Source organism: Polaribacter uvawellassae (assembly GCF_039748955.1).
GTDB lineage: Bacteria > Bacteroidota > Bacteroidia > Flavobacteriales > Flavobacteriaceae > Polaribacter > Polaribacter uvawellassae.
In genome coordinates this window covers 1-57,671 of sequence record NZ_JBDIZN010000004.1, presented here as the reverse complement: position 1 = coordinate 57,671, position 57,671 = coordinate 1, and the positions used below count along the sequence as shown (strand labels likewise).

The window sequence follows — 57,671 nt, the reverse complement described above, 5'->3', positions numbered from 1 at the left end:
GAGAATTTCCCTGGCATATAACCTACGTGATTTCGGATTTGTTTGTAATCAGAAACCACATCAAAACCTGCAACTTTAGCTGTGCCAGCATCGGCAATTAATAAGGTTGTTAAAATTCTAAAAAGCGTTGTTTTTCCCGCACCATCTGGACCAATAAGACCAAATAATTCGCCAGCTTCAACATCAAAAGAAATATCTTTTAATGCGTTCACCTCTTTATAGGATTTTGATATATTAGCAATTGAAATACTCATTTATTTATTTAAAATATGTTGTATATGCATCAAGGTTTTCAGAAATACTAGAAACAATTTTTTCGGCATCTGAAGCAGATTCCACTTCTAAAAGTGCATTTATTTTTTCAATTAATGGATACAGAAAAATATGTAGGTTGTCGTGAGAAGGTCCTACCATAGTACATTCTTTTACCAAAATATTATTTCTTTTATTTAGTTTTTCTGCAAGTGATAAATATGCTTCTAGAGATGTTTCTTTATTTTCTTTAAGCAAGATTATCATGTCAGAAACTCCTTTAGTTGTTTCAATATTTGCTTCCCATTTTTCACCGTTATCTAAAGCAATTTCTTTTTTCCAATCATTATTTAAGATAGAATTTGATGCTTCTTTTTTGTCTACACAACTTGTTAATGTAAATGCAATCATTACGATAATTAATACTAATTTTTTCATGTTTATTTATATTTAAAGGTTTAATTTTTATTTTTGAAACCACATTTCTGCTGGCATTCCTATTTTTAGACTTCCGTCGTTTTTTACAGTAATTTTTACGGCATACACTAAAGCAACTCGTTCTTCTTTAGTCTGAATTATTTTTGGGGTAAATTCCGCTTCAGTAGCAATCCAATTTATTACACCTTTATAAGACTTCATTGCTTCTGCATCATCTATTTTAACCGTTACTTCTTGTCCGATTTGCACACTTGCCAATTGTGTTTCACTAATATAAACACGTAATTGCATAGTCTTTAAATTGGCAATTTTATAAAGCGGTTTTCCAAAAGCTGTAATTTCGTTTGGTTCTGCGTATTTGGTTAAAACGGTGCCATTTACAGGATTGATAATTTTACTTTTTAGAATTTGATCATTGATTTGTTTTAACTGAACATCAATACTTTTATACTCATTTAATATAGGTGCATTTTGAAACTCAACACTGCTAATTTGTTGTTTAATGATATTAATTTCTCCGTTTACATCATCCAGTTGTTTTTGAGTAGCAGCTTTATCTTTTAGTAAGTTTTTAATTCTATTTTTTGCAGTATTTGCAGTTTCTAATTTTGCATTTAAGACAGCAACTTGAGACAAAACACTTTTAGATTTTGAGGCAATTATTGCTTTAGAAATTCCTAATTGTTCACGTTTTAAAGAAAGCGGAATGGTATCGATATAACCAATAAATGTATGTTCTTTTAACACACTTCCTTCATCAATAGTAAACTGCATGATTTTTCCATTATTTTCTGCAGAAATAGTAATCTCTGTAGCTTCAAAATTTCCGTATCCATCTGCTTTGTCATTGTCGTTTGTGCAAGAGGCAAGCGCAACGAGTATGATACTTAAAATGGCACTATTTTTTATGTATTTCATTGTTCGAATTTTATTGTCCTTTTGTAATTGTATAATTTGCCTTTACCAATTGTAATTGTATTTGATGCGTTACCAATTTGTTTTTATCAACAAATAAATTGGTTAGTTCAGTAATATATTCAGAAACGGTAATTGTTCCGTTTTTAAGTTGCGAATCAGCAGTTTCTAACACTTCATTTCGCAGTTTAATAATTTCTGTATCAGAAAGAATAAATCCATTTATTTTTTCAATTTCCTTTTCTTGTTGATGCAAGTCGATTTGTGTATTTAATAAAAACACATCTTGCTCATTATCAATGATTTCTTTATTGAGTTCAAGTGATTTTTGTTGTTTTTTATTCGAGCTCCAATCAAAAAGAGTCCATTGTAATTTTGCTCCAACGATATAGTACGACTGAAAAGAATTATCTAACATATTTAAACCAGGATTCCCAAAGCCTCCTGTTGCAAAACTCATAATAGTTGGTGCATTTTTTTTTGAAACAAGATTGATAGAACTTTCAATTTCTTCTTTTTTTAATTGAAACAAATCCAATTCAGGTCTATTAATTTCAGTGTTTAAGGCTACTTCTATAATAGGTTTCTTAAAGACAGCATCCTCATCAATCGTAATAGTAATTAATTTAGAAAGTGTTGCAATTAATACTTTTTTATTGCTGATGATTTCTTCTAATTGTTGCTTGTTTTTTAGCAATTCTACTTTTAATATTTTTTCTGAAGAAGCTACTAATACACCATTTTTTATTCCAGAGGTTACTTCCTTTAGTTTTGATTGTATCAGTTTGTTTTTAGCTTCAACTAATAATATTGCTTCTTGAGCCATCAATACAGAAAAATACAATTGATTTACTTGTTTTTTAAGCTGATAAACTTGAACTTTAAGTTGTTGCTGTTTTGTTTTTAATTGTGCAGATTTCAACTGATTATTTGCTTCAATCAATCCACCATTAAAAATTAGCTGATTTACAGACAACGTGGTTTTGTACTGTTCTTTGTTTAAAGATGTAGCACCAGGCATCGGAACCTTAATTACATCCGATTGATAAGTGAGTTGTCCGTCTAAACTAAACTGTGGTAACTTTCCGTTATTTATGATTTCTGTATCAAGCTGATTTTGCTTTATTAAGGTTTCAGATTGTTTTAATAGCGGATAATTTACACTAATTAATTGCTGGCATTCTTCTAGTGTAATTGTTTGCTGACCAAAAGTTGCTCCACTAATAATCAGTATTAAAAAGAGACTAATTTTTTTCATTTTATGATGTTTTTATTGCGTCAATAATAAAATTGGCAATTTCAGTTTTTCTAGCTTCCATAAGTGCTTTAAATTCCGCATCATTAACATTAACTAGTGCTTTTACAAGTGGAGAAGCAACAAACGGAAAAACACATAATGAAATAATATTGATAAATAATTGTTCGCCATCAATTGGTTTTAAAATGCCATTTTCAACTTCTTTTTTAACTTGACCTTTAAACTTTTCTAGATTTGGAAATCCTGCATTATCTTTTATTTTTAAAATAAACTCAGGGTTTTTATTCAACTCCATTATGATAAAGCTTGGTAAATAAGGATGCTTACTTATAAATGAAATATAATTGTTTGCGAAATTTCGAATTTTAATTTCTATAGTTGAATCGTCGTTTAAAACAGCATTTAATTGAGGTGCTAACAAACCAAACGCTTTTTTAAATACAGCTCCAAATAACAATTGTTTGCTTTTATAATAATAATGTAGCATGGCTTTGTTAATGCCTGCTTCATCGGCTATTTCTTGCATTCTCGTACCATCCATTCCTTTTCTTTGAAATATTGATTCTGCTGCTTCTAATATGGAACTTTCTGTATTTGTATCTTTCGATTTCATGTGTTAACTATTTAGTTTAACCATTTGGTTAACAAATGTACATAATTTTTTAATATCGAATAAATCTTTAGTAATAAATAAAAATATTTAACAAGGAATTAACCTAAAGTAGAAACTTAGCTTTTTGAAGAAATGATGATTGGTTTTAAAATCTCCCAAACATTGTTAGCTAATATTTTCTGTCCTTCAACAGTTGGATGAATTCCATCACCTTGATTTAAAGAAGGAATTCCACCAACATCTTTTAATAAAAAAGGAACTAAGTACAAGTTGTTTTTTTGAGCCAAATCAGGAAAAATAGTTTTAAATTCAGTCGTGTAATCAATTCCCATATTTGGAGGCAATTGCATTCCTGCTAAAATAATTTTAGTTGCAGGATTTTTTTGAAGAACTGCATCAATAATAGCTTGTAGGTTTTCTCTAGTTTCTTTTAATGGAACGCCACGCAATCCGTCATTTGCGCCTAATTCTAATACAAAAACATCAATTTGTTGATTTAAAATCCAGTTGATTCTATTTTTACCACCAGAAGTAGTTTCTCCACTAACACCAGAGTTTACAACTGTATATCCTAAAGAAAGCGAATCAATTTTAGTTTGAATCACTCCAGGAAAAGCATCATTTATATCATCTAAACCATATCCCGCAGTTAAACTATCACCAAAAAAAACAATGCGTTTTGTATTCTTTTTTTCATCAATCTTAGTGTCTGTTTCAATAGATGTTTTTGTAGTTTTGTTTTCTTTTTTAGAAGTGTCTGCTCCACAAGAGAGCATCATCAGTAAAAATGAAAAATAACAAAACTTTAAGAAAATCTTCTTCATAGGAGTATTCAAATTTAAAATCATTTGTCTATTTTTCAGTTTTAGCATTTCTTGGTAACATATATATTAAATAAGTACAATGACAAAGATATTAAAGATTGATGAACTAGAGAAAACTTATACAAGTGGTTCTAAAAAATTAACAGTATTAAGCAATATTTCCTTTGACGTAGAAAAAGGAAGTATTTTCTCAATTGTTGGTCCTTCTGGAAGCGGAAAAACTACCTTGCTTGGTTTGTGCGCTGGTTTAGATCACCCAAGTGCTGGTAAGATAGAATTATGCGGAAGCAATTTACAAGACTTAGATGAAGATGAACGTGCTTTATTACGCAATAAAGAAGTCGGATTTATCTTTCAGAATTTTCAATTACTACCAACATTAACAGCTTTAGAAAACATTATTGTTCCGTTAGAATTACAAGGAGAAAAAAATGCTTCTAAAACTGGAATGGAATTATTAGAAAAAGTTGGTTTGGCAGATCGTTCTCATCATTATCCATCACAATTATCTGGTGGAGAACAGCAAAGAGTAGCGTTGGCAAGAGCTTTCTCAAACAAACCTTCTATTTTATTTGCTGATGAACCTACAGGGAATTTAGATGAAGAAACAGGCGAAAAAGTAATTCAGTTGCTTTTTCAATTGAATAAAGAAGCTGGAACTACTTTAATAATCATCACACACGATTTAGAATTGGCTAATAGAACCCAACAAATATTGAGATTAAAAGGTGGGAAGATTGTATCTAACGAAAAAACAATTGCTGTTTAATGAGTAAGAAATCTTCAAAAACTTCGGTACAATGGCTGTTTAAAATGGCTTGGAGAGACGGAAAAGCAAGTCTTTCTAGATTGATGCTTTTTATGGCATCCATTATTTTGGGTATTGCAGCAGTAGTTTCCATTCAATTATTTAGTGATAATTTAAAACAGAATATTAAAAATCAGTCAAAAGCATTAATGGGCGCTGATTTTATTATTGATAGTAGACAACTTCCTTCAAAAAAAGTACAAGCAATTATAGATTCTTTAAATGTTGGCGCTTCAGAAGTCAATTTTGTTTCTATGGCTGCGTTCCCAAAAAATGACGGAACAAAACTCGTAAAAGTGCGTGCTATAGAAGGTAATTTCCCTTTTTACGGAACTTTAGATACAGAACCTGCTAGTGCTGCTTCTCAATATCAACAGTTAGGCGGAGCATTAGTCGATGCTACTTTAATGTTACAATACAATTTAAAACCTGGTGATTCTGTAAAATTAGGAAAACTAACTTTTCCAATTATTGGAGCTTTAAAATCAATTCCTGGAAGTACAGCAATTTCTACTTCTGTTGCGCCTCCAATTCTGATTCCGTTTCGTTTTATTGATCAAACTGAATTATTACAAGTTGGAAGCAGAAAAGAATATCAATACTTTTTTGTTGCGCCACCAACAATGGATTTGGTGTTGTTAGACAAGAAATTGGATCCTATTTTAGATGAAGAAAAAGCGGATATAGATACGCATACAAGCACAAGCGAACGTTTAGGAAGAAGATATGATAATGTGAGTAGATTTCTAAACTTAGCAGCTTTTATTGCACTTTTATTAGGTTGTGTCGGAATTGCAAGTTCTGTTCATATTTATATCAAAGAAAAGCTAAAAAATGTAGCAGTTCTAAAATGTTTAGGAGCCACAAGAAAACAAACATTTTTAATTTACTTATTGCAAATTGTTGGCATTGGACTCATCGGAGGTGTTTTAGGTGCCAGTATCGGAATTGGTTTACAATATGCTTTTCCGTATATTTTACAAGGATTTTTACCTTTTGATGTTGAAATAGCAATAACTGTTCAACCCTTAATTATCGGAATAACATTAGGAGTTTTAATGTCCGTTTTATTTGCTTTATTGCCATTATTAGGAACTTGGTATGTTTCTCCACTTGAAGTATTACGTGGAACAGACGAAAATTTAGTAAAGCCAAGAAAAGCAAGACTTTTTACCTTGGCGGCAATTTTATTGTTCATCTTTTTGTTTTCTTTTTGGTTATTAAAAGATGCATTTAACGGACTCGTTTTTACAGTTGGAATTTTAATTACGTTTGCTATTATGGCAGGAATTGCTAGTCTTTTTATGAAAGCAATTAAAAAATTCTTTCCAACCAATTGGGGATTTACCAAACGTCAGAGTTTGTTAAATTTATATCGTCCAAACAACCAGACAATGGTGTTAATTTTAGCCATCGGTTTGGGAACTTTTCTAATCAGTACATTGTACTTTACCAAAGATATTTTATTAGCAAAAACATCCATAGAAAATAGCACAAAAGATCCAAATATTATTTTAATGGATGTGCAAACTAATCAAAGAGAAGCTGTAGTAAACACTATTCTTCCGAAAGGCTTAGAAGTTATAAATAACATTCCAATTGTAACAATGCGCATGCATCAAATTAAAGATGAATTGGTAAATAATCTTCGTAAAGACAGCACTTCTAACAGAGGAAAAAGATGGATTTTAAATCATGAATTTAGAGTTACCTTTCGCAGTGAATTAATTCCTTCTGAGGAATTATTAGAAGGAAGTTGGAGCAAGGAAGTTAAACAAGGCGAACCTATTTTAATTTCTATTGCAGATAATATTGCAAGAGATGCCAATTTAAAAATAGGTGATAAAGTTATTTTTAATGTGCAAGGAGTTTTAATGGAAACCAATGTTGGAAGCATCAGAAAAGTAGATTGGGGACGCGCTCAATTAAATTTTTCTATTGTTTTTCCGACTGGAGTTTTAGAAAATGCACCACAATTTAGTGTGTTAACAACCTTTGTGCCCGATGAAGCAAGTTCTGCGGATTTACAACGAGATTTGGTAAAACAGTTTCCAAACATATCCATATTAGATTTACGTCAAATTTTTACAATCATTGAAGATATTCTAGATAAAATAGCTTGGATTATTAATTTTATGGCATTCTTTAGTATTCTTACTGGGATAATTGTTTTAATAGGATCTGTTAGAAATAGCAAATACCAACGAATTAAAGAAAGCGTTTTATTACGAACACTAGGAGCAAAGAGCAAACAAATTCTGCAAATTACCGCATTAGAATATGTGTATTTAGGAATGTTAGGAAGCTTAGTCGGAATTTCTCTCTCTTTAATTAGTAGTCAATTATTAGCAATCTTTTTATTTAAAGAACCATTTATTCCGTCTGCTATTCCGTTTTTAGTATTTCTACCTGGAATTACATTATTGGTATTATTAATTGGATTAAGTAATATTAGAAGTGTTTTAAAAAGTCCGCCTTTAGAAGTCTTAAGAAAAGAAGTTTAATAAAAGACATCCATTTTACTGACTATCAACTACTCAAATTTAATAACAAGTTTTTTAAATATTTACAAGCTAAATAAAGAAATATTGTTCATAAATAAACAGATATTTTCATCGTACTACTTAAAATGATTTGTATTTTTCAGAAAAATATTTTTTAGAATGTGCAAAGAAAAATTTATGTTAGAAGCTGTAAATGCAGCTTTAAAAGGAATGAACAATAATGAAGGTGGTCCTTTTGGTTGTGTGATTGTTAAAGACGGAAAAATAGTAGGAAGAGGAAACAATAAAGTAACATCGACCAACGACCCAACAGCACATGCAGAAGTTACTGCTATTAGAGATGCTTGTAAAAACCTAGACTCATTTCAATTAGATGGTTGCGAAATTTATACTTCATGCGAACCTTGTCCGATGTGTTTAGGTGCAATTTATTGGGCAAGACCAGATAAAGTGTATTATGGATGCAATCAAGTTGATGCAGCAAATATTGGTTTTGATGATGAATTTATTTACAAAGAAATTCCGTTGCCGTATGCAGAAAGAAGCATTCCGTTTGAACAATTAGCGCACGAAGTTGCGTTAAAACCATTTCAAGAATGGGCAGCAAAAGAAGATAAAACAGAATATTAAATTATATTTAATGTCAGTTCGAGTGTCTCGCTTTTGGGTGTGATGTATCGAGAACCTTTGAAACCTTTTATATGATAACCTTCATCCTAAACAACAAAACCATACAAACTTCAGAAAAAGCTGGAATGACCTTATTGGATTTTGTTCGGTATCAACAACGACTTACTGGAACCAAAATTGGTTGTAGAGAAGGAGATTGTGGTGCTTGTACTGTTTTAGTTGGAACCTTAAAAAATGATGTAATACAATACCAAAGCATCACTTCGTGTATTTCTCCTTTGGGAAATGCGCATGGCAAACATATTGTAACGGTTGAAGGTACAAATTTGCAAAACAAATTAACCACAACTCAAGAAGCAATGAAAGCAAATTATGCTACACAATGTGGGTTTTGCACTCCAGGTTTTGTTGTTGCGTTAACTGGTTTTGCTTTGTCAAATTCTGATAAAAATTACAATATTGCATTAGATGCAATCAGTGGAAATATTTGTAGATGCACTGGTTATAAAGCAATTGAAAAAGCAGCACATCAAGTAGTTGAGAAATTTCAAGACGAAGCAACAACTTCTTTTGAATGGCTGATTGAAAACGAATTTATTCCTGAGTATTTTACTACAATTCCAAAACGCTTAAAAGAAATTGAAAAGAACAGTTTAAAGCAACCTAAAGGAAAAGTAGTTGCTGGCGGAACGGATTTATATGTGCAACAAGCAGATAATTTAATTGAAAATAATGTTCATTTGATTGCTGAAAAAGATTATCTAAAAGATATTTTTATTGAAAACGGAACATGTGCTATCGGAACTAACGCAACAGTTTCAGATTTATGGAATCATTCTGAATTAAATAGGTTGTTTCCGAACTTAAAAAAACACTTAAAACTGGTTTCTTCAGAACAAATTAGAAACATGGCTTCTTTGGGTGGAAACTTTGTAAATGCTTCGCCAATTGGCGACATGACGATTTTCTTTTTAGCTTTGAATAGTGATATTACAATCGTTAATTCAAAGAGTGAAGAACGTACAATTGCGCTTAAAAACTTTTATCAAGGCTATAAAACTTATGATTTAAAAAAAGGCGAACTGCTAAAACAAATCAGCTTTAAGTTGCCAACAAAACAGTCTTATTTTAATTTTGAAAAAGTATCTAAACGCACACATTTAGACATTGCAAGTGTTAATTCTGCTATGAATATTTCTGTAGAAAATAATGTTATTTCAGAAGCACATATTTCGATTGGTGGCGTTGCTGCAATTCCAAAATATTTACACAAAACTTCCGCTTTTTTAAAAGGAAAGCAATTATCAACAAAAACCGTTATTAATGCCAACGAAATTCTTCAAAAAGAAATCGCTCCAATCAGTGATGTGCGTGGTACAAACGATTATAAACGTTTGTTAGCAAGACAATTATGTATTGCGCATTTTACGGAGTTATTCCCAAAGCAATTCACGTTAAAAGATCTTATTCAGCATGCATAAAAAGAATTCAAATATCATCTTAGATTCAAAATTAGATGCTGTTGCAGTTAGCTTAAAACAAAGCATCAAAAACTTAGATTCATTTACCCATGTTCGTGGAGAATCTTTATATGTTGATGATGTTAATGTTAGACAAGGAACCTTTTACGCAGTTGTTTTTGACTCTCCAAAAGCACACGGAAAAATAAAAAGTGTCGATTATTCTAAAGCTGAAGCATTAGAAGGAGTAGAGCGTATTTTTACATATAAAGATGTTCCTGGAGAAAATCAGATTGGCGGAATTATTCCTGATGAACCTTTATTTGCGGAAGAGGAAGTCCATTTTTGGGGAATGCCAATCGCATTGATTGTAGCTACATCAGAATTTATTGCTAGAAAAGCAAGAAGTTTAATCACAATAGAAATTGAAGAACTTCCGGTAATTACAACAGCAAAAGAAGCCAAAGCAAAAGGAAGTTTTATCAATGCACCAAGATCTTTTAGTTTGGGTGATACCGAAAAAGCATTTGCAGAGTGCGACTATATTTTTGAAGGTGAAACCTTTTCAAACGGGCAAGAACATTTATATATTGAAGCGCAAGGCGCGTATGCAGAACCTTTAGAAAACGGAAATATAAAAATTACGTCTTCTACACAAGGCCCAACTTCTGTCCAAGCAATTACTGCAAGAGTTTTAGGAATTGCCATGCATAAAGTTGAAATTGATGTAACACGACTTGGTGGCGGATTTGGAGGTAAAGAAGATCAAGCAACACCTTGGGCTGTAATGGCTGCTTTGGCGACGTTTCATCTGAATCAATCTGTTAAATTAATTCTAAATCGACATGATGATTTAAGAATGACAGGAAAACGTCATCCGTATGAAAGTACTTATAAAATAGGATTGTCAAAAGACTTAAAAATACTTGCGTATCAAACAGAATTTTTACAAAATTCTGGAGCAGCAGCAGATTTATCTCCTGCAATCGCAGAAAGAACTTTATTTCATGCAACCAATAGTTATTATGTACCAAACGTAAGCACAAAAGTAATCAGCTGTAAAACCAATTTACCACCAAATACAGCATTTCGAGGTTTTGGCGGTCCACAAGGAATGTTTGTAATTGAATCTGCTATTGCAAAAGCTGCCAATGAAATTGGTGTGAGTGCAAGACAAATTCAGGAAGCCAATTTACTAGATGAAAATGACACCTTTTCTTACGGGCAAATCGCAAAGAAAGTAGAAGCCAAGAATACTTGGAATTCTGCTAAAAAAATATTCAATACCAAAGCATTAGAAGAAGAAGTTGAAGTGTTCAATAAAAACAATTCAAACTTCAAAAAAGGAATTGCTTTTATGCCGATTACGTTTGGAATTTCATTTACAAATACACCCATGAATCACGCTCGTGCGTTGGTGCATATTTATTTAGACGGAAGTGTCGGAATAAGCACAGCTGCTGTAGAAATGGGTCAAGGTGTAAATACCAAAATGATGCAAATTGCAGCCGATGTATTTTCCATTCCGATTGATAAAATTAAAATTGAAACTACCAATACAACTCGTGTTGCCAATACGTCGCCATCTGCAGCAAGTTCTACGGCAGATTTAAACGGAAAAGCCACTTTAATGGCGTGTAATGCGTTGTTAGAAAGATTGAAAATAGTTGCTTCAGAAGAGCTAACTATTTCTAAAAAAGACATCATCTTAAAAGATGGGTTTGTGTGTGTAAACGGTAAAAAAACAACGTTAACTTGGACAGAACTTATCAGCAAAGCCATGTTAAAACGTGTAGCTTTAACTGAAAATGCACATTACGCAACTCCAGAAATTCATTTTGATAAAACCATTGAAAAAGGACATCCATTCGCTTATCACGTTTACGGAACTGCAATTATAACAACAACAGTAGATTGTACACGTGGCACTTACGAATTTGATTCTGTTAAAATTGTACACGATTACGGAAAAAGTATGAGTGAAGGAATTGATTTAGGGCAAATAGAAGGCGCTTTAATTCAAGGAATTGGTTGGATGACCATGGAAGAAATTGCGTATAATAAGGAAGGGAAATTATTATCAAATGCACTTTCAACCTATAAAGTTCCAGATATTTTTTCTGTTCCTAAAAATGTAGAAGTAATTCCTGTTGAAACAAAAGGAAATGAAATGGCCATTTTAAAATCGAAAGCTGTTGGAGAACCGCCTTTAATGTACGGAATTGGAGCTTATTTTGCACTTCAAAATGCCATCAAAGCGTTCAATCCAAATTATAAGTTAGAATTTCATGCGCCCATGACTCCAGAAAAAGTGTTAATGAATTTATATTCCAAAAAATAACTGTCTTATCGCACTGCATTTTAAAAAATCAAACATACTTAAAGGCGCACTAATATATAGTGCTGGAGATACCATTGCTGCATTAATACTAGATGAATTTGTTTTGTCTCGTTTAATAGGAATGATGTTAGTTGGTGCAACTTTTTACGCTTTTGAAATTCCCAATTATTTTGATTGGATTGTAAAAAGAACACAATCTCTAAAAGGAATTAAAGCTACTTTGACAAAAACATTGTTGGCAATTCTCTATTTCAATCCCTTATGGATTGCAAGACATTTACTATTTATTAAATTGTTTTCTAGACAGTTAGAAGACATTGGTTTCAATCTCTTAGAAATTGCATTTTGGTCGTTTTTAGTAAATATCCCGATTTCTTTTATTGCGAATTACATCATTCAAAATCGTTTTAAATTAAAATGGCGCTTTATTGGATCTGCTGTTTTCTCAGCAATTATGGCAATTTACTACGCACTCAGCGAAACTATTTTTAGCTAACAGTTTAATTATCCACTGAAAAATTACTTGGCAATTCAAAAATTTCTAAATCAAAATATGGAACTGCAGCAATCACATGATCAAAAATATCTGCCATTATATATTCGTAATTTACCCATCGTTTATCTTTGCTAAAAGTGTAAATTTCTAAAGGAATTCCTTGAGAACCTGGAGCTAACTGACGTACCATAATCATCATATCTTTATTAGTGCCAGAATGATTTTCGATATAAGTTTGAATGTATTTTCTAAACACACCAATATTGGTAAGGTTTCTACCATTTAAAAGTAATTCTTTGTTGATATTGTTTTTAGTATTATAGGCATCAATATCAGATTGACGTGTTTCTAAATAAGAAGTAATAGAAGAAATCTTTTTTAGTTTATCTACCTGATCTTTAGTTAAGTAATGTATACTATTTAACTTAATATTTAAAGATCTTTTAATTCGTCTACCGTCAGAATCAGCCATACCTCGCCAGTTCTTAAACGAATCAGAAATTAAAGCATAAGTCGGAATTGTAGTAATGGTTTTATCAAAATTCTGAACTTTTACGGTTGCTAAATTAATTTCTACAACATCTCCATCGGCACCGTATTTTTCAAAAGTAATCCAGTCACCAATACGAACCATATCATTTATAGAAACTTGAATACTGGCAACAAAACCTAAAATAGTATCTCTAAATACTAAAATAACAATGGCAGAAGCAGCACCAATCGTGGTAATAAACTCCATAAATTCTATTCCTGTAATAATCGCAAAAACCGATAATACACCAAGAATCCAAGCAAAAATCATAAACACCTGAACATAACTATCTGTTGGTTTATCTTTTAAACTTGGTAAAGTTTTAAAATAACCTTTAAGTGTGCTTAAAACACTTCTAACTGTCCAAAGTGTAAGTATAACCGCAAATATTTGCAGACATTCTATAACAATCTTTCCAACATATTCAAAGTCTGTAAAAACAACAGGAGTAAGTTCATAAGCAATAATTAACGGAAGAATATGAGCAACATTACGAGGTACTTTATTATCTACTAATAAATTATCAAATTTTGTTTTCGTTTTATTAGATAATCGTGAAAAGAAAGCAATAATAATTTTTCGAATAATAAAATCTATTAAAAACGTAATAAATAATAAAACTGCTAATAAAGCAATCATGTTTAAATACTTAGCTAGTGTATGAGATTGTCCCAAAGACACTAAATAATCGTATAAAAGGTGTTCTATTTTCATAATTACATGGTTTTAAAAAATAAAGTTTCCTCTAAAAATGAGCATTCTTTAATTAAGAACACAAAGTTAACCATTATTAAGTGCATACTAAATTCTTTAAGTAATTTGATTAGTAGAATACACACAATTATCATTTTGATAAAAATAGAAATCACATAAGAGTAGAGTAGAAGTCATATAATTCTTCAATCATACCTTATTATGTATAAAACATTAACCTTTCACTGTTCTCTGATAATTGATAACTGGTAATTGTTCATTGTTCATTGATAACTGAAAAGAAAAAAGAATATGAATAAAAATAAAACACAAAACTTAATAATTAATCACTTAATTTTGCGGACTTAAAACACCGATAATTTAAAGGTTCATAAAGAAACAAAAATGGATAATTTAATTACATTCTGTATTACCGTATTTACTGCGTTTTTTGCGATTACAAATCCCATTTCAAACATGACGGTTTTTGTATCTTTAACACAAGGAATCGATAAAAAAACAAAGAGAGTTATTAATAAAAGAGCCAATTTAACAGCTTTTTTTATAGTTGCATTTTTTGTTCTTTTAGGTAAATATATTTTCGAATTGTTTAATATTAGTATTCCTGCATTTAAAATTACTGGCGGAATCTTAATCTTTTTTATCGGATTTGAAATGTTACAGTCCAAACAATCTGATGTAAAAAGTATTAAAAATGTTCATACCGATGAAGATATTGCAATTTCTCCATTGGCAATACCAATTTTAGCAGGTCCAGGAACAATTGTAACTGCTATGAACTTTGTTTCAAATGTATCAGCATTACAAATCTTTTTAGTAATTGCTATTTTTGGTTTTATGAGCTTATTAACCTATTTTACCTTTAGATTAAGCGATTTTATTGTAAAAATAGTTGGACATAATGTTATTTCTGTTATTGGTAAAATTATGGGATTAATCATTGCCATTATTGGTACAGGAATGATCATACAAGGAATTAAAATTGCTTTTGATTTAGTTTCTCAGTAATCATTCCTTATTTCAGAATAACAACTGCTAACTGTAGCACTAAATCAACAGATTACATACTTTTAGTTTTTAATTATTGCTAGTTGAAATTGTAAAAAGAGAATCACTAAGAACCTCATATTCAGAGTGATTACATCATTTAATATTTTTTTATTAAATTTGTATCACTTACAAATGCTATGTAAAATTCTTACCTACTTTATCTAAAATCATTAGGCCGATGATTATCAAGGGATTCGCAATTGCGCAATCTATTTATATTTAATCAGATTGTTATGCTTTTTATAGCTAACAGTATGCTGTGCGTTGTTGGGCATAACAATCACAAAACAAAAATTATTATGGCAAAGCAAAAAGGCTTTATCAAGCTAAAAGGTTCATTAGGTGGACTTACATTTTACGAAAGCGGTGGAAAAGACATCGTTAAAACTACGGGAGGAATAGAGAAAAGCAGGATTGAAAACGATCCAAATTTTAAACGTACTCGAGAAAACATGTCAGAGTTTGGTGCTTCTGCAACTGTAGGTAAAGCACTAAGACAAGGATTTGGTTCTATCATTAAAAACATTAAAGACACTACCATAACAGGTAGACTTACAGGTGTTTTTAAAAAACTAAATTCTTTAGGTACTGGTGTAAGAGGGCAACGCAAATTTGAAATTCTTCCAAACAAAGCTGTTTTAGAAGGCTTTCAATTCAATAAAAAAATACCACTAAGCACGGTGTTTTACCCAGAATACTCAGCGCCAACCTTAGATGCTAACAGAAGTATTACCACTTGGGTAATACCAGATTTTAACACATCTAACTTTTTAAGAGCTCCAGAAGGAGCTACACATTTCAAACTAATTTTAGCCACTACAGTGTTAAGCAATTATCAATTTGTAGCAGAACTAAAAAAGTACGAACCCGAAGCACCTACAGAAAACAAGGTTAGCGGCATTCAGTATTCTGATGCAATACCTATTGGCGGAGACGTTGGTGCAGATACTACCTTAACGGTAGATTTAGGCTTCGCAGCTCTATTACCAGACACTGTTGGTGTGGTCATAGCCACAGGTATTCTATTTTACCAACAAATAAATACAGAGTTGTACGAGCTCTCTAGTGCAAATGCAATGAGCATAAGTACTGTTGGTTAGAGCATAGAACAAAAAAATGCCTTTTTAGGTATTAAAAAGATAAGGTAGTAAGAAGCCTTATTTAGTAGTAAGTAGGAGGCAACCTTGTAAAGGGTTGTCTCTTTTTTTAACCGTCATAACGAGGGAAGTAGGACCGACGCAATCTCACAATAGAAACTATAACCACACAAAACTTCCATGTCATTCCGACAGAGAGTAGAATGAACCACAAGCCCGCCTGCTTCGGGTAGGAAATCTCATAAAAAGAAGCAAAGGAAATAAAAAACAAACTAATTTGCTGTTATTCTTTAAAAACAGCAATAAAAAAGTCCTACCGAAGCAGGACTCAAGAATTTCTTCTACGGCATATAGCCTTATTGTGATAAGATTAAAGATTAGAAATTTTAATCTATACCAAATATAACAAAATATTTTGTAGTTAGCTTAATTATCAATAATTTTAGAGAACTTAATTTAAAATTGCTATATATTATGACAAAAATACTTGGATTAGATTTAGGTACCAACTCTATTGGTTGGGCTTTGGTAGAAAATAATATTATTTTAGGTATTGGGAGTAGAATATTCCCAGAAGGAGTTGTAAATCTTGGAGAAGGAGAAGGAAGAGAAACTTCAAAAAATGCAAGTAGAACAGATGCTAGAGGAACAAGGAGACAGTTTTTTAGAAGACGGTTGCGTAAAAGATATTTATTAAGAGAATTAGCGACATATAATTTTTGTCCCATTACAAAAAATTTAATTAAAGATTGGAATGGTTCCGAAATTTTTAACAATGCCCAACTTCAAGAATGGCTTAAACTAAATCCTTATGAACTCAGAGCAAAAGCAATTAATGAGGAAGTTTCATTATTAGAATTAGGTAGAATTTTTTACCATATGATTCAAAGAAGAGGTTTTTTAAGTAATAGTAGAAGTGCAGGAGCAGAGATTAACGAGAAAAGCACTATTTATAAAGGTGATTCTAAGATTGGTAAAATAGGAATTAGTAAAACTTTAGCGAGTATTGATAAGGATAAAACGTTAGGTTCATATTTATATACTATTCAGCCAAAAGAAAATAAACCTTTTATCGGAGAATTAGAACGTGTAAGAAATAGGTATACAACTAGACAAATGTATATTGATGAGTTTGAGTTAATTTGGGAATTTCAAAAAAAGTTTCACACAGAGTTAACAGATGATTTAAAAACTTTATTAGGAGGAAGAAAGAAAGATGGTTATAAAGAAGATGGTGTTTTATTTCATCAAAGACCCTTACGTTCTCAAAAACACTTAGTAGGTAATTGTTCGTTTGAGCCTAAAAAAACGAAATGTAAAATTAGCTCTATACCATTTGAGCTTTTTAGAGTTTATCAATGGATTAATACACTTTCTTATGATTTAAATGGAGAAAAACAAGAAATAACAACAGAAGAAAGACAAACAATAATAAACCTTCTACTATCTAAAGAAAAAATAAAATTTAAAGAAATAAAAAAAGCAATAAATAAATTGGAAGGGTATTACCAATTTAATTATAAAGATGATGATATAATCTACGGTTCACATACTATAAGTAATTTATCTAACAAGAAATTTTTTGGTAAACAGTGGTTCAATTTTTCTCAAGAAAAACAAGAAAATATTTGGCATGTATTATCCTTTTTTGACGACAGAGATAAACTGAAAGATTATGCTATTAAAAATTGGAGTTTTGAAGAAGAAAAAGCAATTAAAATTTCAAAATTTAATCTAAAAGATGGATATGCTAATTTAAGCAGAAAAGCTATTAATAATATATTGCCTTTTTTAAAACAAGGCTTTATGTATGATATCGCTGTAGGTTTAGCAGGTATTAAAAATGTATTAGGAAATGAGTGGAGTAGATACGAACAATTTGTTTTAGATAATGCTCCAGAAATTATCCGTTCTAATATAAAAGGCGGTTACATTGAACCTTTAAAGAGGATGATGAAAAATGAGTTTAATACTACTGATAAGCAGTTAAAAAAATTATATCATCATAGTAGTTCAATTGAATCAGAAAAAATATTGATAAAATTACCTGTAGATGTAAATGCAGACAGAGAAATACAAAAAATTAAAAACCCAGTTGTAATCACTGCTTTATTTGAAATAAGAAAATTAGTGAATAAGATTATAGATACTTATGGGAAACCAGATGAAATAAAAGTAGAATTAGCTCGTGATCTAAAAGCCTCAAAAAAGAACCGATATGAAACTAGAAGAAAACAGCAAACTTTAGAGCGTGAAAATAATAGAATAAAGGATGAATTAGAAAAATTAGGTCAAAGAATAAATCATACTTCTATTTTAAAATATAAGTTATGGGAAGAGTGTAATCATACATGTCCTTTTACAGGTCAAACAATCACTATTAGTCAACTATTTACAGGAGATGTACAAATAGAACATATTTTTCCTTGGAGTAGGTCTTTAAACGATAGTTTTAATAATAAAACGTTGTGTTTTGCTGATGAAAATAGAGCAAAAGGAAACAAAACACCTTATGAATTTTATAGTGAGCAAGGAAATGAGAAATGGGAAGCAATAAAACTACAAGCATTAAGTTGTTTTAAAACAAAATCTAATTATCCAAATTGCTACAATAAATTTAAGCATTTTGTAAAGCAAAAGCATGATGAAGATTTTGTAAGTCGACAATTAAATGATACTAGATATATAAGTAAAGAGGCTAAAAATTATCTTTCTAAAATATGTGCAAATGTTATGGTAGCACCAGGACAAATGACTGCTACTTTAAGACACCATTGGGGTTTGAACACTATTTTAAACACAGAAGATGACACAAAAACAAGAGACGACCATAGACATCATACTATTGATGCATTAGTTATGGCTTGTGCTACAAGAAGTCATCTACAAGAATTAAGCAAATGGAATCGTTATAATAGAAATTACGATTTAAAAGATTTTATGATGCCGTGGCAATCTTTTAGGGTTGATGCAGAAAAAGCCGTAGAACAAATTTTAGTCTCTCATAAAAAACAGAAAAACATATTGACTGTTAGAACTCATAAAACTAAAAAAAATGGAGTTGAACATACAAATTTAGGAGTTGCTGCAAGAGGGCAATTGCATTTAGAGACTGTTTATGGCAATAGAAAAGATGTTTTTACACAAGAATTAAATTATCATGTTAGAAAGCCATTGGAATCCCTTACTGCTGCAGAAATACCAAAAATTGTAGATATTGAAATAAAAAAAATAATTTATAAATCTATTGAAAAATTAGGGTTAAGAATCAATGTTAAAGACAAAAAGCCAATAGTTAAAACCAAAGATGAAAAGGTCTTATTTGACCAACTGTTAAGTAGTTTATTTTTCTTACCTAACAAAAATGGGAATCCAGTACCAATCAAAAAAATAAGAATTAAAAAGAATTTTAGCAATGCTGAACCCTTAAAAGAAAACATAAATCAATGGGTTGATTTAGGGAAGAATAATCATGTTTTGATTTATAAAGATGAAAAGGGTCTTTTAAAAGAAGAAGTTGTTACCTTTTGGACAGCTGTTGAACGTAAAAAACAAGGAGAGAAAGTAGTGAAATTACCTGTTGACGGAGAAGAAATCGTAACCACTCTACAAATTAATGATATGTTTTTATTAGGATTGAAAGATGAGGAAATTGATTGGGATAATCTAGATTATAATTTATTGAAAGAGCATTTGTATAGAATTCAAAAATTAACTTCTAGGGATTATTTTTTTAGGAAACATACATCTTCAAAAGTAACAGATAATGAATACATTCAAATAAGAGGTTTTGGTCAAGGTAAAACAGGATGGGAAACATTTAATCCTATCAAAGTAAAAATTAATAGTATTGGAGATATTGAAAAATTATAGAGAAAATAAAAAGGAGTTCTTTGACATACTAAAAATACTCTTAAACAATCAAGCCACAACGAAAAATTGACCTTTTCAATTTTTCGTTGTGGTTTGATTAAAGATTAGAAAAAACGATATTAGCTTCCAAATGTTACGGGCAACCAGGACGTTGTGGTTTGATTAAAGATTAGAAAAAACGATATTCTAATAATATTTATAAAAGTAAATCTTGTTGTTGTGGTTTGATTAAAGATTAGAAAAAACGATATTTATGCGTACAAAAGTCACTCCAATGAATCCGTTGTGGTTTGATTAAAGATTAGAAAAAACGATATTTAAAAAGGTTTTAAAAAACGAATCAGGAATGTTGTGGTTTGATTAAAGATTAGAAAAAACGATATTGCTAACGAAGGAACAGACTATAAAGAGTTGTTGTGGTTTGATTAAAGATTAGAAAAAACGATATTATTAATTAAATTTTGCTTATTGAAGCATTGGTTGTGGTTTGATTAAAGATTAGAAAAAACGATATTAGGGGTTAGCGAAAAAATGGATTCCGATGCGTTGTGGTTTGATTAAAGATTAGAAAAAACGATATTTAGCGTGTTCTCTATGAACTTCTATTGCTTGTTGTGGTTTGATTAAAGATTAGAAAAAACGATATTAAATAAGCGTTTTTTACTTAGCGAACAAGTGTTGTGGTTTGATTAAAGATTAGAAAAAACGATATTAGGGGTTAGCGAAAAAATGGATTCCGATGCGTTGTGGTTTGATTAAAGATTAGAAAAAACGATATTTAGCGTGTTCTCTATGAACTTCTATTGCTTGTTGTGGTTTGATTAAAGATTAGAAAAAACGATATTAAATAAGCGTTTTTTACTTAGCGAACAAGTGTTGTGGTTTGATTAAAGATTAGAAAAAACGATATTAAGCTACTAAGTCTGGAATGCCTGATTTATGTTGTGGTTTATTAAAGATTAGAAAAAACGATATTAAAGAAGGATTAGAACTCTTTGGTGTTTATGTTGTGGTTTGATTAAAGATTAGAAAAAACGATATTACAGAAGTTGAAATTGTAGAATCTAAAAGTGTTGTGGTTTGATTAAAGATTAGAAAAAACGATATTACGAATGTTGTTTAATTTGATACCAACATGTTGTGGTTTGATTAAAGATTAGAAAAAACGATATTTTAGAAATGTGTATGTAAAAGTTGCAAAGGTTGTGGTTTGATTAAAGATTAGAAAAAACGATATTAAAAATAACCAATAGAGTGATGAATGGTGGTTGTGGTTTGATTAAAGATTAGAAAAAACGATATTGAACGGATTTAGAAGGTGTTACTGCATCAAGTTGTGGTTTGATTAAAGATTAGAAAAAACGATATTGGTGTTTATTTCTATGTCTGATGCTGAAGCGTTGTGGTTTGATTAAAGATTAGAAAAAACGATATTCCTACAGCAGATGGTATTTTTAACGTAGCAGTTGTGGTTTGATTAAAGATTAGAAAAAACGATATTGCATACGCTTCTTTTACTACTGCATCCGTGTTGTGGTTTGATTAAAGATTAGAAAAAACGATATTATTAATGAAGCGTACAGATCAACATCTCTGTTGTGGTTTGATTAAAGATTAGAAAAAACGATATTAATCATATCCATAGTTTTTATATATCTCGCGTTGTGGTTTGATTAAAGATTAGAAAAAACGATATTATCATCATATTAAACACCGCATACGTATCGTTGTGGTTTGATTAAAGATTAGAAAAAACGATATTCAGAATTCAAAGAACCAATGAGCTTACACGTTGTGGTTTGATTAAAGATTAGAAAAAACGATATTCCATCCACTTTCAAGGCGTTAACATCAAGGTTGTGGTTTGATTAAAGATTAGAAAAAACGATATTAGGTTAATTGTTGATGATGTTAACCATTTGTTGTGGTTTGATTAAAGATTAGAAAAAACGATATTTAAACATCCATACAGCTTTTACAGTTGGTGGTTGTGGTTTGATTAAAGATTAGAAAAAACGATATTCTTCTGTTAGAGAAAATGTTTCTCCGATTGGTTGTGGTTTGATTAAAGATTAGAAAAAACGATATTTTAATGATGCCCAGGCACCAACGCTTAAAGGTTGTGGTTTGATTAAAGATTAGAAAAAACGATATTAGTTGTGTTTAAAGCTTCTAATAGTCAAAGGGTTAAAGGAATATATCGTTTCAAAAAATGCTTCTTTTACGTTGTTTTATGACGTGATTGAGGCATTTTTTTATTTGTACTTGTTTTTAAATATTTAAAAAAGTTCGAGTTGAGTGGGGGTTGGTTCTGTCGGTTTTTGAACTTTTCCCCAAAAGTTCATGATATTTCCGTATTGTTTGTCAGTAATTCTTAGAATAGAAACTTTACCTAGAGGTGGTAATAGTATTTTAATCCTCTTTTCGTGTGCATCTGCGCTTTCGCTACTGGCACAATGGCGCATATATACAGAATATTGCATCATTGTAAAACCATCTTTTAATAAGTTTTTACGAAATAACTGTGCATTTCTACGGTCTTTTTTAGTTTCGGTAGGTAAATCAAAAAAAACAAATAACCACATAACTCTATACGCATTTAGTTCCATAATTTTGGGTAAATAATCTTTTTAACAGTACCAGAAAAGCATTGCTGCAAAGAACTAGTTGTTGTGCTTAGAGCAATCATAAGTGGACTTTTCTTATCTTCAAAATAAACCGTTTGCGTTAATATACTAAGCAACTCTGATTTAATTTCTGTAGTTAGTTCTTGTTCATTAAAGTTGTTTAGTATGGTTAGTACTTTTGCATCAATAAGGGGTCTGTATGGCTCCATAATATCATCAGCTAAACAAAAAGCATTGTATTTATTATGATGATGAATTCCTAAGGTGCTTAATAAACCACTACCAGAAAGAGCTCTTGCAACTGCTGCCCTTAAGACGATGTACCCATAATTTAAAAATAGATTTGGAAATTCACCATAACGTTCTCTTTTAAAATTAAAATCAAACAAGTGTTTCCAATAATAAGCTGCCGCAGTACCTTCACGGTTATCAGTATCACCACTTAGTACTTTAGAAGCATAATATTTTAAAGGCGAATTGTTTTGCCCAATGTTTTCTAATAAATCTGCTTGATTGGTTATTTTATGTTTAATTACTTGTTGCCATAATTGTTTTTTTAATGGTTCAGAAGCATTAATTTGATTTCTAAAATGTTCTTGCTGTATATGATGACTGTTAAGGTTTAATAACATACTTTGTGGCATATGAGTTGCATCACAAAAAATAACACTAACATTATTATTAGATAATTTAGATAATGTAGGTATAGATATATAAGTTTCTTGATTTTCTAGAACAATAAAGCCAATATCTTCAATTGGTATAGTAGTTTCTCTGTCTGATGTTTTAACGACTAGTTGTTCATGTTTTGTGGTTAAAGAGCATTTATTACCAAAAAAAAGTGTTCTTTTTATCATTTCATTTTTTATTAAATATATAAAAATTAAGTTAGAACATTGGAAAGCAACTAAATAAAGGAGCTAGATTTTTGGTGTCACCTTGAAGGACAGAGTCGAAAGAACAGAAAAAAAGTAAAAATTCTTTACTACATAAATTAATAAATTGATACTTCATAGCAAAGGCATAGCAAAGCCATAGGAAAGCCATGTCAAAGCCATAGTAAGTGCACCTCAGATATTTCATATAAAAAAGTGTAAAGTTTTCAAATCCGTAATTCCTTTTAACATAATTGTGATCGATATAGACCTAAAGGCACTATATCTACAATTATGATTAAATAGCCGCTTTACGGCTATACAGAAATTACTATGTATTTGTACTATAATGTTCTGCGTTATGTAACTTGAGCTTTGGTTAAAAGCGAAAGTTGTTACTACAGTTTCTTTAAAAAAATTTATTCTCAAAAATTTCTTCTACAATGTTAATGGAACACTTTTTATGCGACGACGTAGGAGGGAAGCGTAATATGTGTGGAATGGAAACTAAAAGACAAATTTAATTAGTAAAACGAAAAACTCATTTATAATTTATTACATTTATTCCGTTAAAATTTAAACATAGAATAAAATTGGAATTAAAATTTATAGGTCAAGGATTAGATTCAGAAAATGATATTGCAGCTGGTGATTATTTAATAGATTCTTTAAATGATGAAAGATATACTTCATTTAAAGCTTTTGTTGCTTTTATTAGTAAAAGTGGTATCGATAATATCCTTGACGAGTTAACAACATTTATAGGGAATGGTGGCTCTGTCTGTTTATATGTAGGTGTAGATTTGAATAGCACATCAAAAGAAGCCTTGGAAAAATTGATTGAATTAGGAATTGAAACCTATATAATTTTTTCACCTAATAGTATAATTTATCATCCAAAAATATACACTTTTGAAGGTGATGAATATTCAAAAGCAATAATTGGTTCTTCAAATTTTACTAAAAGAGGACTTTTTCAAAGTATTGAAGCATCGGTGTCTATAAGTTTTAATATTGAAGATGATGAAATTGGAAATAATTTTTTAGCTGAAGTTTATGAATACTACAATACTATTTTAAATGATGAAAATCCAAGTTGCAATAAATTAACTCCAGAATTGTTAAAAATTCTAGTTGAAAGTAAAGTTGTTCTTCCAGAAGCAGTTAATTGGAAAAAGCAGAATAAAGTTAATAAAGAATTTGGTTCAAAGGATTCATCAGCTTACGACTCTTTACTTAAGAAATTTGGTAAACTTAAAGCAAAAAGACCACCAAAAGGTCATAAAAAGGTTGTGACAAAAGAGGAAATAATTTTTAACGAAGATAAAGAAGAAAGTATAACTTCAGAAATTATTGAATTAGAGACTGGTTCAATGTGGATTGAGACAGGTCGACTAACAGGTGGTTCAAAAAATCAGTTAGACTTAAGTAAGCAAGGAAAACTTGATGATGTATTAATTCAAGGTAGTGTTACTTTTTTTGGATTAGAACCTGATGATTTTGAAAAAGTTATAAATATAAATTTAAAACTAGGAGGAAAGCTTTATAAAACAAATCCAATTGATTACAGAGAGGACAATCAAAATTGGAGACTTCTATTAAAAGGAGTTACTGATGAAGGAGATAAATTAACTTCAATATCTCGAATGCAACTAGGACAAGATGGAGGTTTCGTAAAAAAAATTCTCTTATTTACTAAAATGGAAGGTGACAATTACAAACTTGAAATTCTAGATTTAAATGACAAAGACAGTTTAATAGAAAATTCAACTGTTTGGGGAAAAATGGGTAGAAATAAAACTGGTAGAGCTTATGGATTTATTTGATTTAAGGTTGGAGTGACTTTCGATAAACCATTGTTTATCATTTTCAGAATATTGTTTATTAAACGAATCTAAAACAATTTGTACTTCGTTGTTTTCTAAACGATATAGATAAATGAATAGTAAATCAATATATCTAATTATTTCAAATTTACTTAAGTGATTAAGATTTGAATTACTGTATTCTACAGTATTAACTAGGTCTATAAGTTTGATGTCATTTTTATATAATAATGAAACCAAAAATGATATGTGATTTTTGATAGAATGAACTGTATCATAAAACTCTAATTTTTCATCTAATAGTTGATTATTTGGAACTGGAACTTGTTTAATTAAGTTCTGTGTTAAGTCTATTCCATTTATTTTTTTCTTTAATATAAAATCAAAAACTACTGAATTAAAAAGACCATTTAAATAAAATAAATCATTCTTATTAGTTGTTAAAAATTGTACTGATTGAGAAGCAGGAATAAATGGCAAAACAGTTGCGATACAAGTCCTTGTATTGGTTGCCGAAGTAAGACTTCTCCACGATAACATATACTCTTCAGAATGATTTTTAGATAATTCTATCCATTTCTTTTCATTTATAAAGTATCTCGATTCGGGATAAAATGATATCTCATCCTTTTCAAAATCATTAATTATTCTGGATGATGATTTATTACCATATCGTAATTTATCTTCAACTTGGTTAAAACCAGAATACTTATTATCGAACTGATTAAAAAACTTTCCCTCAAATATTGCTAAATTTTCAGATGTCTTCTTTTTAGATATAAAACTTGAATGACTTGTGAAGTGAACTATTCGACCGAAATTCACCTCGTTATACACATCTTCAAAATAAGGATTGTTTTTTGAAACTTTAACCAAAAAATTGATTTCTTCTCTGTTCGAGAAATTTGGCAACATTCCTGTAAGTGGATTAATTAAAAATAAATCATTACTCGAGAATATTACATTAGAGTTCGAATTATTTATATCTTCACTATCCAAAAGATTCATTGAAACAGAAAATGAACTCGTTTTGGAATTACCTAATAACAGAAAACAAAATCTCTCTCTGCTATCAATATTGAATATTTTTTTTCGATTAATAAAATCATAAATTGCAATTAGAGAATTGTTTTTTGAAAGAGTATTAAATAATAGTTTATTCACTTGACTAGTAACAATACTACTTTTCAAAACTAAACCAATAACACCTCTTTTAGTTTTTAATTTATAAGCTGCATCAGTAAATAAAGTATACGTATTAAGTTCACCCTTATGTGATAAATTGAAAAAAGCATCCTGTTTCAATTTGGCTTTTGCTAAATTAATCTCTTCTTTAAAAGATTTAGAAAATTCTGCTAATTTTGTATTTTTTTCTTTTAACTTTTTAATCTCTTTTGTCCTAGAAGATTTGAAATGTACGTTGGAAATTATATTATCATAAAGCGCATAAAATTTCTTTTCTTCAAATCTAATTTTTTCCCAAGGAGGGTTTCCAAGTATTACGTCAACTTCTCTTAAATTTTTATTCTCAATAGATAGTTTACTATGATAAATAAATCCACTAGAAAATATTTTCTGTTTTTCTAATGTGGATTCTTCAAAATCTGAATGTAATAGAAAATTACAATGATTAAAATTACCGTTAATTAGTTTGTAACTGGAAGTTTGATTAACCTTAAATGTTAAAAGTATTTTAGCAACTTCGAGAGCTATACAATCTACATCATAAGCATAAATATTTTCGGCAATATTAGCTAATGACTCCGCTTTTTCATCTGAATTTAGATTGGATTTTTCAAAAAGAATTTCGAAATAAGAAATAACCTCCATAAGAAAAATTCCACCACCACAAGAAAAGTCAGCAAATGTTATTTTTTTTATATCATCTAAAAACTCTTTGCTTATCTCAATGTCTTTTAAGTTAGAAAGGTTTTGAATATTATAATTAAGCTCAAAAAAAGTATCAATTGTTTTTTCCGTTATTTTACTCGCTAAACTTTTTGGAGTATAGTAGCTACCTAACTTATTTCTGTAATTTTTGGCATTTGAAATTACTGTTTCAATATCTCCAGTAAAAGATTCAACACTTAATAAATCTTCATATAGTGTAATAATATCAATATCGTCAATACTGTTAAATTTGGTAAAATTACTTTCGATTATTAACGATAAATCTTCTGAAATACTATTTAATATAGAAGTAAAGAGATTTTCTTTATTAAAGTTAACTTTTAGCCACTCATTTACTTCTGCAATAACAAGTTTATTCTTCTTGTTTTTATTGTTTTTTAAATAAATAATTACAATTATAAAAGCTGCTCTAACTCTAAATCTCTCTTTATTAAGTTCAACAGGATTAATATTATTAAAACCATTAAATCTTAATGAAAGATGTTCCTTTAATATAGCTGAAAATATTTCTAATGCTTTAATCATATTAATACTGACCAACAATTACAGATTTATTTTTCATCGATATTAATGGCGTATTTAAAAAACTACTTTTATGATGTTTATTAACAATATGAGAAATTGTTTTATTCAAGTCCTTAAACTTTTCTAGAAAAACATACTTATGCTTTAATGATTGCACTAAATCATTCAAACTAATAATTTCTTTTGTATAATCTGAAATATGGTTAACACCTAACTCATAAAGTACTAATTTGTGTAGTAAATCTTTATAATATTTATCTTGTGTAGATTTCAATAATTTAATATTTTCAATAAGATTCGTATATATAACTTTAGGGCTTAAATCATATATATATGAAAGTTCTTCTAATACACTTTCACTTCCTATGGAAAACCCATTAATTGTCTTACTTCTAGATAGGCAATTAATATCTATGCAATTACTTAAAAATGTGTCCAATTCAAAAATTGATAATTCTTTATTGGTTTTTTTATTATAAAATGGTGATTCTCCTACCATTCTTTTCATTTCTATTAATTCTTCTTTTTCAAAATTGTATTCACTACGAATCCTATTCTCAATTTTCGATTCTAAAAATAAGCGTTGAAAATCATTATCCAAATCCTTTAATATACATTCATTAATAAAATTGTCTAAATTATTAATAGTAGAATAATCAATATGATTGAACTCAAAATTTGGTAGTTTATTTTTTAAATAATCATCTTTTAAGTCGAGACATTCTTTACTTTTACTAGATATATATTTAGAACCTAATATGTTTTCTGGAACAGGAATTTTAGAAATATAACCTGCACTAATTGTAAATTTTGGATTAATTAATTTCAATAGAAATGTTGCAACTCTAGAGTTTAAAAAAGCTAAATGAGCATATTTATCACCTTTCACAACTTGTATTCCAGGACCAGAAGCTATGAATACTTGGTTCTCTTTTAATATTCTCACATTTAACCCTAGAGTTCCAGTATCACTATAAACCAATTCTGTTAAAGGTATTTTATTAAGATTGCGTAGAGCACTTCCTTTATTTGCTTTGATATATTCTGCATTTTCACCCCAAAGTACCTTATAATAGTTTAATCCAATCCATTTACTAAAGCCACCACCTTTACTAACAAGTTTCCAGTCAGAATTTCCATTAACCTCCCAAGCATACTTTATAAATTCTTTATTATTTCCTGTTGATGTACCTTGCATTGGGTTACCATAATTAGAATATAAATTGAACTTTTTGATAGTTTTAAATCTATCTGTTAGTTGATAATTAAATTCAAAATTTAGATTATCTAAAAAAGCATTCTGATTAACTTTATACACAACTTCTTCAGGTATATTATTACTAGAGACTAATAGTTTTTTTTCATTACCTTTTTTATGTTTCAAATTAACAAATAGGGTAGGACTTGAATCTGATTTTTCTATGACACACAGAGCTACATTTGTTTTCTCTCCATTTATATCTTCAAAAGCATTAGTTCCTAAATCTACACAAACTCTTAAGCTGTTCTCTTTTAAAAATAATTCTCTGAACCTTTTTAAAGAAGACAAATACATCCAATTATTTTGAGTTACGACAGCTAGAATATCGTTCCGATTCATTAATTGCATAATCCTTTGAATAAAAGAAACACATAAATCTCCTTTGCTTTCTGGGTAATTATTTAACAAATAGTTTTTAAGTGAAATATCCATATCCCTTTTTCCCATAAAAGGCGGGTTTGTCAAAAATATTTTTTTAAGACTATCTTTATTAAACTTTTTAAGTTTAGAATTGATAGTTGACCTCTGAATTGAATTTGAAGTAATTTTAGAATTTAAAAAACCTAAATTATCATTATCCTTTCCTCCAAAAATATTAATTGATACTGTTTTATTTGGTATTGAATATTGACAAGCATTAATGAATAAAGATAATGAGGCGATTTTTGAAAGATTTGAGTCTAAATCATAACCAACTATTGCATTGTTTAATATCCAATTAACAATTTTACTATCTGTCCAATCTTTTTTGTGAGATTTAAATAAATAAAATAATTTTTCAAATGAATAATTTAGAAAATTACCTCCTCCAGAAGCAGGGTCAATTATCACTATTTTTTCAAGATCTTGAGGTTTAATATTTGATAGCGTTTCATCTACTAAATACTTAACCATATAACTATCTGTAAAAAATTGGGTCGTTAAAAGTAATTCTGCATCTTGAATTTTATTGCTGTTTTTTCCAGTTTTCTTGAAGGCGTTATTCGTTAATTCTTTTTTTAAATATTGAAAAGACCAAGAAACAATATCGATTATATCGTCATTTATATTTTCAAAACTTAACTGTAAACTACTTAAAGTTTGATTAAGCAATTTAGAATTAACACCGTTTTTAGTTTCATTAAATGATTTAATAAGTTCTGGGAACCTTTTTTCAATAATCAGTAACTCGTCTTTAAAAATTAATAAAATATTATCAGAATTAATCTTATCTATATGAACATTTACTTTTCTATTATTAAGAATAAAACTTGAAATAAGCACAGAAAAAAACACACTTAAATCTGAAACAGGGATTTCAGTACTAGCTGTATTTATTTCGCTATTGAATTTTGAAATTATTTTCTTTATATCTTGTTTCAAAATAATTAATTTTTATTCTTTTTATTATAATTTATCAATTGTTCATTTACAAGCTTAACTGCATTAAAAGTAATTTCATTAGCACCATAATCTTTTAATATTTTTTCTGCTACGTGTTGTATTTTTAATTTTTCTTCAGATATTTTATAATATTCGGCAAGTCGTTTTATTTGTTCTGAAGTAGGTAGTCGTTCACTTCTTTCAATTTTACTTAAAAGGGGAGAGTCTATATCTGATCCTTTTGAAACCTGATGTAAGGTTTCACCCTTTGAATTTCTTAACTCACGTAAATATTTACCTAATTCTAGTCTGTCCAAATTCATTTTGCTAATTATTGACTTGTCAAGTTTTGTCAAATATATTTGAAATTATTTATTAAAACATAATAAAAGGCATTAATTTTATGAACAACTATTATGAAAATAGAATCTCAATTTTTACTTGGCCTCATAAAATTTTGGTTAAAACAATAGGTGAAGTGAGTGTACATATTTTAGGGGTTTAGTAATACTGTTTCTTAAGAGTTATAATTATACAAGAGATTTCAAAGCAATCTTAATAAGTTCCAATGTTTCCTAAAATATAGCGAATGAACCGTTAATTGTTTCCAAAATTATATGCAGCCTTGATTTTTTTGTTTCTTTTTTTATCAAGAAAAAAAGATATAATATTTTAAAAAAGGATTAATTGAAGTTCTAAATATAACAAGTGCATAGAATTTTATTTTTCTTAAAATTTATGCTCTTGTGGCAAGCTTACGAGAATCGTCTAAAATTTTTTATAACGTACATTTTATCGAATACGCGATTTTTAATAAGTGCAAAAAGGTTAGCTTTTATTTTGGCGTTGGCAAGCGTTGGATAATTGTGTGTAAAATAAATTGCCATAGCAATTTGATTTTATAAAACAATCGAGCGTTTGGCAGCGGCTATTTTACATAACGGCTAATTATAGATACAAATGTTTTTTAAACGCTGCGAAGCAAACCGCTTATTAGTTTAATGACCCAAGTTCCAATTATTCTTATGAAAACAAATGCTTCTGGGATATTTTACATAATACTACATTATAGCTATCAAATGGATAAACCACTCTTATTAACTAAACGATACATTTGTACTATAATTTACATTATGTTAAATAGTGTTTTTCAGCACATACTCTAATAAGGTAAATAACAAAAAAATACAATCTTACTTTAAGAACTTGGTTCCTAATAATTCTGAAGCATCCATAACAACCATTTTTGCACTCTTATCATTCTCAAAGATAATTTGCTTTAAGGTTTCCAATCTATTTATTGGAACTGCTACAAAGATCATGTCTTTCTTTTCGCTTAAACTTAAATTGTTTCCTTTTACTAAAGTTCCGTTTACACCAATGCGTTCTTTAATTAAAATCCCGATAGCATCTAAATTATTACAAGAAGAAATATGCACAATACGATCATTTGGTCTTCCAGTTAAAACAATGTCAATCATCTTTGTAGTTGTAAAAATACTTATCATACTCCACAAAGCCAATTCTACACTATTAAACACAATACCGGCAGCAATAACCACAACAGAATCTAACATTAAAATAACGGTTCCAGTTTTTAAAGACGTTTTAGACGTTACAATTCTAGCGATAATCGTTCCGCCACCAGCAGATCCACCACCTTTAAAAATAAATCCAATTCCAACACCAACAGCAATTCCGCCATACAAAGTAGCCAAGATTGGTATTTCACTCAACGCTCCTAAACCAATAAATTCTGATAAAATATCAATAAAAATTCCAATTAATATAATGGCTATCGCACTTTTTAGTGCAAAGTATTTCCCTAAGTATTTTACACTTACTAACAACAACGGAATGTTAATCATCATAAATAAAATACCGATAGAAGATTTAAAAACACTGTCAAAAATAATCGCCAAACCTCCTGTTCCGCCCATTGTAATGTTATTTGGGCTTAAAAAACCAACTACACCAAATGCCATAACAGCACAACCAATTACAATATAGGTGTAGTTAAAAAACTCTTTCTTCATTTTTTAATGCTTTTAAAAATGCAAAGTTACTATATTCAAGTAGTAACTGTATAACATCTATGCTAAATATCATTTGTTAATTTCTTTATAAACATATTTTATTTTTAAACTACCAAATTATAAATTCTTAACGGTAGCTTTGCCGAATGCAAAATAACCAAAGTTCCAAAATAGAATTTATTGCTTTAATGGCATCATTAATGTCTATTGTTGCCATGTCTATCGATGCTTTATTACCTGCGTTAGAACAAATCGGAATTTCTATCGGAATCCACGATTCTACTGATAATCAATTATTAGTTACTATGATTTTCTTAGGATTAGGCTTCGGACAATTAATTTTTGGACCTATTTCTGATAGTTTAGGTAGAAAACCTGTTATTTATATGGGTTTTACGCTCTTTGTAATTGCGAGTTTTATTTGTGTTTATGCAACCAATTTAGAAACCATGGTTGTTGGTAGAATCTTACAAGGAATTGGTTTGGCTGCACCAAGAACCATTAGTATTGCGATGATTAGAGATCGTTTTAGCGGAAATTATATGGCTAAAATTATGTCGTTTGTTGTGGTTATTTTTATTTTGGTTCCTGTGGTTGCACCTGCAATCGGAAAACTAATTTTAGACGCTTATGGTTGGAAAGCCATTTTTATAAGTCAGTTAATGATCGGTGTAGTTATTATGTTTTGGTTATGGAAACGTCAGCCAGAAACATTGCCTGTAGAAAAGAGAACAAAGTTTAGATTTCGCCTCTTTATAGATGGCGCAAAAGAGTTTATAAAACACAAACAAGCAGTTACTTTTACCTTAGTTTCTGGATTTATAACGGGTTCTTTTATGGTGTACTTATCGGCATCACAACATATTTTTCAAGAACAATATCATTTTAAAGAAGAGTTTCCTTACATTTTTGCTGGATTGGCAATTTCAGTTGGTTTTGCAACCTTTTTAAACGGAACGTTTGTAATGCGTTTTGGCATGTATAATTTAGTAAAAGTGTTTTTATTAATGTTTACAATAGTGCCACTACTCTACGCAATTATCTATTTTAATAGCAATATAAATCCAAGTATTACAGTTTTTTTAATTTTCTGTGGATTAGAGTTCTTTGCAATCGGGTTTTTATTCGGAAACTTACGTGCTTTAGCCATGCAACCTGTTGGACATATTGCTGGTGTTGGTTCTGCAATTAACGGATTTGCATCTACAATTATGGCAGTACCAATTGCTACGTTTATCGGTAGTTTTGTTACAGAAACTGCGTTGCCTTTATTTATTGGATTCTTTTTCTGCGGATTGTGCTCTTTTTTATTGATACAGTTTTTACCTAAAAAAACAATAACAACTAATTAATAGATTCAATTAATAAGCCAACAATTCTTTTAATTCAGATTCAAAACGATTCTTAGCCAAATATTGATTTTCTAATTCCTTTTCAAACGGAATTGGAGTTTCTAAACTTCCAACACGTTTTACTGGCGCATCTAAATAGGTGAAACAGTTTTCTGTAATCAATGCAGAAATATCACTTGCAATTCCGCCAAACAAACTGTCTTCTTGTAAGATAATTGCTTTTCCTGTTTTCTGTACAGATGCATAAATTGCATCAACATCTAATGGTTGTAAACTTCTTAAATCGATTAAATCTGCAGAAATCGTTGCGTTTTTCTCTAAAGTTTCTAACGCCCAATGAACTCCTGCTCCATAACTTATAATCGTAACATCGTTTCCTTTTTTTAGCGTAGCCGCTTTTCCAATAGGAAGCGTATAGTAATTCTCTGGTACTTCTTGATAAACAGAACGATACAACGCTTTGTGTTCAAAGAATAATATCGGATTTGGATCATTAATTGCAGCAATTAACAAGCCTTTTGCATCGGCAGGAAATGCTGGATACAACACTTTTAATCCTGGTGTTTTGGTAAACCACGCTTCATTTGTTTGAGAATGAAAAGGTCCTGCACCAACGCCAGCGCCACAAGGCATTCTAACTACAACATCTGCATTTTCATTCCAACGATACTGAGATTTTGCTAATAAATTTACAATCGGATTGAATCCAGAAGAAACAAAATCTGCAAATTGCATTTCCATCACAGCTTTCATTCCATTGATAGACAAACCATACGCAGCAGCAACAATTGCCGATTCACAAATGGGTGTATTTTTAACTCTGTCTTTTCCAAATTGCGCTACAAACCCGTCTGTTATTTTAAAAACGCCGCCATATTCAGCAATATCTTGTCCCATAATCACCAAATCATCGTGTTGTTCCATCGATTGTCTCAAACCGTCAGAAATAGCATCAATTAAACGAATCTTCTTTGTTTCTGTTGATGGATTTATAGTTTCTGGCTGATAGTCTTTATACACATCTTTTAGTTCTGTTTCTAAATCAACTGTAATTGTTGGTTCGTCAAAAGCTAATTGTAAATGTTCATTAATTTCAGAAATAATAGCTTCTTTAAACTGAACTTCATCTTGTTCTGTTAATATGTTTTCTGCTCTTAAATACGCTTGAAAATTCTCTAACGGATCTTTTGCTGCCCAAGTATCCATTAACTCTTTCGGAACATATTTTGTACCACTCGCCTCTTCATGACCACGCATTCTAAAAGTTTTAAACTCTAATAAAATGGGTCTTGGGTTTGCACGAACACTTGTTGCTAATTCAGAAACTTTTGTATAGACTTCTACAATATTATTTCCGTCTATAATATGACTTTCCATTCCGTAACCAATTCCTTTGTCAGCAATGTTTTCACAATTAAACTGTTCTGATGTTGGTGTTGAAAGTCCATAACCATTATTTTCTACACAAAACAACACAGGTAAATTCCAAACAGAAGCAACATTTAACGCTTCATGAAAATCACCTTCACTTGTTCCACCATCACCAGTAAACACAGCACACACTTTTTGCTCATTTCTAATTTTGTGTGCCAATGCAATTCCGTCTGCAACTCCAAATTGCGGCCCTAAATGCGAGATCATTCCTACAATATTGTATTCTTGTGTTCCAAAATGAAAACTACGATCTCTACCTTTTGTAAATCCGTTTGCTTTTCCTTGCCATTGAGAAAATAAGCGGTACAACGGAATTTCTCTCGTCGTAAAAACACCTAAATTTCTGTGCATTGGCAAAATATATTCGTCTTTGTTTAATGCAGAAGCTACACCAACAGAAATTGCTTCTTGACCAATTCCAGAAAACCATTTAGAAATTTTACCTTGACGTAATAAAATAAGCATCTTCTCTTCTATCAATCTTGGTTTTAACATCGCTTTATATAAATCGATGAGTTGAGCTGTATCTAAAGAAGTGTTTGAGTAGTTAATTTGAGCAATCATGTAATCTTTTAGTTAGTTGTAGTTGCGAATTTAAAAATAAAAAGCGAAGTACAATGCATTATTTTAATAGTAATACAATTATAATTTATTTAAAATTTCTGCTGCTTTTAGCAAGGTTTCATCTTTTTTAGCAAAACAGAAACGCAATACTTTTTCATCTAATTTATCAGAATTAAAAACTGAAACCGGAATGGATGCAATACCAAATTCTATGGTTAGTTTCTTTGCAAATTCAACATCATTATCATTAGTAATATTGCTAAAATTTAATACTTGAAAATACGTTGCTTTAGATGGAATGAACGTAAAGTTAGAGTCTTTAATTGCTTCTAAAAAAAGATCTCTTTTCTGTTCGTAAAATAAGTTTAATTCCTTGTAATTATTGGCTACAGAAATATATTTAGCTAAAGCAATTTGCATTGGATGATTTACACAAAACACATTAAATTGATGCACTTTTAAAAACTCTTTTATGAGTTCTTTTGGACCACAACAATAGCCCATTTTCCAACCTGTATTATGAAATGTTTTTCCGAAAGAAGCTGTTATAAAAGTTCGTTCTTTTAACTGCGGAAATAAACAAGCACTTTGATGTGTGAATCTGTCAAAAACCATGTGTTCATACACTTCATCACTTAAAACAATAATGTCGGTATTGTTTGTAATCAACTCTAACTGTTGCATATCTTCTTTAGAAAAAACAGTTCCACAAGGATTTTGTGGTGTGTTGATGATGATCATTTTCGTTTTATTGGAAATCGCATTTTTTACTTCATTCCAATCTACTTTATAATCTGGATATTTCAATTGCAAGGAAATAGCTTTTCCGCCGTTTAATTGAATTGCTGGTTCATAACAATCATACGCAGGTTTAAACAAAATTACTTCATCCGATGGATTTATAAATGCGGTAATTATTGAAAAAATTGCTTGCGTTGCTCCAGCAGTAATTACAATTTCATTTTCTGGATTGTATGTAGATTGATATAAATCACTAAACTTTTGCGCAATCGCTTCTCTTAATTTTAAAACGCCAAGCATTGGTGCGTATTGATTGTAGCCAGAACTCATTGCTTTTGAAACTAAATCGATAAGTTTTTGATCACTTTTAAAATTTGGGAAACCTTGAGCTAAATTAATGGCATTGTATTTATTAGATAGATTACCCATTGTTGTAAAAATGGTGGTTTCTAAATTGGGTAGCTTTGAAAAATGATTCATAAGTTATTTTTAACAATGCTCTAAAATAAAAAAATCCTTATCGAAATGGATAAGGATTTACATTTATTCTGATAGCAAATTACAATTCTTTAAAAATTGCGTGCATCATTCTTTTTTTATCATTAATGCTTTCTTCTAAAGAAATCATTGTTTCTGTTCTATTGACTCCATCAACATCATCAATTGCATAAATAATGTCTTTTGCATCATTTGTATCTTTAGCTCTAACTTTACAAAAAATATTGTATTTACCAGCAGTTACGTACGCTACTGTTACATTAGGAATGTTTTTTAATTCTTTAATTACACTTTGAGTCATCGAAGTTTTTTCAAGAAAAATACCAACATGAGCAATAAAAGAATAGCCCATTTTTTCGTAATTAAGCGTTAATGTAGAACCTTGAATGATGCCTTCATCTTCCATTTTTTTAACCCTAACATGTATTGTACCTGCAGAAACTAACAGTTTTTTTGCAATGTCTGTAAACGGAGTTCTGGCATTTTCAATTAATACGTCTAGGATTTGATGATCTATTTCGTCTAAAACAAATTTTTTCATTCTTTTTTATATATTATTCAATTAATATGTCAAAAATATAAATTATATTTAAAATAAAGACAATAAAGCCAAAAAAAATACATAAAAATCAAACTATTGTTTTATGTCCTAAATAGTTTTTAAGATCACCTTCTTTTTCTAACACAACTTCAGTTACAAGCTTGTTGTCTACAACTTTATCTACAAATTGATAGGCTTTTCCTTTTGTAGTGTTTTTGGTTAGCTCAATTATATCAAAAAAGTTTTTTTGATTATTTGGAATCTTAAAATACGGTAAATACTCTTTATAATCAATAGCTGTAGCAATATGATGTATTCCTTGAACAAGTGCGTAAAAGTTAAACTTCCTTGCTTCTTCTCTGTCATAATCATCAGGAAAATGTCCAGCTTCAATTAAAATAGTATTGAATCCTAATTTCTGAAAGTTATCTCCTGTTGCAGTTGGATAAAACTCGTCTGTGTATCTACCAACATGATTCGGTATTACTTGTTGCAATAGCGTATTCATTGCTACAATAACATTCATCGTTAGTTTTCTGCCTTCTGTTAGCTTTCTTGTTACTTCTTCTGATGGCGCTAAAAATGATATGGTTGCAGGATTCTCAGTTCCTTCTACTCCAAAAATTGTTCTTTGATCGTGTAAATTAAAGCAGTAATCTGGTTGAAAACTTTCTAATACACTTCGCAACAACTTGCTTTCTATGGCTTTTTGATCTACTGCATCTCTATTCAAATCAATATTTTTAGCATTTGCTCGCGTGTAGTTTAACGATCCATCTGGATTTAACATCGGAATACATAAAATGGTACACTTCTCTAAAATTGCTTTAAAAACAGGATCTTTAGAACTAACAATACAATTAAAAAAGTCGAATAAAGCTTTCGTTCCTGTGCTTTCATTTCCGTGCATTTGTGTCCAAATAAGAATTTTACTTTCTCCAGAACCAAATTGTACAGAACGAATTGGAACTTTATTCTCAGAATTTCCAATTACAGTAACAGCAAGTTTATTTGATAATTTTGACAACAACGGAGAAATATGTGCATCATGAATCCATTTCCCAAAAAGAGCAGTTTCTTTTTTAGAGTTAAAAATTGTTTCTAATAAATGTGGATTTAAAGTTTCCATTGATAAAAGTATCCGACAAAAATACAAATTCAATTTTAGGTTCTTCTTTATTTTATTACAAAAGTAAACTGATTAAATGTTACAATTGTAATCTAGTTTTTTCTATTTTATTGATACAATTGTAATCTAATACTAAACAAAATCTATTTACAATATTACAAATTACAAACTCAATAAAATCAATATAAATATCTTCTATTGTTTATATATAAGCATCTAATTTACAGTTTATTAAACTTTATTATATAAACCTTTAATTTAGTTTAAAAGTAGATGTTTAAAAAATTAATAAATGATTACAAGGTTATTTAATAAGATTGTTTTACATTTGTAAAACATTTTATAATTTACAATGGTAAACACGAGTGATTTTACAACAAGGCTAAAAAAAGTGATGGAATATCATCATTTAACGGCATCATTATTTGCAGATAAAATTGATGTGCAACGTTCTAGCATTTCTCATATTATTTCTGGTAGAAATAAACCTAGCTTAGATTTTATTTTAAAAGTGACAAATACTTTTAAAGATGTAGATATTTATTGGTTGTTAAATGGTAAAGGCACTTTTCCGAAACAAGTAGTAGAAAAAATAAGTAGCCACGTTCCTACTCTTCCTTTTGAGGAAAAACAGACAATCAATTCTGATACAGAAAAGAAAATACAACGAATCGTCATTTTTTATTCTGACGGAACTTTTGAAGAATATAAAAAATAAAAGCCTTTAGGTATTCTAAAGGCTTTTAATTTATAGTTTGATACTTTATTAGTTGACAAGCTTTGCCATACCAATTCGTATAATTTGAATGTGTTTGTTTCTATTTGAAACTCCGCTGTTTTTTTGAATTTCAACCATTTGTAATAATAGGTTTATTGCTGTTTTGTCAAAATTATACTGCTTAAACTGAATTCCTTTAGCTACAACATCGTCAACTAAATTCTCAATTGCCTTTGTGTTATTGCTTTTTGCAATTTTATCATACGCTCTTTTGTACAACTCTTGTATTCTTGTATCGTTGCTTAAAAACATTCCAGACAATACATTTTTAGCAATAAATTCTAATTCGGTTTCGTCATTTTCTTCAATAAATATCCTTGTTAATGGTGTTGCAATAATTTTTCTAACATCATTTGGCAATTCCTTAGAAAGCTTAATTGCTAATGCTTTATCAATATAATAAATTGCAACTAAGGTTTTTCCTAAAACGCTGTACGATTTACTTTTTAACGACTCTTGAAATATTGGTAAATTTCCTGGATCAGTTAATTTTCCTAAGGTTTCAATTGCTGCCGCTCTAACCAACGTTTTTTTATCATTCAAAGCAATTTTTTTAATTTTATCAATTACAGCTCTTTTAGAAGACTTATCAAACAAATCGATATTCTCAATCGCTAAAATTCTAATCTTATAAAACGGATCATCTATGGCGTTTGAAATTGCTTCGAAAACTTTTTTATCGTCTTGTAGCTTTGCGATTGCTAAAATTGCTTCTTTTTTATGCGCATAATTTGTAGTGTATTGCAACTGATTTAAATATTGACTTGTTGTTTTTGCTTCTGTAAAATCTGCCAATAAAACTCCGTCTGCATTCACAAGAATATTTTCTGGCGTTTTAGAATAGCTAAAAGTAAATGACGCATCTTTGCCATCAACAAAAACTTTTTCGCGAGTTACTTTACCATTTTCTATTATATCAATTGCAATCGGAAACTGAAACTCACCTTCTGTTTGATAAAAATTTACAGTTACTTTTTTCTCTAACGTGTTATAATCGTAAGAAACTTGAATCTTTGGATGTCCGCCCGAAAAATACCATTGATTAAAAAACCAGTTTAGATCTTTTCCAGTAATTTTTTCAAAAACCAAGCGCAATTGATGCACTTCTGCACTTTTGTATTTATTTTCTGTTAGATATAAATTTAAACCCGCAAAAAAAGCTTCATCGCCAACATAGTTTCTTAACATGTGTAAAATTGCGCCGCCTTTATTATAACTCACCGCATCAAACATATCTTCTTTGTCATTGTAAAAATAACGAACCAAATGTTTGTCGAAATTTTCTCCTTGTTTATATGCTTCTACACTTTCTAATAAATGCGCATTTGCATTGTCTTTTCCGTATTTGTGTTCTCTCCATAAATACTCGCTATAATTGGCAAAAGATTCATTTAGTGTTAAATTACTCCAACTTTCTGCAGTAACTAAATTACCAAACCAATGATGAAATAATTCATGTGCAATTGTGTTTTCTTGTACATTTTCATCAATCAGTTGCCCTGGCATTTGATTTGCATTTTCTCCATGGATTACAGCGGTAGTATTTTCCATGGCACCACTTATATAATCTCGTCCAACAAACTGACTATATTTACTCCAAGGATATTCTACACCAGTAATTTTTGAGAAAAACGCCATCATTTCTGGAGTTAATCCAAAAATGTCTTTTGCATACGGAGCGTATTTTTTTTCTACATAATATTCTACCGGAATATTTTTATAAGAATCTTTAATGATTTCAAATTCGCCTACACCTAAAAAGAATAAATAAGGTGCGTGTTTTTGTTTAAAATTCCAGTAATCTGTTCTTGTTCCGTTTGGATTTTCAGTTTGACTTTCTAATATTCCGTTTGATAAGGTTTTAAATTTACTAGGAACTGTAATTGTTAATTCTTGCGAAGTTTTTTGATTTGGACTATCAATCGTTGGAAACCAACAACTACTCGCTTCAGTTTCTCCTTGTGTCCAAACCTGTGTTGGTTTTGATGTATCTAATCCATCAGCATTGATAAAGTACAAACCTTTTGCTTGTGTAATTGCAGCACTTCCTTTTTGCTGAACCTTTTCTGGTCTTGCGGTGTATTTTATATATAGTGTAAAACTTTCGTCTTTTGTATATGCTTTTGGTAATTCTACTATAATTTTTTCTCCGTCGTAATTATAACCAACATTTTTAGTATTCAATTGAATGCTGTGAATAATCATTGCTTTTGCATCTAATATAACTTTATCAGTTGCATAGAAATAAGGTTTTAACGTAAGCCAAGCTTCGCCATTTAATTCTTTCTTTTTAAAATCTAAAGAAACATTGAGCTTTGTATGTTGCAATGCGTGTACTTTATCTTTCTCTTTTCTGTAAATTGATTGTGCATCTACTTGCGCAGAAAAAACAGCAATAAAGAAAATACAAATTAAAAAAGTGATTTTTTGAAACTTCATAAATAACGATTCTTATTAAGACTTCAAAAGTAAGAAATTTAAGATGTTTCCTTGTTAATGGCTCGTTAAAAAGAAAAGCCCAAAATCTAAGGTAGATTTTGGGCTTTATTATAAAATGATTATTTGTTTATTTTAATAAAACTTTAAACTGATCTAAATTAATTCCGTCGCCATCAAACTTTACTTCACTCATCATTTTCATAATATTAGAAGGATTCATATTGTCGCCTAAAATTCTAGCAACTCCAACTCCTTGTTTTGCTCCGTAACCAAAAGCAATAAGTTCATCAATTGCATCTGCTTCTCCAGTATAATACAGACTTACTTTCATGTTCTTTTCAGTAAATCTCATAATACTTTTATAATCTTTTCCTTTTAAAATTTTATCTAATTGCGCTCTTTCTGCTTCAACTTCTGTTGCATTGTCTTTAAAAGGCATTGCAACAACATTTACTTTTTTAATACTTTTTAATGTTTCTTTTGTTTCTTCAGAAACATCATCAGATTTTATTTGTAAAATACTTGCTGGCACATCAAAAGTGATAAATCCAGATTTATCTTGACTTTTAACTAAGTAACTTTGTAAAGATTCTTCGTTACATGATGTAAATGAAAACGCTAAAATAAAAGCTACTAATAGTGTTGTTATTTTTTTCATTGGTTTTGTTTTAAGTGATTGTTTTTTTAAGCAAATTTTGTAAATCTAATTTCTAGTTAGATTTTTTCCCATCATTAGAAAACTGGTTTGCAATGCTAGCTAATTTATTAACATCTATCTTACCGGTTAAAGAAACTACAACAGATTCTGCATTACCTTCAGTAACTCTACTAACTCCATTTACAAACATTAGCACTTCGCTAACAAAATCTTTATTGCTGCCAGTATTAACATAAATTTTAACTCTTGCATCTTTGTCTTTAATTCTCATTAACTCGATTAAGCTTGATTTTTTAACTGCAGATGTTACCATAGATTCCATTGTTTTTGCAACTTTAGGATCATTTGTTTTAAAAACTTTTAATTCATTTAAGCTTTCTATCAATTTAAAAATTTCAACAGCTTCTTTATCTCCGCCAAAATCTCCGCCAAATTTTTGTAGTAATTGGAATGCATCTTTATTTACAATAACAGAAGATACTTCGTCCATATTTTCTAGTTTATCAAATATAGATTGTCCAAAACTTACTGCTGGTGCTATAACTAGCGCTATTAATACGATTATTTTTTTCATGTTTTCTCTTGTTTACTTGGTTTGCTTATTACTTTTAATTTACTTGGTTTTAAATACTTTATTTACAGCGTCTTCATATACATACAAACTTGCAACAGCTTCGTTTCCTTTGTTTAAGTTTGTAGAGATCATTTTTAACGCTTCTTTTACTTGTGCAAATTGAGCTTTCGCTTTTTGCTCTTGCACATAACTATTTCCTATATATACGCTAAATAGTAAGGCTACTGATGCAGCTACTGACAACCATTTCCAATTCGTTTTTTTAGTATTTAATTGGATTGGTTTTTCAGATGTTTCTGCTTTATTGATGGCAAAATAACCAAACATCGATTCATATTCTTGCAAATGTGAAGCTACATTACCTGATAAAAAATAGTTTTTTAATGTTGCTTCTTCTTGCAAAGTAGTTTCTGCATTTAGATATTTTTCTAACAACTGTTCTATTTTAGATAATTCCATAATTGTGTTGTTTTATTAGTTCTTCTCTTATTGTTTTTCTTGCTCTTGATAATGCTACTCTTACAGCTGTTGGTTTTAAGTCTAACATTTTTCCGATCTCTTCAAAATCGTACTCTTCAACGTCTCTTAATTGAATTACTAACTTTTGCTGTTCTGGCAACTTCTCAATAAGCCTATGTACTTGGCTAACACTATCTCGATACTCCATTTTTTTATCTAAAGAAGTATCTTTTTCTTTATAATTACTATGAACCAATGTTAAGTTTGATGCTTGTTTAGATTTTAATCTATCAAAACAATAATTTTTAGTCATTGTCATTGCAAACGCTTCAACATTTTTATACTCAGCTATTTTTGCTCTATTTTTCCATAATTTAAAATACAATTCTTGTGTTGCATCTTCTGCTTCTTCAGTAGATACTAAAAGCCTTTTGGCTAAACGAAAGACCTTGTCTTTAAAAGGTAATACAGATTTTAAAAATTCTGATTGATTCATTAGTTTGTTATAATTGATTTGTAAAAACGTTTCTTTTCATTGCTTCTACACCTTTATGACGATGCACAATTAATTTTGTTACATCTATTTTTTAAATGTACTATAATTATCTAAATTGCGTTACTTAAATAATAGCTTTTTAAATGCTGAATTAATGAAAAACCTCTATAAAATTCTACTCTTAATATGTATTTCTTTTACTTTGTACAATTGCACCAAAATAGATGAGATTCCTGCGGATGTAGAAATCAATGATTTTGTTTGGAAAGCAATGAACGCGTATTATTTATATCAAGATCAAATTCCAGATTTAGCAGACAGACGTTTTAACAATCAGCAAGAATTAAATAGCTTTTTAAGAGAATTTGCCTCGCCAAATGAATTATTTTTAAATCTAATTTACGACAGACCAAACACTGATAACAAATCCGTTTTATTGGACGATTACAATTTAATTGAACAACCAAGCTTAAGAACTTCAACTACTCATGGAGTTGAATATGGAATTATTGCAGAACCTGGAAGTGCTGATAATGTTTTTGGTTATGTACAATATATTTTACCTAATTCTGATGCATCAACAAAATCGATTGCTAGAGGAAATTTTTTCTACGCAGTAGATAATGTGCAATTAACAAGAGATAATTACAGTACTTTATTAGAAGGTGCCAACTCTACATTCGAATTAAGTATGGCAGATTTTGACGGAACGACCGTTACGCCAAACGCTATAAAAGTTTCTTTAACAAAAGTGGGTTATACGCACAATCCAATTTTCATGTCTAAAAATATTGCAAGTCAAGGAAATAATATTGGTTATTTACTCTACAATAATGATTTTTCTAGCAATTATATCAACGATTTAAATGCTACATTTTTACAGTTTAAAAATCAAGGTGTTAATGAATTGATTTTAGATTTACGCTATAATGTTGGTGGCGGAAGTTTTGTTAAAAACATTACCCAAATTGCAAGTATGATTACTGGTCAATTTAAAAGTCAGCCATTAATAAAAAAACGTTGGAATAGCAAAGCGCAAGCTTGGTTTGAACAACATCAAGCAGATTCTTTACTCACAAAATTTACAGATAAAATAAATACTTCTACTCCAATTAACAGTTTAGGATTAACTGATGTGTATATTATTTTAAACGGAAGTTCTTCTTCTGTAGAGTTATTAATCAATAGTTTAAATAGTTATATGAATGTTCATGTGATTAATAGCGAAACAACAAACGGAGACAATACAGGATCAATAACGCTTTATAATTCTATCGATTACGATTTCACTGATAAAAACACAAATCACACTGTTGCGCTACAACCAATTGTGTTAGAATTCTTAAACAGCAATGATGAAACTTATGCCGATGGTTTTACGCCAGAATTGAGAATTTGTAACGAAGAAAATATTTTAAATTTAGGAGTTTTAGGAGATGCTTCTGATCCATTATTAAATGAAGTCATTAATTTAGTAAATGGCATTCCACCAAATCCACCTTCAATTTGCAATCCAAATAATTTAACTTTTTTATACAGTTCTGTTCGCAATCAACAAATTGTTGACACTGGAATTTTTATTCACCAAGATTTACCAAATACAAACTAAGATTTTTCACGAACTAGAATATGAATACTTCTTGCTCTAGAAGTAAAATCTTTAGAGAATTTTACAGGATGATTTGAAGATGGTGGAAATTGCTCAATCCAAATAGTATCTTTATCTATAACCCTTAACAAACCTGGTATTTTTATTTCTCTACCAGCACGTTCTAAGGTAAAATCTATCCAAAAAGGAGATTGAGAAAAATCTACTTTGTAAGAAACCGACATTCCATATCCCATTTGAGAAAAATAAGCTTTAGCATTCTTAGAAAAATCATATTCTACCTGCAACTCTTTGTCTGTCCATTTTCCTTCTAAATCAATTTCTTTAAACTGAGAAAAAGCATTGATACTAAACAAACAAGTTATCAATACTAGTGTCTGAGTAATTTTTTTCATTTTTATTATATACTATTAATTAAGATTTTGCTTCTATTAAATCTGGTCTATATTCATTCATTAATCCTTCGTCTTTTAATTTGGCATATTCAAAACCAGAATGCCACCATTTGGTCATTAACTTTTTATCAAAAATTAAAGAGTTTGTTGTTAACACAGTTGGAGTATAATATAAATTTAACTTTACATCGTTTTGTTTTGCGGTTAATTTACCAATGGTAATGTTATGTCTTTCTACATGTTCTAACATAAAATCAAATGTATCAAACAGCAAAGAAAAAGGATTTTTAGACTTTACTCTATTTATTTGAGTTACTTCGGTTTCTAATATAATTGCATCAACTTCTTTAGCTCCACGTAAAATTGCTTCTCTAATTGGCACCAAACAACCAAAACCACCATCGGCATATTGACAACCATTTTTTTCTAGCAAACTCATAAACGGAATGTAATTACATGATGCCCAAATCCAATCACAAAAATCGTTGTAGGTACATTCTCTTAGGGTTTTATACTCAACTTTGTTGGTCGATAAGTTTGATACTGTAACAACAACTTCAGTTTCATTTTTAATGATTTTTAAAAACACATCTTCAGTAATATATTTTTTAATTAATTTTCTAAGGTTTTTACTTTCTCCAAAGGTTTTTCTTCCGTTGATAAAATTCCAAAGTGTATTTAAGTGATTTATGGCTATTACTTTTTCTCCATGTCTTTTTTTAATAATAAAAGGGTTGTTGCTAAAAATGGTGTGCTGATTTACATTCGTGTAAATACTTTTAAGCTCTTCTATTTTACCAATTGCTAAATGAGAAACCAACAAACTACCTGTAGAAGTTCCAATAAAAATATCATAATTTCTTTTATTCTCTTCTATTAAATATTGCGCAACTCCACCAGCAAAAGCACCTTTGCTTCCTCCTCCAGAAATAACCAATGCTCTTTTATTATAACTCATTAAAACACCACATAAATAGTTGACAAAAATTTCATGCTAATTTACAATTAAACAAAGCAATATTGTAAATTAGTGGCTTAAAAATAAAGAAAATGAAAAAATATATCCTTTTAGTTTGTATTACAATTATTAGTTTTTCTTGTAAGCAAGAATATATAGTAAGAAGTTTTGATTCCGTTTCTATTCAAAAATTTGATATGGATAGCACAAGTATTAGAGCAATAATTGCTGTAAATTCTAATGAACTTTTATTTGCTGGTTCTCGTGGAGATATTGGTTTAACTGATGATGGCGGAAAAACATGGGATATTGAATACTTAAAATATCAAAATTCTATTGTTCCACATTTTAGAAGTTTAGCAAAAACAACTTCTGCAGTTTTTGCGTTGTCTGTTGCAAATCCTGCATTATTATATAAAATTTCTAACGGAGAAAAAACTGTAGTTTATAAAGAAGAACACGAAAAAGTGTTTTATGATGCTATGACTTTTTTAGATGATAAAACAGGCATTGCCATTGGAGATCCAATTGATGGATGTACATCTATTATTATGACCAATGATGGCGGAAATTCTTGGAAAAAAATTGACTGTGTTAATTTACCTGAAGTTAATGAAGGTGAAGCTTCTTTTGCTGCAAGTAATACAAACATTGCTTTTTATAAAAATAATATTTGGGTAGTAACTGGCGGAACAAAAGCAAGAGTTTTAAAATCTGCCGACAAAGGAAAAACTTGGGAAATAATTGAAACACCGTTTGTACAAGGAAATGGACCACAAGGGATTTATTCAGTAGATTTTTATGATGAAAATAATGGAATAATTGTAGGTGGCGATTTCTCTAAACCAGAAGAAAACAAAGCCAATAAAGCAATTACTGTTGATGGTGGAAAAACGTGGACTTTAGTTGCAGACGGACAAGCACCAAATTATAAAAGTTGTGTAAAATACATTCCTGGCACAAAAGGAAAAGAAGTAATTGCTGTTGGAAAAACTGGCGTTTCTTTTTCTAATGATGGCGGAATAACTTGGAAAGACATTAGTAAAGATGGTTATTATGCCATTGATTTTGTAGATAAAAATACGGCTTGGTTATCTGGTCACGAAAAGATTGGGAAATTGGTTTTAAAATAATTTCTTTCGCATTAAATGAAACTTTTTTTTACACTTTTCTTGTGTTGTTTAATTTTTTCTTCATGCAATACTTCTTCTGCATTAGCAAAAGAATTTTCTTGTTCAAACACTAAATTTACTGGTAATTTAGAACAAAATACAGACATTAAGAAAACGTTTAGTATTCAGATTCCAACACATTGGAAAACCAATTTCTTTTACAACGATTTGCAATCTTCTATTTATTTTGCAGACACCACCAAACAATTAACAGAAACTGTTTTAATAGACATAACACATATTAAAAGCGATTATAAATTTGATACCGATTTTGAAAAATCAATTTTAAAAAACGATTCTATTCAACAACTTGTAAATAGTAAAAAAGCACAATTTTCTTTTTTAGAAAACAACGCATTTTACGCAGTTTCTAAAGGTAGAAAAGGAAATTTTCCGTATCAAATAGTAAATATATTTATCAATAAAAATTCAATAAATTCTTATCATATCAAAACAGAGATTTATGGAGATACTCAAATTAACGAGCGTCTTTGTAAAGCAATCAATTTGATAAACAGCTTAGAATTATAACAACATAAGAAGATGAACAGAGAGAAAATTATCAACAGATTTATAAGTTATGTAAAAATAGACACAGAATCTGATCCAAATAATCCTGCTTTTCCGAGTACAGAAAAACAATGGGATTTAGCCAAACTACTTGTTAAAGAACTTCAAGAAATTGGAATGTCTGATGTTACCTTAGACGACAATTGCTATATCATGGCAACTTTGCCTAGCAATATCGAGTATAAAGTACCAACTATTGGGTTTGTTGCACATATAGATACAAGTCCAGATTTTACAGGCGCAAATGTAAATCCGCAGATTCATGAAAATTACAACGGAAAAGACATCGTTTTAAACAAAAAAGAAAACATAGTACTTTCTCCAGATTATTTCGAAGATTTATTACAATACAAAGGTCAAACGATTATTACAACAGACGGAACAACATTGCTTGGTGCAGATGATAAAGCGGGCGTTACAGAAATTGTTTCTGCGATGGAATACCTTATCAATCATCCAGAAATAAAACATGGTAACATTAGAATTTGTTTTACGCCAGATGAAGAAGTTGGCAAAGGCGCGCATTTGTTTGATGTCGAAAAATTTGGTGCAGAATGGGCATACACAATGGACGGAAGTCAAGTTGGAGAATTAGAATACGAAAATTTTAATGCTGCTGGCGCTGTGGTAACTATTGAAGGAAAAATTGTACATCCAGGTTATGCAAAAGGTAAAATGGTAAATTCTATGTTAATTGCAAATGAGTTTATTAGTGCGTTACCAAAAAATGAAATTCCGCAAGAAACAACCGGTTACGAAGGATTTTTCCATTTGCACGATATGCACGGAAATGTAGAAAAAACCACCTTAGAATATATTATTAGAGATCATGATATGGATTTGTTTTTAAAACGAAAATCAGATTTTGAAAAGGTGGCAATTGCAATCAATCAAAAATTAGGGAAAGAGTTGATTTCTGTTCAAATAAAAGATCAATATTACAATATGAAGGAAAAAGTAGTTCCGGTAATGTATATTGTAGATATTGCCGAAGAAGCAATGTTAGACTTAGGAATAAAACCATTAATTAAAGCAATTCGTGGCGGAACGGACGGTTCTCAATTGTCATTTAAAGGATTGCCTTGTCCGAATATTTTTGCTGGCGGACATCATTTTCATGGTCGTTACGAATATGTTCCGGTAGAATCAATTTTAAAAGCAACACAGGTAATTGTTAAGATTGCAGAGAAAGTTGCTGTTAAGTTTAAATAACATTAAAGGTTATATTGTTAGATTTTGAAGAACATGAATAGTAGTTTGTATTTATTTTTTACATTTACCAACTTAATTTTAGAAAACAGAAATGAATAGCAAAACCTTACTGCAATTAGCAAATAAATACGGAAGCCCTTTATATGTATATGACACAGATAAAATTACTTCGCAATACAACAGAATTACCAATGCATTTTCTGGTGTAAAAAATGTAAAGATCAACTATGCAGTAAAAGCGCTATCGAATATCAACATTTTAAAAGTGTTTAAGCAATTAGGCTCAAATTTAGATACGGTTTCTGTTCAAGAAGTACAATTGGGTTTGGCAGCTGGCGTATTGCCAGAAAACATCATCTATACTCCTAACGGAGTTTCTTTAGAAGAAATAGAAGAAGTTGCTGCGTTGGGCGTTCAAATTAATATAGACAATCTTTCTATTTTAGAATTATTTGGTCAAAAACATCCAACAATTCCGGTTTGTGTACGTATCAATCCGCATATTATGGCTGGTGGAAATTCTAAAATTTCTGTAGGACATATTGATTCTAAATTCGGAATTTCGATGTATCAAGTTCCTTTGATTAAACGTGTTATGGAAAATACCAATATGTGTATAAACGGAATTCACATGCACACAGGTTCTGATATTTTAGATATTGATACTTTTTTACGCGCAACAGAAATTTTGTTTGATGTTGCTTCACAATTCGAAAATCTAGATTTTATTGATTTTGGAAGCGGATTTAAAGTGCCGTATAAAGAAGGAGATATTTCTACAGATATTGAGCAATTAGGAAAACAACTTACAAAAAGATTCAACGATTTTTGTATAGAATATGGCAAAGAATTAACCTTAATGTTTGAACCAGGAAAGTTTTTGGTAAGCGAATCTGGTTATTTTTTAGCCAAAGTAAACGTTATTAAACAAACAACTTCTACTGTTTTTGCGGGAGTTGATAGTGGTTTTAATCATTTAGTACGACCAATGATGTACGAATCGTATCATCATATTACAAACATTTCAAATCCGAAAGGAAGAGAGCGCTACTACTCTGTTGTTGGTTATATTTGCGAAACAGATACGTTTGGAAATAACAGAAGAATTAACGAAATTACAGAAGAAGATGTATTGTGTTTCCACAATGCAGGCGCGTATTGTTTTTCTATGGCTTCTAATTACAATTCTCGTTTTAAACCTGCTGAAGTAATGGTGCATAACGGAAAAGATTATTTGATACGTAAAAGAGAAACTTTTGATGATATTTTAAGAAATCAAGAAGTTGTAGATATTTTTTAGTAGATTTAGAATATATTTTGATATAAAATACAAAAAGTACTGTTATCCCAAAAATAATACGGGATATCGGTAATAAAAGTTACTATATAACGAGTTGTGCGTCAGCTGAAAAAAAGCCAGAACATTAAATGAAAATAGACAAAGCCTCATTTGACAAAATATATGCTTCCAAATTTTGGACAAAACTAAAAGACAGTATTGTACCTTTCGGAAAAACACCAGATAAGGCTGAATTTCTTGACGAATTATATCAAGGTATAACGGAATTCACTTATAACCCTAAAAATCCAAGGGAGTATATTGTAATCAATAAGCATAACGGAATTTCCAGATACGTACCAACATTTTCTCGAAAGGACTATTGTGTATTTTTTCTTTGCATAAAATTACTTGAAAACGAAATTGCAGTTAACAGAGTTGACGGAACATTTGGAGGTTGGACACTTGGAAATCCAATCAGACTAAAAGAAGAACAAGAAATTCTTGAATTAGAATATGTTCCGTTTAATACAATAAATGAACTTTCTTGGGTTCAAGAATGGCAATCCTTTCAGAATATTGCTAAAACTTACAGAGATTTAGACGATTGGAAATGCTTTATAAACTTGGACATTGCCAACTTTTACGATTGTATCAACTTGACAATTTTAGAAAGAAAAATTAGACACGTAATACCTAAATCTAAACAAGACGTTGTTACTCTTTTATTTCACTTCCTACAAAATTGGAATAAAAAATTAGAAGGCTACAATCTAAAAACCGTTGGAATTCCTCAAGACGAAATTGGCGACTGTTCAAGAATTTTAGCAAATTTCTATTTACAAGATTATGACTTGATAATGAACGAAATTTGCGATAAATATGGAGCTAAATACATTCGATTTGCTGATGACCAAATCATTTATGCAAAAGATTTACAGGTAGCAAAGAACATCTTATTTGAAGCTTCAAGAGAGTTGTTAAAGATTAACTTAAACTTTAATAGTAGTAAGGTAAAAGAATTTAAATCTAAAGCGGAATTTGACACATATTGGTCATTTGAACTTTTTGAACTTCTAAAAAACAAAACCGACAAAACTTCAATAAACAAAGGAATTGAAAAGTACTTTGAGTATTTAGACAACTATGTAAAATTTAGAGATAATTCGGTGCTAAAACGAATTTTATCAGTTGACAGTAAATTAATTGAACCAAAATTCAGACACAGATTAATTGCTATGTTCTTTAATCCAGATTTTCTCGCTCAACTTGGGGTTTGGCACTTTAAGCGAATTAGAGAGTTTATTGACAACGACACAGAATTTTTTGGAGAATTAGACAAAATGGTAAGTACAGTACCATTTAATTCTTATCATTATAATTTGTTAGCATTTTACAAAAAAGAAAGGACAGGATTTGACTGTTCAGAAATTGAAAAACGAATCGAAGAAATTAAATTAAAATAAAGCCGAACGCACAACAATGGCTATAAGTAATTGCTTGTTCTCGCCTACTTCTGAAAATCCTCGCGGATTTTCAGTTTGGGGTGTACTTGCAAAGTTAAGTGCTAACTCACGCAACTACTCATAGCCCAACCGTTGGCATTAATTTAGCTTCCTACTTTTTAAGAAAGAATAGTAATTAATTATAGGCTTATCTTCTAATCCTAAATCCATTGCTAAATCGTACCATTCGAAAAACAAATCATTAGGTACATCTTTTTCTAAATCAAGTCTAATATCTTCGAAATTCACGTAATAATCCATCGAAAAACAAGCAATAGTTCCACTTAAATCTGCAACCCAAAAATCAAATGATAATTCGTGTTTAACAGCAAATAATTCTACATATTTTTTAATTGACATTTCGAGTTCATTGTATAAACTAATGCCAACACCACCTATATTCAATGGCTTTTTACCGCTTAATTCTTTAGTCTTTGTTTTTTTACTCATTTTATTTATAATTTGAAAGTTATTTAATTATTTATTCGCCACTAAACATAGCTGTAATACGTTGGCAATAATTTGACACAAATTTAAAATGAGAAATAAAAAACAAAATTATTTATTATTTTCAATCTTATTATTTGTATCCAGTGTTTATTCCCAGCTTCAAGGTAAAGCTGATTTTTCATTTGGAACTTTAATAACAAATCAAGATACAATTAAGTGTTTTATAGAAAAGGGGGTAAATTACAATTCTACAAATATTAGATATAAGAATGAAAAAGAGGATAAAAAGATTTTAAAAATAAAAAGTCAAAATGTAAACTATCTGATTTTAAGAGCAACGAAATATGATAGAATTCAACTTGATAATAAAAGTCTTTTATTAGAGGTTTATAAAAAAGGAAATATATCTCTCTATATTGATAATTCAGAACTTTCTACAAAACCAACTCGAAAAGTAAAATTTATGAATGATATAAGAGTTTACGAAAAATCATATAGCCCTAAATATCCTGAAACATACTTTTATATAGTTGGAAAAGAAAAAACATTTAAGATTAAAAAAAGAAAATATAAAAAGGAACTAAAATCAATGATGTCTGATAATATTGAAATACTTAACAAAATAGATAAATTAGAATATAAAAGCCCTTTATTTAAATTTAAACTAGGCGAAGTAATTTCAAAGTACAATTATTGGTTTAAATACGATAAAAAATAACTATTGCCAACAACGTACAAAATTAATTGCTTGGCTAGTGCCTACTTACGAAAGTCCTCACGGACTTTCTTTGCTCGGGAATTATTTACTAAATTTATAGCTTAAACACGCAACTAAATCTTGTACAAGACCGTTGTGTGCAAGCTCTGAAAAACAGTACGCAGTAGAAAAATAACGAAAGAAATAACTATTTTTGTTGAATGAATTATGACTTAAAAAAACTTTATAGAACTGCTTTTTGGGCGAGTGTTCTTGGAATATTCGCCTTTATTTTTGATTTTGGTTTTTCAAAAGCTACTTTAATTCAGCAAATCATTGATGGATTTTATTTTATAGTGATTGCATTAGGTCTAATTGCCACTTTTGCAAGGTATTTTGAAAATCCGAATTTGTTAAAACGGAAAGTAGCCGTTTTCGATATTATTTCAGTTGCCTACACACTTTACATCTTTTATATGTACCTATTTGTTGGAGAAGCATTTAAAACCGATTTGATTTTAGAAAATCCTATTTGGGTTGTTTTAGCTGTTATATTAACTTTCATTAGAGAATTTTCAGAACAAAAACTAAACCTAAACAGAACATATTTTAATCCAGCGCAAATATTCATTTTAAGCTTTCTAACTATCATTTTTATTGGTTCGTTGTTGTTGATGTTACCAAAAGCAACACATAACGGAATTTCATTTATAGATGCATTGTTTACTTCAACTAGCGCAGTTTGTGTAACAGGATTAATTGTGGTTGATACAGGTACGTATTTTACACTTTTCGGACAATCTATTATTTTATTTTTAATACAAATTGGTGGATTAGGAATATTAACTTTTGCAAGTTACTTTAGTTACTTTTTTAAAGGAGGTAGTACTTATGAAAACCAACTCACATTAAGTGAAATGACCAATTCTCAAAAAATTGGTGATGTATTCAGTACCTTAAAAAATATTATTGTAATTACCGCAATTGTTGAATTAACTGCTGCAATCCTCATTTTCTTTTCTTTAGACAAGTCTTTAATTAATTCATTTTCTGATAAAGCATTTTTTTCAGTATTTCACGCCATTTCGGCATTTTGTAATGCAGGGTTTTCAACCTTGAGCAATAGCATTTACGAAACTGGCTTTAGATTTAATTACACCTTACAACTTATCATTATTGCAACGTTTGTATTAGGTGGTTTAGGATTTCCTATTGTTGTTAATATTATTAGATTTATTAAACACAAGGTTATTAATATTTTTCGTTTCAACTCAAAAGAAAAAATCCATAAACCTTGGGTACTAAATATAAACAGTAGAATTACACTTGTTACAACGGTATCTCTTACAACTATTGCATTTATATTATTTTTTATACTTGAATACAATAATACGTTATCAGAACATTCTTTATTTGGAAAAATAGTAAATGCACTATTCGGAGCAGCAACACCAAGAACCGCTGGATTTAATTCAGTAGATATGAACGCATTAGCCTTTCCAACAGTAATGATAACCTTTCTATTAATGTGGATTGGTGCATCACCAGCCTCTACTGGTGGTGGAATAAAAACAAGTACCTTTGCTATAGCAACACTTAATATTTTGAGTTTGGCAAAAGGTAAACAACGCATAGAAGTTTTTAGAAGAGAAATTGCTGATATTTCGGTAAAAAGAGCATTTGCAACAATTGCTCTATCTTTAATTGTTATTGGTACAGGAATTGTGCTGATTGCAATTTTTGACCCTGAAAAAGGATTACTCAATATTGCTTTTGAGAGTTTTTCAGCTTATAGTACAGTTGGTTTAAGTTTAGGTATAACAGGCAGTTTAAGTAGTGCAAGTAAAATAATTATTATACTTATAATGTTTGTAGGCAGAGTAAGTATGTTATCAATAATTGTTGCACTTTTCAAAAAAATAAAACATAAAAATTATCGCTATCCTAGCGAAGAAATCACTATAAATTAAACAAAATGAAGTATATCATTGTAGGTTTGGGCAATTTTGGAGCATCATTAGCTGAAAAATTAACAACGCAAGGAAATGAAGTTATAGGTATTGATAACCGAATGAACAAAGTAGATTTGTTCAAAGAAAAAATATCACATACCATTTGTATGGATGCCACAGATGAATTTACTGTATCTGGACTTCCTCTTAAAGAAACAGATGTGGTTATTATTGCTATTGGCGAAGACCAAGGTGCCAATGTAATGACAACCGCTTTATTCAAAAATTTTCAAGTAAAACGTTTAATAAGTAGAGCTATTGACCCTTTACACGAAAAAGTATTGATAGCTATTGGAGTTGATGAAATTGTACATCCCGAAGAAGAAACAGCAGAACGTTGGGCAAAAAAATTATGCTTAACTAATGTTGTTGATTCATTTGAATTGAGTGATGACTTCAGCATTATTGAAATTGAAGTGCCAAACAAGTTTATTGGAAAAACAATTAGAGAAATTGAGTTAAGGTCGAAATATAACCTTTTAGCCTTAACAACAATTAAAAAAACAGAAGTTAAAACAGTTGTGGGAAAAACAAAAAGCCAAGAACACGTTCAAGGTGTAGCGTCACCAAATACCATTTTAAATGAAAACGACATTTTGGTTGTTTATGGAGCTAACAGCGATTTAAGAAACTTTACAAATCAATAAAATGAAAACTAAAAGTATTATTTTTTGTGGTTTTATTCTTTGCATTTTTAGTTCTTGCGAGAACACTCAAAAACAATCCAGACAATATCAAGTTGACAAGACTGTAGAACTATCTATTGAAAATGAAATAAAAAAAGTACCTTTCTCTAAAATGACAGTTATTACTTATGACGAATGTGAATATCTAATCTACAAAGAAGAATTTGACTCAAACGAAACGTTGGGATTTATGGCTCACAAAGGAAATTGCAAAAACCCAATACATTGTAAAACGGAATAAAAGCCAGCACACAACAATGTATAAAAATAATAGCGGTTTAATCGCTAAAATGAAAGTAAGTAAATATAAAAAAGGTCTGTGTTTAACCGAAAAGTTAGTGCGTGAGAATCCGCTACTATTCTTATACGAGACCGTTGGCAGTAATAACTCAACAAATCATGAATTTTATTAATAGAATAAAATGGATTTTTAAGAAACCTGAATATTATTCATTTGATGATTTTAATATTGATAATTATGAATTAAAGTTTCAATTTTTGTCAGACGAAATACTAATGGACATTTCAAAGGAATTAAGAAAAAGATTCAATCCCGATAACCTTGAATTTGCTTTAATCGAATTTAAAGATATTATATCTCAAGAGATAAATGATTCTAATGAATATAGAGAAGAAAACAATTGTAGTATAACATATTTCTTTCATGAAGATTTTTTCGAGTCAAATAATTTATTATTTCTTTCCCAATGTATTTCATCAAATAATCAAGAAATTGGAAACGTAACATCTAATATAATTTCTTTTGAAAAAAAAGAGAATTTTTTAGTTGTTAATAACCTCATTTAGTCAAAACACCAGATAACTCTTTCCTGAACATAAGGAAGATTCTTCAGTAGTTAGTTAATATATAAAAAATATTATTTCAATGTCATTTGCCACTTATTATTTGAAATGTGGATTCTCTCTGAAAATGGAAAAGTAATATCTGAAAATTAAAATAACTACTGCCAACAACGTGTATAACTAATTGCTAGTCAGTGTGTACTCGGAAAATCCTAGCGGATTTTCCTAATGGTTTGTTTCTTTTTTGCTAACTTAGTTCCAGCCAACGCAACTAGCCATAACACGAACACGTTGCCAATAATTATGACCCGTCCTGAATAAAGGCTACATAATTTTAAACATTATGTATAGAAATGACAAAGTAATTAGACGGTATTCAGAACCCTTTAAACTGAAAATTTTAGCCGAACTTACAACCGGAAAACACACAA

Annotated in this window: 48 protein-coding genes and 1 CRISPR repeat array (1 of these 49 running past the window's edge); of the genes, 23 read left to right on the top strand and 25 right to left on the bottom strand. The window is 29.8% G+C overall.

The window, feature by feature from the left end; translation table 11 throughout:
• The 6 genes from ABDX67_RS10225 to ABDX67_RS10200 form a co-directional block, all read right to left on the bottom strand.
• Positions 1–254, bottom strand: partial view of an ABC transporter ATP-binding protein gene (locus ABDX67_RS10225; protein WP_347174928.1) — the 5' end (the start) only. The gene continues 649 nt to the left of window position 1, outside the view; the window shows 254 of its 903 coding nt (coding positions 1–254); it begins with the start codon at positions 252–254; its stop codon lies off the left edge, out of view.
• A 4-nt stretch (positions 255–258) separates the two neighbouring features.
• Positions 259–690, bottom strand: coding sequence for a hypothetical protein (locus tag ABDX67_RS10220; protein ID WP_347174927.1), 432 nt, complete (start codon positions 688–690; stop codon positions 259–261).
• 27 nt (positions 691–717) lie between these two features.
• Complete coding sequence (locus ABDX67_RS10215; RefSeq protein ID WP_347174926.1) at positions 718–1,608, bottom strand: HlyD family secretion protein; 891 nt, start codon at positions 1,606–1,608, stop codon at positions 718–720.
• Positions 1,609–1,618: 10 nt separating this feature from the next.
• Entirely contained in the window at positions 1,619–2,863 is a 1,245-nt protein-coding gene (locus ABDX67_RS10210) for a TolC family protein (protein ID WP_347174925.1), read from the bottom strand.
• A gap of 1 nt (position 2,864) precedes the next feature.
• Entirely contained in the window at positions 2,865–3,476 is a 612-nt protein-coding gene (locus ABDX67_RS10205) for a TetR/AcrR family transcriptional regulator (protein WP_347174924.1), read from the bottom strand.
• Positions 3,477–3,592: 116 nt separating this feature from the next.
• Positions 3,593–4,300, bottom strand: coding sequence for an arylesterase (locus ABDX67_RS10200; RefSeq protein WP_347174923.1), 708 nt, complete (start codon positions 4,298–4,300; stop codon positions 3,593–3,595).
• A 79-nt stretch (positions 4,301–4,379) separates the two neighbouring features.
• Between ABDX67_RS10200 and ABDX67_RS10195 the strand changes: the two genes are divergently transcribed.
• From ABDX67_RS10195 to ABDX67_RS10170, 6 genes are all read left to right on the top strand, one after another.
• Complete coding sequence (locus ABDX67_RS10195; protein WP_347174922.1) at positions 4,380–5,069, top strand: ABC transporter ATP-binding protein; 690 nt, start codon at positions 4,380–4,382, stop codon at positions 5,067–5,069.
• Positions 5,069–7,612: an ABC transporter permease gene (locus ABDX67_RS10190; protein WP_430438129.1), complete on the top strand. Its 2,544-nt coding sequence runs from the start codon at positions 5,069–5,071 to the stop codon at positions 7,610–7,612. The genes ABDX67_RS10195 and ABDX67_RS10190 overlap by 1 nt, the downstream gene beginning before the upstream one ends.
• 159 nt (positions 7,613–7,771) lie before the next feature.
• The gene (locus tag ABDX67_RS10185; RefSeq protein WP_347174921.1) at positions 7,772–8,242 is read left to right on the top strand and encodes a nucleoside deaminase; all 471 of its coding nucleotides are present in this window, start codon (positions 7,772–7,774) and stop codon (positions 8,240–8,242) included.
• A gap of 71 nt (positions 8,243–8,313) precedes the next feature.
• The gene (locus ABDX67_RS10180) at positions 8,314–9,723 is read left to right on the top strand and encodes an FAD binding domain-containing protein (RefSeq protein WP_347174920.1); all 1,410 of its coding nucleotides are present in this window, start codon (positions 8,314–8,316) and stop codon (positions 9,721–9,723) included.
• On the top strand, positions 9,716–12,043 hold the full coding sequence (locus tag ABDX67_RS10175; protein WP_347174919.1) for a xanthine dehydrogenase molybdopterin binding subunit: 2,328 nt from the start codon (positions 9,716–9,718) through the stop codon (positions 12,041–12,043). The genes ABDX67_RS10180 and ABDX67_RS10175 overlap by 8 nt, the downstream gene beginning before the upstream one ends.
• A gap of 103 nt (positions 12,044–12,146) precedes the next feature.
• Positions 12,147–12,539 carry a hypothetical protein gene (locus ABDX67_RS10170; protein ID WP_347174918.1) on the top strand — a complete coding sequence of 131 codons (393 nt, stop codon included), beginning with the start codon at positions 12,147–12,149 and terminating at the stop codon, positions 12,537–12,539.
• 4 nt (positions 12,540–12,543) lie between these two features.
• On the opposite strand, the gene ABDX67_RS10165 is transcribed toward ABDX67_RS10170, so the two are convergent.
• Positions 12,544–13,785 (bottom strand): mechanosensitive ion channel family protein, encoded by a 1,242-nt coding sequence (locus ABDX67_RS10165; protein WP_347174917.1) that lies wholly within the window; start codon positions 13,783–13,785, stop codon positions 12,544–12,546.
• Between the two features lie 384 nt (positions 13,786–14,169).
• On the opposite strand from ABDX67_RS10165, the gene ABDX67_RS10160 reads away from it, so the two are divergent.
• The 3 genes from ABDX67_RS10160 to cas9 all read left to right on the top strand — a co-directional run bounded on the left by ABDX67_RS10160 (position 14,170) and on the right by cas9 (position 19,805).
• Positions 14,170–14,793 (top strand): MarC family protein, encoded by a 624-nt coding sequence (locus ABDX67_RS10160; RefSeq protein WP_347174916.1) that lies wholly within the window; start codon positions 14,170–14,172, stop codon positions 14,791–14,793.
• 341 nt (positions 14,794–15,134) lie between these two features.
• The gene (locus tag ABDX67_RS10155) at positions 15,135–15,935 is read left to right on the top strand and encodes a hypothetical protein (protein WP_347174915.1); all 801 of its coding nucleotides are present in this window, start codon (positions 15,135–15,137) and stop codon (positions 15,933–15,935) included.
• A 471-nt stretch (positions 15,936–16,406) separates the two neighbouring features.
• Complete coding sequence (cas9, locus tag ABDX67_RS10150) at positions 16,407–19,805, top strand: type II CRISPR RNA-guided endonuclease Cas9 (RefSeq protein ID WP_347174914.1); 3,399 nt, start codon at positions 16,407–16,409, stop codon at positions 19,803–19,805.
• 85 nt (positions 19,806–19,890) lie between these two features.
• Positions 19,891–21,960: direct repeats of the CRISPR family, unit length 36 nt; unit sequence GTTGTGGTTTGATTAAAGATTAGAAAAAACGATATT.
• 124 nt (positions 21,961–22,084) lie between these two features.
• Here the strand turns inward: cas9 and cas2 are convergent.
• A complete protein-coding gene (cas2, locus tag ABDX67_RS10145) occupies positions 22,085–22,414 on the bottom strand; it encodes a CRISPR-associated endonuclease Cas2 (protein ID WP_347174913.1) in 330 nt (109 codons plus the stop codon).
• Positions 22,405–23,289, bottom strand: a complete 885-nt coding sequence (cas1, locus tag ABDX67_RS10140; RefSeq protein ID WP_347174912.1) for a type II CRISPR-associated endonuclease Cas1 — start codon at positions 23,287–23,289, stop codon at positions 22,405–22,407. Before cas1 ends, cas2 begins: the two co-directional genes overlap by 10 nt.
• A 611-nt stretch (positions 23,290–23,900) precedes the next feature.
• Here cas1 and ABDX67_RS10135 point away from each other — a divergent pair.
• On the top strand, positions 23,901–25,133 hold the full coding sequence (locus tag ABDX67_RS10135; RefSeq protein WP_347174911.1) for a phospholipase D-like domain-containing protein: 1,233 nt from the start codon (positions 23,901–23,903) through the stop codon (positions 25,131–25,133).
• On the opposite strand, the gene ABDX67_RS10130 is transcribed toward ABDX67_RS10135, so the two are convergent.
• The 4 genes from ABDX67_RS10130 to ABDX67_RS10115 all read right to left on the bottom strand — a co-directional run bounded on the left by ABDX67_RS10130 (position 25,074) and on the right by ABDX67_RS10115 (position 32,228).
• A complete protein-coding gene (locus ABDX67_RS10130; protein WP_347174910.1) occupies positions 25,074–27,569 on the bottom strand; it encodes an Eco57I restriction-modification methylase domain-containing protein in 2,496 nt (831 codons plus the stop codon). The two genes, ABDX67_RS10135 and ABDX67_RS10130, sit on opposite strands and share 60 nt — an antisense overlap.
• A gap of 1 nt (position 27,570) precedes the next feature.
• A complete protein-coding gene (locus tag ABDX67_RS10125) occupies positions 27,571–30,192 on the bottom strand; it encodes an Eco57I restriction-modification methylase domain-containing protein (RefSeq protein WP_347174909.1) in 2,622 nt (873 codons plus the stop codon).
• 5 nt (positions 30,193–30,197) lie between these two features.
• Positions 30,198–30,515: a helix-turn-helix domain-containing protein gene (locus tag ABDX67_RS10120; protein WP_347174908.1), complete on the bottom strand. Its 318-nt coding sequence runs from the start codon at positions 30,513–30,515 to the stop codon at positions 30,198–30,200.
• A gap of 870 nt (positions 30,516–31,385) precedes the next feature.
• Positions 31,386–32,228: a YitT family protein gene (locus ABDX67_RS10115; RefSeq protein WP_347174907.1), complete on the bottom strand. Its 843-nt coding sequence runs from the start codon at positions 32,226–32,228 to the stop codon at positions 31,386–31,388.
• A 146-nt stretch (positions 32,229–32,374) separates the two neighbouring features.
• Here ABDX67_RS10115 and ABDX67_RS10110 point away from each other — a divergent pair, with 146 nt between their 5' ends.
• A complete protein-coding gene (locus tag ABDX67_RS10110; RefSeq protein WP_347174906.1) occupies positions 32,375–33,580 on the top strand; it encodes a multidrug effflux MFS transporter in 1,206 nt (401 codons plus the stop codon).
• Positions 33,581–33,589: 9 nt separating this feature from the next.
• On the opposite strand, the gene ABDX67_RS10105 is transcribed toward ABDX67_RS10110, so the two are convergent.
• The 4 genes from ABDX67_RS10105 to ABDX67_RS10090 form a co-directional block, all read right to left on the bottom strand.
• Complete coding sequence (locus ABDX67_RS10105) at positions 33,590–35,578, bottom strand: alpha-ketoacid dehydrogenase subunit alpha/beta (RefSeq protein ID WP_347174905.1); 1,989 nt, start codon at positions 35,576–35,578, stop codon at positions 33,590–33,592.
• 78 nt (positions 35,579–35,656) lie between these two features.
• Positions 35,657–36,799 carry a methionine aminotransferase gene (locus ABDX67_RS10100; RefSeq protein ID WP_347174904.1) on the bottom strand — a complete coding sequence of 381 codons (1,143 nt, stop codon included), beginning with the start codon at positions 36,797–36,799 and terminating at the stop codon, positions 35,657–35,659.
• 79 nt (positions 36,800–36,878) lie between these two features.
• Positions 36,879–37,358, bottom strand: a complete 480-nt coding sequence (locus ABDX67_RS10095; protein WP_347174903.1) for an Lrp/AsnC family transcriptional regulator — start codon at positions 37,356–37,358, stop codon at positions 36,879–36,881.
• Between the two features lie 88 nt (positions 37,359–37,446).
• On the bottom strand, positions 37,447–38,487 hold the full coding sequence (locus ABDX67_RS10090) for a M14 family zinc carboxypeptidase (protein WP_347174902.1): 1,041 nt from the start codon (positions 38,485–38,487) through the stop codon (positions 37,447–37,449).
• A 352-nt stretch (positions 38,488–38,839) separates the two neighbouring features.
• Between ABDX67_RS10090 and ABDX67_RS10085 the strand changes: the two genes are divergently transcribed.
• Positions 38,840–39,205 (top strand): helix-turn-helix domain-containing protein, encoded by a 366-nt coding sequence (locus ABDX67_RS10085; protein WP_347174901.1) that lies wholly within the window; start codon positions 38,840–38,842, stop codon positions 39,203–39,205.
• Positions 39,206–39,253: 48 nt separating this feature from the next.
• On the opposite strand, the gene ABDX67_RS10080 is transcribed toward ABDX67_RS10085, so the two are convergent.
• From ABDX67_RS10080 to ABDX67_RS10060, 5 genes are all read right to left on the bottom strand, one after another.
• Positions 39,254–41,704 carry a M1 family aminopeptidase gene (locus ABDX67_RS10080; RefSeq protein WP_347174900.1) on the bottom strand — a complete coding sequence of 817 codons (2,451 nt, stop codon included), beginning with the start codon at positions 41,702–41,704 and terminating at the stop codon, positions 39,254–39,256.
• A 127-nt stretch (positions 41,705–41,831) separates the two neighbouring features.
• The gene (locus ABDX67_RS10075) at positions 41,832–42,362 is read right to left on the bottom strand and encodes a DUF4252 domain-containing protein (RefSeq protein ID WP_347174899.1); all 531 of its coding nucleotides are present in this window, start codon (positions 42,360–42,362) and stop codon (positions 41,832–41,834) included.
• Between the two features lie 52 nt (positions 42,363–42,414).
• Complete coding sequence (locus tag ABDX67_RS10070; protein WP_347174898.1) at positions 42,415–42,936, bottom strand: DUF4252 domain-containing protein; 522 nt, start codon at positions 42,934–42,936, stop codon at positions 42,415–42,417.
• 39 nt (positions 42,937–42,975) lie between these two features.
• Positions 42,976–43,395 carry a hypothetical protein gene (locus ABDX67_RS10065; protein ID WP_347174897.1) on the bottom strand — a complete coding sequence of 140 codons (420 nt, stop codon included), beginning with the start codon at positions 43,393–43,395 and terminating at the stop codon, positions 42,976–42,978.
• Positions 43,382–43,891, bottom strand: coding sequence for an RNA polymerase sigma factor (locus tag ABDX67_RS10060; RefSeq protein ID WP_347174896.1), 510 nt, complete (start codon positions 43,889–43,891; stop codon positions 43,382–43,384). Before ABDX67_RS10060 ends, ABDX67_RS10065 begins: the two co-directional genes overlap by 14 nt.
• A 154-nt stretch (positions 43,892–44,045) precedes the next feature.
• Here ABDX67_RS10060 and ABDX67_RS10055 point away from each other — a divergent pair, with 154 nt between their 5' ends.
• Complete coding sequence (locus ABDX67_RS10055; protein WP_347174895.1) at positions 44,046–45,500, top strand: S41 family peptidase; 1,455 nt, start codon at positions 44,046–44,048, stop codon at positions 45,498–45,500.
• On the opposite strand, the gene ABDX67_RS10050 is transcribed toward ABDX67_RS10055, so the two are convergent.
• Entirely contained in the window at positions 45,497–45,895 is a 399-nt protein-coding gene (locus ABDX67_RS10050; RefSeq protein WP_347174894.1) for a hypothetical protein, read from the bottom strand. The two genes, ABDX67_RS10055 and ABDX67_RS10050, sit on opposite strands and share 4 nt — an antisense overlap.
• A gap of 19 nt (positions 45,896–45,914) precedes the next feature.
• Positions 45,915–46,853: a patatin-like phospholipase family protein gene (locus ABDX67_RS10045; protein WP_347174893.1), complete on the bottom strand. Its 939-nt coding sequence runs from the start codon at positions 46,851–46,853 to the stop codon at positions 45,915–45,917.
• Positions 46,854–46,945: 92 nt separating this feature from the next.
• Here ABDX67_RS10045 and ABDX67_RS10040 point away from each other — a divergent pair, with 92 nt between their 5' ends.
• The 5 genes from ABDX67_RS10040 to ABDX67_RS10020 all read left to right on the top strand — a co-directional run bounded on the left by ABDX67_RS10040 (position 46,946) and on the right by ABDX67_RS10020 (position 52,552).
• Positions 46,946–47,986 carry a WD40/YVTN/BNR-like repeat-containing protein gene (locus ABDX67_RS10040; RefSeq protein WP_347174892.1) on the top strand — a complete coding sequence of 347 codons (1,041 nt, stop codon included), beginning with the start codon at positions 46,946–46,948 and terminating at the stop codon, positions 47,984–47,986.
• Positions 47,987–48,001: 15 nt separating this feature from the next.
• On the top strand, positions 48,002–48,556 hold the full coding sequence (locus ABDX67_RS10035; protein WP_347174891.1) for a hypothetical protein: 555 nt from the start codon (positions 48,002–48,004) through the stop codon (positions 48,554–48,556).
• A 12-nt stretch (positions 48,557–48,568) separates the two neighbouring features.
• A complete protein-coding gene (gene pepT / locus ABDX67_RS10030; RefSeq protein ID WP_347174890.1) occupies positions 48,569–49,807 on the top strand; it encodes a peptidase T in 1,239 nt (412 codons plus the stop codon).
• A 91-nt stretch (positions 49,808–49,898) separates the two neighbouring features.
• Positions 49,899–51,107, top strand: coding sequence for a diaminopimelate decarboxylase (lysA, locus tag ABDX67_RS10025; RefSeq protein ID WP_347174889.1), 1,209 nt, complete (start codon positions 49,899–49,901; stop codon positions 51,105–51,107).
• 128 nt (positions 51,108–51,235) lie between these two features.
• The gene (locus ABDX67_RS10020; protein ID WP_347174888.1) at positions 51,236–52,552 is read left to right on the top strand and encodes an RNA-directed DNA polymerase; all 1,317 of its coding nucleotides are present in this window, start codon (positions 51,236–51,238) and stop codon (positions 52,550–52,552) included.
• 138 nt (positions 52,553–52,690) lie between these two features.
• Here the strand turns inward: ABDX67_RS10020 and ABDX67_RS10015 are convergent, their stop codons facing one another.
• A complete protein-coding gene (locus ABDX67_RS10015) occupies positions 52,691–53,041 on the bottom strand; it encodes a hypothetical protein (protein ID WP_347174887.1) in 351 nt (116 codons plus the stop codon).
• Between the two features lie 88 nt (positions 53,042–53,129).
• On the opposite strand from ABDX67_RS10015, the gene ABDX67_RS10010 reads away from it, so the two are divergent.
• From ABDX67_RS10010 to ABDX67_RS09990, 5 genes are all read left to right on the top strand, one after another.
• On the top strand, positions 53,130–53,759 hold the full coding sequence (locus ABDX67_RS10010) for a hypothetical protein (RefSeq protein ID WP_347174886.1): 630 nt from the start codon (positions 53,130–53,132) through the stop codon (positions 53,757–53,759).
• A gap of 200 nt (positions 53,760–53,959) precedes the next feature.
• On the top strand, positions 53,960–55,708 hold the full coding sequence (locus ABDX67_RS10005) for a TrkH family potassium uptake protein (protein ID WP_347174885.1): 1,749 nt from the start codon (positions 53,960–53,962) through the stop codon (positions 55,706–55,708).
• Positions 55,709–55,713: 5 nt separating this feature from the next.
• Positions 55,714–56,397: a potassium channel family protein gene (locus ABDX67_RS10000; RefSeq protein ID WP_347174884.1), complete on the top strand. Its 684-nt coding sequence runs from the start codon at positions 55,714–55,716 to the stop codon at positions 56,395–56,397.
• A gap of 1 nt (position 56,398) precedes the next feature.
• Positions 56,399–56,677 (top strand): hypothetical protein, encoded by a 279-nt coding sequence (locus ABDX67_RS09995; protein ID WP_347174883.1) that lies wholly within the window; start codon positions 56,399–56,401, stop codon positions 56,675–56,677.
• Between the two features lie 158 nt (positions 56,678–56,835).
• Complete coding sequence (locus tag ABDX67_RS09990; protein WP_347174882.1) at positions 56,836–57,243, top strand: MPN domain-containing protein; 408 nt, start codon at positions 56,836–56,838, stop codon at positions 57,241–57,243.
• Positions 57,244–57,671: the final 428 nt, after the last annotated feature.

Coding starts and splice junctions, on each gene's coding strand:
- ABDX67_RS10085 (WP_347174901.1), top strand. CDS start 38,840: ATGGTAAACACGAGTGATTTTACAACAAGGCTAAAAAAAGTGATGGAA.
- ABDX67_RS10080 (WP_347174900.1), bottom strand. CDS start 41,704: ATGAAGTTTCAAAAAATCACTTTTTTAATTTGTATTTTCTTTATTGCT.
- ABDX67_RS10075 (WP_347174899.1), bottom strand. CDS start 42,362: ATGAAAAAAATAACAACACTATTAGTAGCTTTTATTTTAGCGTTTTCA.
- ABDX67_RS10110 (WP_347174906.1), top strand. CDS start 32,375: ATGCAAAATAACCAAAGTTCCAAAATAGAATTTATTGCTTTAATGGCA.
- ABDX67_RS10175 (WP_347174919.1), top strand. CDS start 9,716: ATGCATAAAAAGAATTCAAATATCATCTTAGATTCAAAATTAGATGCT.
- ABDX67_RS10160 (WP_347174916.1), top strand. CDS start 14,170: ATGGATAATTTAATTACATTCTGTATTACCGTATTTACTGCGTTTTTT.
- ABDX67_RS10050 (WP_347174894.1), bottom strand. CDS start 45,895: ATGAAAAAAATTACTCAGACACTAGTATTGATAACTTGTTTGTTTAGT.
- ABDX67_RS10205 (WP_347174924.1), bottom strand. CDS start 3,476: ATGAAATCGAAAGATACAAATACAGAAAGTTCCATATTAGAAGCAGCA.
- ABDX67_RS10095 (WP_347174903.1), bottom strand. CDS start 37,358: ATGAAAAAATTTGTTTTAGACGAAATAGATCATCAAATCCTAGACGTA.
- ABDX67_RS10015 (WP_347174887.1), bottom strand. CDS start 53,041: ATGAGTAAAAAAACAAAGACTAAAGAATTAAGCGGTAAAAAGCCATTG.
- ABDX67_RS10185 (WP_347174921.1), top strand. CDS start 7,772: ATGTGCAAAGAAAAATTTATGTTAGAAGCTGTAAATGCAGCTTTAAAA.
- ABDX67_RS10100 (WP_347174904.1), bottom strand. CDS start 36,799: ATGAATCATTTTTCAAAGCTACCCAATTTAGAAACCACCATTTTTACA.
- ABDX67_RS10165 (WP_347174917.1), bottom strand. CDS start 13,785: ATGAAAATAGAACACCTTTTATACGATTATTTAGTGTCTTTGGGACAA.
- ABDX67_RS10040 (WP_347174892.1), top strand. CDS start 46,946: ATGAAAAAATATATCCTTTTAGTTTGTATTACAATTATTAGTTTTTCT.
- ABDX67_RS10105 (WP_347174905.1), bottom strand. CDS start 35,578: ATGATTGCTCAAATTAACTACTCAAACACTTCTTTAGATACAGCTCAA.
- ABDX67_RS10005 (WP_347174885.1), top strand. CDS start 53,960: ATGAATTATGACTTAAAAAAACTTTATAGAACTGCTTTTTGGGCGAGT.
- ABDX67_RS10130 (WP_347174910.1), bottom strand. CDS start 27,569: ATGATTAAAGCATTAGAAATATTTTCAGCTATATTAAAGGAACATCTT.
- ABDX67_RS10195 (WP_347174922.1), top strand. CDS start 4,380: ATGACAAAGATATTAAAGATTGATGAACTAGAGAAAACTTATACAAGT.
- lysA (WP_347174889.1), top strand. CDS start 49,899: ATGAATAGCAAAACCTTACTGCAATTAGCAAATAAATACGGAAGCCCT.
- ABDX67_RS10200 (WP_347174923.1), bottom strand. CDS start 4,300: ATGAAGAAGATTTTCTTAAAGTTTTGTTATTTTTCATTTTTACTGATG.
- ABDX67_RS10060 (WP_347174896.1), bottom strand. CDS start 43,891: ATGAATCAATCAGAATTTTTAAAATCTGTATTACCTTTTAAAGACAAG.
- ABDX67_RS10070 (WP_347174898.1), bottom strand. CDS start 42,936: ATGAAAAAAATAATCGTATTAATAGCGCTAGTTATAGCACCAGCAGTA.
- ABDX67_RS10055 (WP_347174895.1), top strand. CDS start 44,046: ATGAAAAACCTCTATAAAATTCTACTCTTAATATGTATTTCTTTTACT.
- ABDX67_RS10090 (WP_347174902.1), bottom strand. CDS start 38,487: ATGGAAACTTTAAATCCACATTTATTAGAAACAATTTTTAACTCTAAA.
- ABDX67_RS10210 (WP_347174925.1), bottom strand. CDS start 2,863: ATGAAAAAAATTAGTCTCTTTTTAATACTGATTATTAGTGGAGCAACT.
- pepT (WP_347174890.1), top strand. CDS start 48,569: ATGAACAGAGAGAAAATTATCAACAGATTTATAAGTTATGTAAAAATA.
- ABDX67_RS09995 (WP_347174883.1), top strand. CDS start 56,399: ATGAAAACTAAAAGTATTATTTTTTGTGGTTTTATTCTTTGCATTTTT.
- ABDX67_RS10180 (WP_347174920.1), top strand. CDS start 8,314: ATGATAACCTTCATCCTAAACAACAAAACCATACAAACTTCAGAAAAA.
- ABDX67_RS10020 (WP_347174888.1), top strand. CDS start 51,236: ATGAAAATAGACAAAGCCTCATTTGACAAAATATATGCTTCCAAATTT.
- cas9 (WP_347174914.1), top strand. CDS start 16,407: ATGACAAAAATACTTGGATTAGATTTAGGTACCAACTCTATTGGTTGG.
- ABDX67_RS10065 (WP_347174897.1), bottom strand. CDS start 43,395: ATGGAATTATCTAAAATAGAACAGTTGTTAGAAAAATATCTAAATGCA.
- cas1 (WP_347174912.1), bottom strand. CDS start 23,289: ATGATAAAAAGAACACTTTTTTTTGGTAATAAATGCTCTTTAACCACA.
- ABDX67_RS10120 (WP_347174908.1), bottom strand. CDS start 30,515: ATGAATTTGGACAGACTAGAATTAGGTAAATATTTACGTGAGTTAAGA.
- ABDX67_RS09990 (WP_347174882.1), top strand. CDS start 56,836: ATGAATTTTATTAATAGAATAAAATGGATTTTTAAGAAACCTGAATAT.
- cas2 (WP_347174913.1), bottom strand. CDS start 22,414: ATGGAACTAAATGCGTATAGAGTTATGTGGTTATTTGTTTTTTTTGAT.
- ABDX67_RS10000 (WP_347174884.1), top strand. CDS start 55,714: ATGAAGTATATCATTGTAGGTTTGGGCAATTTTGGAGCATCATTAGCT.
- ABDX67_RS10010 (WP_347174886.1), top strand. CDS start 53,130: ATGAGAAATAAAAAACAAAATTATTTATTATTTTCAATCTTATTATTT.
- ABDX67_RS10190 (WP_430438129.1), top strand. CDS start 5,069: ATGAGTAAGAAATCTTCAAAAACTTCGGTACAATGGCTGTTTAAAATG.
- ABDX67_RS10045 (WP_347174893.1), bottom strand. CDS start 46,853: ATGAGTTATAATAAAAGAGCATTGGTTATTTCTGGAGGAGGAAGCAAA.
- ABDX67_RS10035 (WP_347174891.1), top strand. CDS start 48,002: ATGAAACTTTTTTTTACACTTTTCTTGTGTTGTTTAATTTTTTCTTCA.
- ABDX67_RS10155 (WP_347174915.1), top strand. CDS start 15,135: ATGGCAAAGCAAAAAGGCTTTATCAAGCTAAAAGGTTCATTAGGTGGA.
- ABDX67_RS10220 (WP_347174927.1), bottom strand. CDS start 690: ATGAAAAAATTAGTATTAATTATCGTAATGATTGCATTTACATTAACA.
- ABDX67_RS10115 (WP_347174907.1), bottom strand. CDS start 32,228: ATGAAGAAAGAGTTTTTTAACTACACCTATATTGTAATTGGTTGTGCT.
- ABDX67_RS10215 (WP_347174926.1), bottom strand. CDS start 1,608: ATGAAATACATAAAAAATAGTGCCATTTTAAGTATCATACTCGTTGCG.